This is a genomic window from Bacillus sp. N13C7 (assembly GCF_026790065.1).
Lineage (GTDB): Bacteria > Bacillota > Bacilli > Bacillales > Bacillaceae > Bacillus.
Genome location: NZ_JALAMO010000003.1, coordinates 115,343 through 173,013 on the forward strand (window position 1 = coordinate 115,343; position 57,671 = coordinate 173,013).

55 protein-coding genes, 2 pseudogenes and 4 riboswitches (1 of these 61 cut by a window edge) are annotated in these 57,671 nt (G+C 46.9%); of the genes and pseudogenes, 37 read left to right on the forward strand and 20 right to left on the reverse strand.

All coding sequences use genetic code 11. The features are described 5' to 3' along the window. Positions 1 to 95 precede the first annotated feature (95 nt). The 5 genes from MOB98_RS03445 to bglS all read left to right on the forward strand — a co-directional run bounded on the left by MOB98_RS03445 (position 96) and on the right by bglS (position 6,475). The gene (locus tag MOB98_RS03445) at positions 96 to 770 is read left to right on the forward strand and encodes a hypothetical protein (protein WP_268360150.1); all 675 of its coding nucleotides are present in this window, start codon (positions 96 to 98) and stop codon (positions 768 to 770) included. 93 nt (positions 771 to 863) lie between these two features. After that, a complete protein-coding gene (gene licT, locus MOB98_RS03450; RefSeq protein WP_268360151.1) occupies positions 864 to 1,697 on the forward strand; it encodes a transcriptional antiterminator LicT in 834 nt (277 codons plus the stop codon). A gap of 312 nt (positions 1,698 to 2,009) precedes the next feature. Then, on the forward strand, positions 2,010 to 3,842 hold the full coding sequence (locus tag MOB98_RS03455; protein WP_268360152.1) for a PTS beta-glucoside transporter subunit IIBCA: 1,833 nt from the start codon (positions 2,010 to 2,012) through the stop codon (positions 3,840 to 3,842). Between the two features lie 20 nt (positions 3,843 to 3,862). Further along, positions 3,863 to 5,287, forward strand: a complete 1,425-nt coding sequence (locus tag MOB98_RS03460; protein WP_268360153.1) for a glycoside hydrolase family 1 protein — start codon at positions 3,863 to 3,865, stop codon at positions 5,285 to 5,287. Positions 5,288 to 5,743: 456 nt separating this feature from the next. Next, the gene (bglS, locus tag MOB98_RS03465; RefSeq protein WP_268360154.1) at positions 5,744 to 6,475 is read left to right on the forward strand and encodes a beta-glucanase; all 732 of its coding nucleotides are present in this window, start codon (positions 5,744 to 5,746) and stop codon (positions 6,473 to 6,475) included. A 168-nt stretch (positions 6,476 to 6,643) separates the two neighbouring features. Here bglS and citH read toward each other — a convergent pair whose 3' ends face one another. After that, positions 6,644 to 7,924 carry a citrate transporter CitH gene (gene citH / locus MOB98_RS03470; RefSeq protein ID WP_268360155.1) on the reverse strand — a complete coding sequence of 427 codons (1,281 nt, stop codon included), beginning with the start codon at positions 7,922 to 7,924 and terminating at the stop codon, positions 6,644 to 6,646. A gap of 189 nt (positions 7,925 to 8,113) precedes the next feature. Between citH and MOB98_RS03475 the strand changes: the two genes are divergently transcribed. The 3 genes from MOB98_RS03475 to MOB98_RS03485 all read left to right on the forward strand — a co-directional run bounded on the left by MOB98_RS03475 (position 8,114) and on the right by MOB98_RS03485 (position 11,332). Further along, entirely contained in the window at positions 8,114 to 10,174 is a 2,061-nt protein-coding gene (locus MOB98_RS03475; RefSeq protein ID WP_268360156.1) for a catalase, read from the forward strand. 49 nt (positions 10,175 to 10,223) lie between these two features. After that, complete coding sequence (locus MOB98_RS03480) at positions 10,224 to 10,514, forward strand: hypothetical protein (protein WP_268360157.1); 291 nt, start codon at positions 10,224 to 10,226, stop codon at positions 10,512 to 10,514. A gap of 146 nt (positions 10,515 to 10,660) precedes the next feature. Continuing rightward, the gene (locus tag MOB98_RS03485; RefSeq protein ID WP_268360158.1) at positions 10,661 to 11,332 is read left to right on the forward strand and encodes a DUF3298 and DUF4163 domain-containing protein; all 672 of its coding nucleotides are present in this window, start codon (positions 10,661 to 10,663) and stop codon (positions 11,330 to 11,332) included. Positions 11,333 to 11,374: 42 nt separating this feature from the next. Here the strand turns inward: MOB98_RS03485 and MOB98_RS03490 are convergent, their stop codons facing one another. After that, positions 11,375 to 12,568, reverse strand: coding sequence for a NupC/NupG family nucleoside CNT transporter (locus MOB98_RS03490; protein WP_003236213.1), 1,194 nt, complete (start codon positions 12,566 to 12,568; stop codon positions 11,375 to 11,377). 127 nt (positions 12,569 to 12,695) lie between these two features. Beyond that, positions 12,696 to 12,797: riboswitch (purine riboswitch) on the reverse strand. Between the two features lie 388 nt (positions 12,798 to 13,185). On the opposite strand from MOB98_RS03490, the gene MOB98_RS03495 reads away from it, so the two are divergent. From MOB98_RS03495 to MOB98_RS03515, 5 genes are all read left to right on the forward strand, one after another. Next, positions 13,186 to 14,046: a methyltransferase domain-containing protein gene (locus MOB98_RS03495; RefSeq protein ID WP_268360159.1), complete on the forward strand. Its 861-nt coding sequence runs from the start codon at positions 13,186 to 13,188 to the stop codon at positions 14,044 to 14,046. Positions 14,047 to 14,195: 149 nt separating this feature from the next. Beyond that, complete coding sequence (locus MOB98_RS03500) at positions 14,196 to 15,614, forward strand: GntP family permease (RefSeq protein WP_268360160.1); 1,419 nt, start codon at positions 14,196 to 14,198, stop codon at positions 15,612 to 15,614. Positions 15,615 to 15,637: 23 nt separating this feature from the next. After that, entirely contained in the window at positions 15,638 to 16,354 is a 717-nt protein-coding gene (locus tag MOB98_RS03505) for a CoA transferase subunit A (RefSeq protein ID WP_268360161.1), read from the forward strand. Then, a complete protein-coding gene (locus tag MOB98_RS03510; RefSeq protein ID WP_268360162.1) occupies positions 16,351 to 17,007 on the forward strand; it encodes a CoA transferase subunit B in 657 nt (218 codons plus the stop codon). Before MOB98_RS03505 ends, MOB98_RS03510 begins: the two co-directional genes overlap by 4 nt. A gap of 16 nt (positions 17,008 to 17,023) precedes the next feature. Further along, complete coding sequence (locus MOB98_RS03515; protein WP_268360163.1) at positions 17,024 to 17,797, forward strand: 3-hydroxybutyrate dehydrogenase; 774 nt, start codon at positions 17,024 to 17,026, stop codon at positions 17,795 to 17,797. A 51-nt stretch (positions 17,798 to 17,848) separates the two neighbouring features. Here MOB98_RS03515 and MOB98_RS03520 read toward each other — a convergent pair whose 3' ends face one another. From MOB98_RS03520 to MOB98_RS03560, 9 genes and pseudogenes are all read right to left on the reverse strand, one after another. After that, on the reverse strand, positions 17,849 to 18,985 hold the full coding sequence (locus tag MOB98_RS03520) for a 5-methyltetrahydropteroyltriglutamate--homocysteine S-methyltransferase (RefSeq protein ID WP_268360164.1): 1,137 nt from the start codon (positions 18,983 to 18,985) through the stop codon (positions 17,849 to 17,851). A gap of 77 nt (positions 18,986 to 19,062) precedes the next feature. Further along, positions 19,063 to 19,169: riboswitch (SAM riboswitch) on the reverse strand. A 68-nt stretch (positions 19,170 to 19,237) separates the two neighbouring features. Continuing rightward, positions 19,238 to 20,371 (reverse strand): 5-methyltetrahydropteroyltriglutamate--homocysteine S-methyltransferase, encoded by a 1,134-nt coding sequence (locus MOB98_RS03525; protein WP_268360165.1) that lies wholly within the window; start codon positions 20,369 to 20,371, stop codon positions 19,238 to 19,240. An 83-nt stretch (positions 20,372 to 20,454) separates the two neighbouring features. Further along, positions 20,455 to 20,561: riboswitch (SAM riboswitch) on the reverse strand. A gap of 65 nt (positions 20,562 to 20,626) precedes the next feature. Beyond that, positions 20,627 to 21,115, reverse strand: a complete 489-nt coding sequence (locus MOB98_RS03530; RefSeq protein ID WP_268360166.1) for an LURP-one-related/scramblase family protein — start codon at positions 21,113 to 21,115, stop codon at positions 20,627 to 20,629. Positions 21,116 to 21,244: 129 nt separating this feature from the next. Continuing rightward, positions 21,245 to 21,493, reverse strand: coding sequence for a hypothetical protein (locus MOB98_RS03535; protein ID WP_268360167.1), 249 nt, complete (start codon positions 21,491 to 21,493; stop codon positions 21,245 to 21,247). A gap of 310 nt (positions 21,494 to 21,803) precedes the next feature. Further along, complete coding sequence (locus tag MOB98_RS03540) at positions 21,804 to 21,932, reverse strand: hypothetical protein (RefSeq protein ID WP_268360168.1); 129 nt, start codon at positions 21,930 to 21,932, stop codon at positions 21,804 to 21,806. Positions 21,933 to 22,036: 104 nt separating this feature from the next. After that, positions 22,037 to 23,269 (reverse strand): peptidase T, encoded by a 1,233-nt coding sequence (gene pepT, locus MOB98_RS03545; protein WP_268360169.1) that lies wholly within the window; start codon positions 23,267 to 23,269, stop codon positions 22,037 to 22,039. A gap of 49 nt (positions 23,270 to 23,318) precedes the next feature. Next, positions 23,319 to 23,609: pseudogene (locus MOB98_RS03550) on the reverse strand (response regulator transcription factor); the annotation flags it as partial. Beyond that, a pseudogene (locus MOB98_RS03555) lies at positions 23,606 to 23,704 on the reverse strand (hypothetical protein); the annotation flags it as partial. The pseudogenes MOB98_RS03555 and MOB98_RS03550, both read right to left, overlap by 4 nt. Before the next feature lie 17 nt (positions 23,705 to 23,721). Further along, positions 23,722 to 24,195, reverse strand: coding sequence for a CcdC protein domain-containing protein (locus tag MOB98_RS03560; protein ID WP_268360170.1), 474 nt, complete (start codon positions 24,193 to 24,195; stop codon positions 23,722 to 23,724). 200 nt (positions 24,196 to 24,395) lie between these two features. On the opposite strand from MOB98_RS03560, the gene galE reads away from it, so the two are divergent. Further along, positions 24,396 to 25,415: a UDP-glucose 4-epimerase GalE gene (galE, locus tag MOB98_RS03565; RefSeq protein ID WP_003244356.1), complete on the forward strand. Its 1,020-nt coding sequence runs from the start codon at positions 24,396 to 24,398 to the stop codon at positions 25,413 to 25,415. Between the two features lie 72 nt (positions 25,416 to 25,487). Here galE and MOB98_RS03570 read toward each other — a convergent pair whose 3' ends face one another. Then, entirely contained in the window at positions 25,488 to 26,030 is a 543-nt protein-coding gene (locus MOB98_RS03570) for a DUF4352 domain-containing protein (RefSeq protein ID WP_268360180.1), read from the reverse strand. A 388-nt stretch (positions 26,031 to 26,418) separates the two neighbouring features. Further along, positions 26,419 to 26,522: riboswitch (guanidine-I (ykkC/yxkD leader) on the forward strand. Between the two features lie 69 nt (positions 26,523 to 26,591). Here MOB98_RS03570 and MOB98_RS03575 point away from each other — a divergent pair. Further along, positions 26,592 to 27,428 carry a YitT family protein gene (locus tag MOB98_RS03575; RefSeq protein ID WP_268360171.1) on the forward strand — a complete coding sequence of 279 codons (837 nt, stop codon included), beginning with the start codon at positions 26,592 to 26,594 and terminating at the stop codon, positions 27,426 to 27,428. 41 nt (positions 27,429 to 27,469) lie between these two features. On the opposite strand, the gene MOB98_RS03580 is transcribed toward MOB98_RS03575, so the two are convergent. After that, positions 27,470 to 28,927, reverse strand: coding sequence for an aldehyde dehydrogenase family protein (locus MOB98_RS03580; protein WP_268360172.1), 1,458 nt, complete (start codon positions 28,925 to 28,927; stop codon positions 27,470 to 27,472). A 176-nt stretch (positions 28,928 to 29,103) separates the two neighbouring features. On the opposite strand from MOB98_RS03580, the gene MOB98_RS03585 reads away from it, so the two are divergent. The 4 genes from MOB98_RS03585 to MOB98_RS03600 all read left to right on the forward strand — a co-directional run bounded on the left by MOB98_RS03585 (position 29,104) and on the right by MOB98_RS03600 (position 32,964). After that, positions 29,104 to 29,997, forward strand: a complete 894-nt coding sequence (locus tag MOB98_RS03585) for a PucR family transcriptional regulator (protein WP_268360173.1) — start codon at positions 29,104 to 29,106, stop codon at positions 29,995 to 29,997. Between the two features lie 120 nt (positions 29,998 to 30,117). Continuing rightward, a complete protein-coding gene (gene msmX, locus MOB98_RS03590; RefSeq protein ID WP_268360174.1) occupies positions 30,118 to 31,215 on the forward strand; it encodes a maltodextrin ABC transporter ATP-binding protein MsmX in 1,098 nt (365 codons plus the stop codon). A gap of 101 nt (positions 31,216 to 31,316) precedes the next feature. Beyond that, positions 31,317 to 32,045 (forward strand): ZIP family metal transporter, encoded by a 729-nt coding sequence (locus tag MOB98_RS03595; RefSeq protein WP_268360175.1) that lies wholly within the window; start codon positions 31,317 to 31,319, stop codon positions 32,043 to 32,045. Between the two features lie 79 nt (positions 32,046 to 32,124). Then, positions 32,125 to 32,964, forward strand: coding sequence for a polysaccharide deacetylase family protein (locus MOB98_RS03600; RefSeq protein ID WP_268360176.1), 840 nt, complete (start codon positions 32,125 to 32,127; stop codon positions 32,962 to 32,964). A gap of 12 nt (positions 32,965 to 32,976) precedes the next feature. On the opposite strand, the gene MOB98_RS03605 is transcribed toward MOB98_RS03600, so the two are convergent. The 3 genes from MOB98_RS03605 to cimH form a co-directional block, all read right to left on the reverse strand. Beyond that, positions 32,977 to 33,177 (reverse strand): hypothetical protein, encoded by a 201-nt coding sequence (locus MOB98_RS03605; RefSeq protein ID WP_268360177.1) that lies wholly within the window; start codon positions 33,175 to 33,177, stop codon positions 32,977 to 32,979. 58 nt (positions 33,178 to 33,235) lie between these two features. Beyond that, positions 33,236 to 34,924, reverse strand: coding sequence for a M56 family metallopeptidase (locus MOB98_RS03610; RefSeq protein WP_268360178.1), 1,689 nt, complete (start codon positions 34,922 to 34,924; stop codon positions 33,236 to 33,238). Between the two features lie 122 nt (positions 34,925 to 35,046). Further along, positions 35,047 to 36,399 carry a citrate/malate transporter CimH gene (gene cimH, locus MOB98_RS03615; RefSeq protein WP_268367223.1) on the reverse strand — a complete coding sequence of 451 codons (1,353 nt, stop codon included), beginning with the start codon at positions 36,397 to 36,399 and terminating at the stop codon, positions 35,047 to 35,049. A gap of 552 nt (positions 36,400 to 36,951) precedes the next feature. On the opposite strand from cimH, the gene cydA reads away from it, so the two are divergent. The 5 genes from cydA (at position 36,952) to MOB98_RS03640 (ending at position 43,699) form a co-directional block, all read left to right on the forward strand. Next, the gene (gene cydA, locus MOB98_RS03620) at positions 36,952 to 38,358 is read left to right on the forward strand and encodes a cytochrome ubiquinol oxidase subunit I (protein WP_268360418.1); all 1,407 of its coding nucleotides are present in this window, start codon (positions 36,952 to 36,954) and stop codon (positions 38,356 to 38,358) included. Continuing rightward, positions 38,342 to 39,358, forward strand: coding sequence for a cytochrome d ubiquinol oxidase subunit II (gene cydB, locus MOB98_RS03625; protein ID WP_268360419.1), 1,017 nt, complete (start codon positions 38,342 to 38,344; stop codon positions 39,356 to 39,358). The genes cydA and cydB overlap by 17 nt, the downstream gene beginning before the upstream one ends. Then, a complete protein-coding gene (gene cydD, locus MOB98_RS03630) occupies positions 39,358 to 41,061 on the forward strand; it encodes a thiol reductant ABC exporter subunit CydD (RefSeq protein ID WP_268360420.1) in 1,704 nt (567 codons plus the stop codon). Before cydB ends, cydD begins: the two co-directional genes overlap by 1 nt. Next, entirely contained in the window at positions 41,058 to 42,785 is a 1,728-nt protein-coding gene (gene cydC / locus MOB98_RS03635; RefSeq protein WP_268360421.1) for a thiol reductant ABC exporter subunit CydC, read from the forward strand. The genes cydD and cydC overlap by 4 nt, the downstream gene beginning before the upstream one ends. Before the next feature lie 83 nt (positions 42,786 to 42,868). Continuing rightward, positions 42,869 to 43,699 (forward strand): NAD(P)H-hydrate dehydratase, encoded by an 831-nt coding sequence (locus MOB98_RS03640; protein WP_268360422.1) that lies wholly within the window; start codon positions 42,869 to 42,871, stop codon positions 43,697 to 43,699. Positions 43,700 to 43,712: 13 nt separating this feature from the next. Here the strand turns inward: MOB98_RS03640 and MOB98_RS03645 are convergent, their stop codons facing one another. Beyond that, positions 43,713 to 45,086, reverse strand: coding sequence for a cytosine permease (locus tag MOB98_RS03645; RefSeq protein ID WP_268360423.1), 1,374 nt, complete (start codon positions 45,084 to 45,086; stop codon positions 43,713 to 43,715). 210 nt (positions 45,087 to 45,296) lie between these two features. Between MOB98_RS03645 and sigY the strand changes: the two genes are divergently transcribed. The 6 genes from sigY to MOB98_RS03675 are packed head-to-tail and all read left to right on the forward strand — an operon-like array spanning position 45,297 to position 48,201. Continuing rightward, positions 45,297 to 45,833 carry an RNA polymerase sigma factor SigY gene (gene sigY, locus MOB98_RS03650; RefSeq protein WP_268360424.1) on the forward strand — a complete coding sequence of 179 codons (537 nt, stop codon included), beginning with the start codon at positions 45,297 to 45,299 and terminating at the stop codon, positions 45,831 to 45,833. Then, a complete protein-coding gene (locus MOB98_RS03655; RefSeq protein WP_268360425.1) occupies positions 45,826 to 46,146 on the forward strand; it encodes a YxlC family protein in 321 nt (106 codons plus the stop codon). The genes sigY and MOB98_RS03655 overlap by 8 nt, the downstream gene beginning before the upstream one ends. Further along, complete coding sequence (gene yxlD / locus MOB98_RS03660) at positions 46,143 to 46,349, forward strand: sigma Y negative regulator YxlD (protein ID WP_268360426.1); 207 nt, start codon at positions 46,143 to 46,145, stop codon at positions 46,347 to 46,349. Before MOB98_RS03655 ends, yxlD begins: the two co-directional genes overlap by 4 nt. Continuing rightward, positions 46,346 to 46,534 carry a sigma Y negative regulator YxlE gene (yxlE, locus tag MOB98_RS03665; RefSeq protein WP_268360427.1) on the forward strand — a complete coding sequence of 63 codons (189 nt, stop codon included), beginning with the start codon at positions 46,346 to 46,348 and terminating at the stop codon, positions 46,532 to 46,534. The genes yxlD and yxlE overlap by 4 nt, the downstream gene beginning before the upstream one ends. A gap of 6 nt (positions 46,535 to 46,540) precedes the next feature. Next, positions 46,541 to 47,428, forward strand: coding sequence for an ABC transporter ATP-binding protein (locus MOB98_RS03670; protein WP_268360428.1), 888 nt, complete (start codon positions 46,541 to 46,543; stop codon positions 47,426 to 47,428). After that, complete coding sequence (locus tag MOB98_RS03675; protein ID WP_268360429.1) at positions 47,425 to 48,201, forward strand: ABC transporter permease subunit; 777 nt, start codon at positions 47,425 to 47,427, stop codon at positions 48,199 to 48,201. Before MOB98_RS03670 ends, MOB98_RS03675 begins: the two co-directional genes overlap by 4 nt. On the opposite strand, the gene MOB98_RS03680 is transcribed toward MOB98_RS03675, so the two are convergent. Both MOB98_RS03680 and katX read right to left on the reverse strand, forming a co-directional pair. After that, entirely contained in the window at positions 48,198 to 49,400 is a 1,203-nt protein-coding gene (locus MOB98_RS03680) for an MFS transporter (RefSeq protein WP_268360430.1), read from the reverse strand. The genes MOB98_RS03675 and MOB98_RS03680 overlap by 4 nt on opposite strands. Positions 49,401 to 49,501: 101 nt before the next feature. After that, positions 49,502 to 51,145 (reverse strand): catalase KatX, encoded by a 1,644-nt coding sequence (katX, locus tag MOB98_RS03685; RefSeq protein WP_268360431.1) that lies wholly within the window; start codon positions 51,143 to 51,145, stop codon positions 49,502 to 49,504. Positions 51,146 to 51,272: 127 nt separating this feature from the next. On the opposite strand from katX, the gene MOB98_RS03690 reads away from it, so the two are divergent. From MOB98_RS03690 to licH, 7 genes are all read left to right on the forward strand, one after another. Next, on the forward strand, positions 51,273 to 51,863 hold the full coding sequence (locus MOB98_RS03690) for a DNA-3-methyladenine glycosylase (RefSeq protein WP_268360432.1): 591 nt from the start codon (positions 51,273 to 51,275) through the stop codon (positions 51,861 to 51,863). A 27-nt stretch (positions 51,864 to 51,890) separates the two neighbouring features. Continuing rightward, positions 51,891 to 52,049, forward strand: coding sequence for a hypothetical protein (locus MOB98_RS03695; protein ID WP_009968374.1), 159 nt, complete (start codon positions 51,891 to 51,893; stop codon positions 52,047 to 52,049). A gap of 161 nt (positions 52,050 to 52,210) precedes the next feature. Next, a complete protein-coding gene (gene licR, locus MOB98_RS03700; RefSeq protein ID WP_268360433.1) occupies positions 52,211 to 54,136 on the forward strand; it encodes a transcriptional regulator LicR in 1,926 nt (641 codons plus the stop codon). Positions 54,137 to 54,264: 128 nt separating this feature from the next. Then, a complete protein-coding gene (licB, locus tag MOB98_RS03705; RefSeq protein ID WP_003218755.1) occupies positions 54,265 to 54,573 on the forward strand; it encodes a PTS lichenan transporter subunit IIB in 309 nt (102 codons plus the stop codon). A 15-nt stretch (positions 54,574 to 54,588) separates the two neighbouring features. Next, entirely contained in the window at positions 54,589 to 55,947 is a 1,359-nt protein-coding gene (gene licC / locus MOB98_RS03710) for a PTS lichenan transporter subunit IIC (protein ID WP_268360434.1), read from the forward strand. Between the two features lie 18 nt (positions 55,948 to 55,965). Further along, positions 55,966 to 56,298 (forward strand): PTS lichenan transporter subunit IIA, encoded by a 333-nt coding sequence (gene licA, locus MOB98_RS03715; RefSeq protein WP_268360435.1) that lies wholly within the window; start codon positions 55,966 to 55,968, stop codon positions 56,296 to 56,298. Then, the gene (gene licH / locus MOB98_RS03720) at positions 56,295 to 57,623 is read left to right on the forward strand and encodes a 6-phospho-beta-glucosidase LicH (RefSeq protein WP_268360436.1); all 1,329 of its coding nucleotides are present in this window, start codon (positions 56,295 to 56,297) and stop codon (positions 57,621 to 57,623) included. Before licA ends, licH begins: the two co-directional genes overlap by 4 nt. Before the next feature lie 33 nt (positions 57,624 to 57,656). Here licH and MOB98_RS03725 read toward each other — a convergent pair whose 3' ends face one another. Beyond that, positions 57,657 to 57,671, reverse strand: partial view of a branched-chain amino acid aminotransferase gene (locus tag MOB98_RS03725; protein ID WP_187953060.1) — the 3' portion only. Its footprint extends 1,077 nt past the window's final position; 15 of the gene's 1,092 nt are visible here — the last part of the coding sequence; its start codon lies beyond the right edge, outside the window; it ends in the stop codon at positions 57,657 to 57,659.

A 57,671-nucleotide genomic window follows, 5' to 3' on the forward strand; every position in this document is an offset into this window, starting at 1 on the left:
ACTTTTGGTTTATTGCTGGCCATAGGTGTATCTGGTACCATTTATCTATATTTTTTGTATTTTCCAGAAGAGGAGCAGCAGAGAGGAGACGGGGCATGAGGCGATTCGGCTTGTGTATAAGCCTGCTGGTCACCGTTCTTGTGATGAGTGCATGTGAAAGTGAGACTCAGACGTTTGCAGATCGTGATCAAAGGACGGTAAAACAAACCGCAGCCAAACCGATGAGCAATAAGAAAAAGCAAGACTTCCAAACGCTCCCAAGCGAGATGCAGCTGGCTATTGTATTCGGTTCCATGATACGTGTAAACGAAGCATTCGATTACGGAATCGGCAATCCTGAATACTTCGTGCGGAGCAGCATGACTGAACAAGAAGCAGCCATTGCGAAGGAGAATCTTGAGTCGATTCAACTTGAAAACAAACGGCTCAAAAAACAAAACAGCGAAGCACTCGCTTTCCTTCAAAAAACCCGCAATCAAGAAATGAGCCGCAACGACATTCAGCAGCTGAAAGAAAATCGAGCCGCCTTTTTAGAGATCACAGACAGTATGATCAAGCTCATCAGCCAAGTCACACCGAAAAACGCGAAGAAGACAAGGCAGCAGCTGGATCAGCTGAAAAAACAATATACGCAACATAGCGCCGAAAGCGTCAAAATTATGAACAACATTGTCAACAAGCAGAAAGCTGACGAGGCATCATTTGAACGCCATCTGGAGGCGCTGCTTCAGAAACAGCCCGGGCAGCCGGTGATAAGCGAATTGTATTAACCTGTCCCGTCTTTCCCTGATGATATTGACCTAGTACAAAAAGAATGTACAATCAAGGTGTAGTCTGTTCTTAGTTGATTGGAGGGACATGTCATGAAGATTGCGAAGGTGATCAACAATAATGTGATCAGCGTGGTCAATGAGCAGGGAAAAGAATTGGTCATCATGGGCAGAGGGCTCGCGTTTCAGAAGAAGTCCGGCGATGATGTCGATGAAGCTCGTATTGAGAAGGTGTTTACGCTCGATAACAAGGATGTATCAGAAAAATTCAAAACCCTTTTGTATGATATACCGATCGAGTGTATGGAAGTATCAGAGGAAATTATCAGCTATGCAAAACTTCAGCTCGGCAAAAAGCTCAATGACAGCATCTATGTGTCGCTGACCGATCATATTAACTTTGCCATCCAGCGCAATCAGAAGGGGCTTGATATCAAAAACGCCTTGCTGTGGGAAACAAAGCGGCTGTACAAAGACGAATTTGCGATCGGCAAAGAAGCACTGGAGATGGTAAAAAACAAGACTGGCGTGTCTCTGCCGGAGGATGAGGCAGGCTTTATTGCCCTGCATATCGTAAATGCCGAGCTGAATGAAGAGATGCCCAATATCATCAACATTACAAAAGTCATGCAAGAGATTTTGAGTATCGTAAAATACCATTTTAAGATTGAATTCAACGAGGAATCGCTTCACTATTACCGGTTTGTCACCCACTTAAAGTTTTTCGCGCAGCGTCTTTTTAACGGCACACACATGGAAAGCCAGGATGATTTTTTGCTGGAGACGGTGAAAGAAAAGTATCATCGCGCGTATGAATGCACGAAGAAAATCCAAACCTACATTAAGCAGGAATATGAACACAAGCTCACCAGTGATGAGCTGCTGTATTTAACGATTCACATAGAAAGGGTCGTCAAACAATCATAATGAAAGCGTTGACATTTCTATTTTCTTGTGTTAATTTTTTCTTACATTCACATATGATCATGTTAGGATTGTTACTGATAAGCAGGCAAAACCTAAATTACAATGAGTGCGGATCATCTCTGTCTGTGCTGATGGTAATTTAGGTTTTTATTTTTTTCAGAGGGATGGTGATGATGGCGTTTCATAGAAAAAACGAATGAGGGCATTTCTAGGATTGTTACTGGTCAGGCAGGCAAAACCTAAACTACTTGTTCCTATAGCGATAGGGGTAGTTTAGGTTTTTTATTTTTTTGCAGAAGGGATGAGAGGAAAATGGGGATTCAAGCAGCGGCAAAAGAGATTTTACAGCTGGTCGGCGGGGAAGAAAATGTGCGTTCTCTTGTACATTGTGCGACGCGCCTGCGTTTTACGCTGAACGACCGGTCAAAAGCAGATAAAGATAAAATCGAAGCTTTAGATGAAGTCGTAACTGTAGTGGAAAGCGGCGGACAGTTTCAGGTCGTGATTGGCAATCACGTTTCAGAGGTGTATCAAGAGATTGGAAAGATGTCTTATCTGCTGAATGATGACCGAGAGGAACGTTCTGCCCAGAAAGGGAATCTGTTCGGACGGCTTGTTGATATCGTATCGAGCATTTTCACTCCGTTGCTTGGCGTGATGGCGGGAGCGGGAATTTTAAAGGGCCTGCTGATGATATGTACAAATGCCGGCTGGCTCCAAGCAGAGGAAACGACTTACACGATACTGTATGCCGCTGCGGATAGCTTGTTTTACTTTTTGCCGCTGTTGCTGGCCATTACCGCTGCCCGAAAGTTTGGCGCGAATCTATTTGTTTCTGTCACAGTTGCCGGGGCGCTTATCTATCCAACGATCATTGAGCTGAAGAACGGCAATGCGGAAACGGACTTTTTCGGGATTCCAGTCGTGTTAATGAACTATACATCAACTGTGATCCCTATCATTCTGGCGATTTTTGTGATGAGTTATGTTGAGAAGTATTTGAACCGGGTGATTCATGACAGTGTGAAAACCTTCATCACGCCGTTGATTTGTTTGGTAACCATTGTGCCGCTCACATTAATTGTATTCGGCCCGATTGGGGTAAACGCGGGAAATGCCATCGCGTCTGCGATTCTGGCCATCTTCAGCTTTAACCCGATGCTGGCCGGCGCTGTGATCGCGGCACTCTGGCAGATTCTCGTCATCTTTGGCATCCATTGGGGGATTGTGCCGGTCATTTTAAATAACATTGCCGTCAATGGGCAGGATTCAATCAAACCGGCTACAGCAGCAGCTGTTTTTGCACAAACAGGAGCTGCTGTGGGTGTCATGCTGAAAACGAAAAACAAAAAATTAAAGGCGCTTGCCGGTTCCGCTGCTGTCACAGGGATTTTTGGCATTACAGAACCGGCCGTTTACGGCGTCACGCTCAGGCTGAAAAAACCTTTTGTATGCGGTGTCATTAGTGCGGCTGTTGGCGGGGCAATTATCGGGCAGGCTCACAGCGTCGCCATCGCTTCTGGCGCACCCGGTCTATTGACGATCCCGATTTTCTACGGACAGGGCTTTGCCGGTTTTATCTTGGGAATCTCGGTATCTTTTATTCTATCAATCATCCTAACGTATATTGTTGGGTTTGAAGATCCTGCAGAACAAACAGATATCAAAACAGAGCCGTCTGCACCTGCAGTCCGCCATGAAGAGATCAGCAGTCCGTTAGAGGGAAAGGTGATTCCGTTAACAGAAGTGAAGGATAAAGTGTTTGCATCGGAGACACTCGGAAAGGGAATAGCGATTTTGCCGGAGAAAGGCAGACTCGTTGCACCAGCGGATGGCGTGATATCAACTGTTTTTCCGACTGGCCACGCATTCGGCATAGTCACTGATCAGGAAGCAGAAATCCTCATTCATCTCGGATTTGATACGGTGAAGCTGGAGGGGAAGCACTTTTATCCTAAGGTCGTACAGGGACAAACCGTCAAACAAGGAGACTTGCTAGCTGAATTTGACCTGGACGACTTACGTAAGGCGGGGTTTGATATGAACACGCCGATCGTCATTACAAACGCAGATCAATATACTGATGTCATTCAAACAGACCAAAAGCAAGTCAAAATGGAAGAACGAATCTTTTCTTTAATCTAAAACCATTGGAGGAACAAACGATGAATTATCAATCACTTGCAGCATTTCCAGAGCATTTTTTGTGGGGGGCATCGACTTCTGCCTATCAAGTGGAAGGCGCGTGGAATGAAGATGGAAAAGGCCCGTCAGTAATTGACGCGCGCGACAGCTATCCTGAGGGAACGACTGATTTTAAAGTGGCCAGCGACCATTACCATCGCTATAAAGAAGACGTTGCGCTGTTTGCTGAAATGGGCTTTAAAGCATACCGTTTTTCCATTGCATGGACGCGGATTATTCCTGACGGCGACGGAGAGATCAACCAAAAGGGAATTGAGTTTTACAGCAACCTGATTGATGAGCTGCTCAAATATCAGATTGAGCCAATCGTCACGATGTATCATTTTGATCTGCCGAATGCCCTGCAGAAAAAAGGCGGCTGGTCGCAAAGAGCGACAATTGATGCGTTTGAACGGTATTCCAAGGTGCTGTTTGAGCACTTTGGCGACCGTGTGAAGTACTGGCTGACCATCAACGAACAAAACATGATGATTCTTCATGGCAGCGCTTTAGGAACACTTGATCCGAATCTCAAAAACCCGAAAAAAGAGCTGTACCAGCAAAATCATCACATGCTGGTGGCCCAGGCAAAAGCCATGAATCTCTGCCATGACATGCTGCCCGGCGCAAAAATCGGCCCTGCTCCAAATATCGCGCTTATCTACCCGGCATCTTCAAAACCGGAGGATATTGTGGCGGCTTTCAACTATAATGCAATTCGGAATTGGCTCTATTTAGACATGGCAGTTCATGGGCGCTACAATACGACAGCGTGGGCTTATATGAAGGAAAAAGGCTATACGCCAGTCATTGAAGATGGTGACATGGAGATTCTGCAATCTGCGAAGCCTGATTTTATCGCCTTTAACTACTACACCTCTCAAACAGCGGCAGCGAGCAAAGGCGATGGCTCGGATGAAGTGGCACGCGGAGGAGACCAGCATTTAAAAACGGGTGAAGACGGTGTCTACCGCGGGAGCAGCAACCCGCATTTGAAGAAAAATGACTTTGGCTGGGAGATTGACCCGGTCGGTTTCCGCTCCACGCTGAGAGAAATCTATGACCGATACCAGCTGCCATTAATCATCACAGAAAACGGGCTTGGCGCTTTCGATCAATTAGAAGAAAATGATACGGTCAATGACGATTACCGCATTGATTATTTAACACAGCACATCGAACAAATTCAATGGGCCATCACAGACGGTGTCGATGTGTTCGGCTATTGCCCATGGTCAGCCATTGACTTGATTTCTACGCACCAAGGCTGCTCGAAGCGCTACGGCTTCATTTACGTCAACCGTGATGAGTTTGACCTGAAGGATCTGCGCCGAATCCGCAAGAAAAGCTTTTATTGGTATAAAGCGGTGATTGCTTCAAACGGTGAAGTATTGAAGGATAGTTAACAATATAAAAAATAAGAACATCGATTCATAAATGTCTTCCATGTACAGCTCCGAAGACCAAGTATTTGATGCTTCATCTGTCTAGACGACTAACGCTGACGATATGTTTTTCTTCGGCACTTCGTCAGATCGAACACAGATCACATGGATTTTGTCTGGCAACAGTCATTACTATGACCGCTTGCATCCGTTTCATTTTCGGCAGAATTCCTTTCTGTTCATACTAAAGCGTTGAAGAAGGAATACCAAATATGTTCTTACTTAGTGAATTTAATACATCTCATTACCTTCATTTTGTTTAAGTTAGGTTGCAAAGCCAAATAAATTATCAATCTAAAAGTGATAGTTACAGGATTCTAGGATTCGTTATTATCATTATTATGACCGATGTTCCCTTTTAAAAGAATCATGTATGATCGATAAAGAAAACGCTTTCGAAGAAAGGGGAATGCCAACATGTCCTATCGTATGAAACGAGTGTTGTTGCTTCTTGTCACTGGTTTGTTTATGAGTTTGTCTGCAATCACTTCTACTGCCTCGGCTCAAACAGGTGGATCGTTTTATGACCCTTTTAGTGGCTATAACTCCGGTTTTTGGCAAAAGGCAGACGGTTATTCAAATGGAAATATGTTCAACTGCACTTGGCGTGCAAATAACGTATCCATGACGTCATTAGGTGAAATGCGTTTGGCGCTAACAAGTCCATCTTATAACAAGTTTGACTGCGGGGAAAACCGGTCTGTTCAAGCATATGGCTATGGACTTTATGAAGTCAGAATGAAACCAGCTAAAAACACAGGGATCGTTTCATCGTTTTTCACATACACAGGCCCAACGGATGGAACGCCTTGGGATGAGATTGATATTGAATTTTTAGGAAAAGACACAACAAAGGTTCAATTTAACTATTACACAAATGGTGCAGGAAACCATGAGAAGCTAGTTGATCTCGGATTTGATGCGGCTAATGCTTATCATACGTATGCGTTCGATTGGCAGCCAAACTCTATTAAATGGTATGTCGATGGGCAATTAAAACATACTGCGACAAGCCAAATTCCGACAACTCCAGGAAAGATCATGATGAACTTGTGGAATGGTACGGGTGTCGATGAATGGCTCGGTTCCTACAATGGTGTAACACCGCTATACGCTCATTACGACTGGGTGCGTTATACAAAAAAATAGTGACAATTGTGATAAGAGCCTGCTGCCTCAATACAGCCAGGCTCTTATGATTGAAATGAGAAAATATCTACTACTCACTCAAAATACCCTATGTGAACTATATTGTAATCTCGGGTTTTCGGATGATACAGAACAAAAGGATTTCCGCGAGCGGAAATCCTTTTTTCATTAAAACGAAATAATCCCAATCAAAAGCGCCGCAATCGTCATGACAATTGTTGTCCCCACGGCCCATTTGATAGTGAATTTTTGATGGTCGCCAAAGCTGACGCCTGCCATTCCGACTAATAGATAGGTGGAAGGCACAAGCGGGCTGAGCAGATGCACGGGCTGGCCCAGCAAGGAGGCCCTTCCGATTTCAGCGGCATCTATTCCGTAAGCAGATGCGGCTTCTGCGATGATGGGAAGGACACCGAAGTAAAAGGCGTCATTCGACATGAAAAAGGTAAATGGCATGCTGACGATGGCCGTGATCAACGGCAGGTGCGGGCCCATGGCATCAGGGATGAGGGAAACGAGAGAATGTGCCATCGCATCGACCATTTTTGTGCCGGAGAGAATGCCTGTGAAAATACCTGCCGCAAACACCATGGACACAACGTTTAACGCATTTCCCGCATGCGCAGAGATCCGTTTCTGCTGCTCTTTGACATTTGGATAATTGACCATCAAGGCGATGGCGAACGCGATCATAAAAAGAACAGGGATCGGAAGCAGGCTGGTGATCAGAGCGGCCATCAGAGCGATAGTCAGCAGCAGGTTAAACCATTGGAGAGCGGGACGCTTGAGCGGCGCTGCATCCGGATCGGAAGACGGCGCGTGTTCAATCGAAATGACGCCGAGCCGCTTTCGCTCTTTCTTTCCGAGGATATAAGCAACGGCGATCACCCAGAGAACGCCGGCGATCATAGCGGGAATCAGCGGCGTGAAGACCTCCGACGTGTCCAATTTTAAGGAAGCCAAAACCCTTGCCGTCGGCCCGCCCCAAGGAATAATATTCATGACCCCTGAACCGAGCATCGCAATTCCCGCTAGCACCAGCCGGTTCATGCCGAGCCGTTTGTACAGAGGCAGCATCGCCGCAATGGTAATCATATAGGTTGTTGTCCCATCTCCGTCCAGCGAAATGGTCATCGTCAGAACCGCTGTGCCGATGGTGATTTTTAACGGGTCTCCTTTGACAAGCGATAGGATTTTTGCAATGAGGGGATCAAACAAACCTGAGTCAATCATAATGCCGAAATACAGGATGGCGAATAACAGCATGATGCCGGTAGGAGCAAGGTCTGTTACGCCCTGAATCATCATCTCGCCAAGATCTTTGCCAAATCCGCTGATGAGGGCAAACGCAACAGGAACAACAATTAACGCTATAAGAGCGGAAAGCCGGTTAGACATAATAAGGTACATAAAGACAATCATCATCACAAAACCGAGTATGGCAAGCACGATATGACCTCCTCCTTCTTAGTAAGCGCTTCCACCTTCTCGTTTTCGGAAGAAGGCTTATTTCAAATATGTATGACCTCATTCTGATATGTAGACCTAAAATCCTATTAAGCGGATTAGCAGTTTATATGAAGAATGCCACGGGTAAATGTGCTGTAGAATGTTTCGTTTTGAAAAGGGGGAAGAGACATGAGTGATGACCAAAACAAACGTGTAAATGAACACTCAAAGGACGAGCAGCTTGAGCAGTACAGGGTCGATAACAGCGGGAAGAAAATGACGACAAACCAAGGCGTGCGGGTGTCAGAGGATGAACACTCGTTAAAGGCCGGGGTTCGGGGCCCGACGCTGATGGAGGATTTTCACTTCCGGGAGAAAATGACGCACTTTGACCATGAGAGGATTCCGGAGCGTGTTGTGCATGCACGCGGATTTGGCGTGCATGGCTATTTCCAGGTTTACGAGCCGATGACGGAGTATACACGGGCCAAATTTCTTCAGGATCCTTCAGTGAAGACGCCGGTATTTGTCCGGTTTTCTACAGTCGCGGGTTCTAAAGGCTCCGCAGACACGGTGCGGGATGCCAGAGGCTTTGCGACAAAATTTTATACTGAAGAAGGAAACTATGATCTAGTGGGTAATAACATCCCAGTGTTTTTCATTCAGGATGCGATCAAATTTCCGGATTTGGTTCACGCGTTTAAGCCTGAGCCTCACAATGAAATGCCTCAGGCCGCGACTGCCCATGATACATTTTGGGATTTTGTCGCCAATAACCCTGAGTCTGCTCACATGGTGATGTGGACGATGTCGGACAGAGGCATCCCGCGCAGCTACAGAATGATGGAAGGCTTCGGCGTGCACACGTTCCGTTTTGTCAATGAACAGGGAAAGGCACGTTTCGTGAAATTTCACTGGAAGCCGGTGCTCGGCGTGCATTCTCTCGTATGGGATGAAGCGCAGAAAATTGCCGGGAAAGATCCGGATTTCCACCGCCGCGACCTGTGGGAAACGATTGAAAACGGCGGCACGGTTGAATATGAGCTCGGTGTGCAGATGATTGATGAAGAAGATGAATTCAAATTTGATTTTGATATTCTTGATCCGACCAAGCTGTGGCCGGAAGAGCTCGTGCCGGTGAAGATTATTGGGAAAATGACGCTGAACCGCAACCAGGATAATGTATTTGCGGAAACGGAACAAGTCGCATTCCACCCGGGAAATGTCGTGCCGGGCATCGATTTTACCAATGACCCGCTTTTGCAGGGGCGGCTTTTCTCGTATACAGACACACAGCTCATCCGTCTTGGCGGCCCGAACTTCCATGAGCTTCCGATTAACCGACCGGTATGTCCGTTTCATAACAACCAATACGATGGCTATCACCGGATGACGATCAATAAGGGGCCAGTCGCTTATCATAAAAACTCTCTGCAAAACAATGACCCGTCGCCTGCGGCAGCTGAAGAAGGCGGCTACGTCCATTATCAGGAAAAAGTCGAGGGCAAAAAAATCCGCCAGCGGAGTGACAGTTTCAACGATTATTACTCACAGGCAAAGCTGTTCTGGAACAGCATGTCTCCTGTCGAGAAGCAGCACATTATTTCTGCTTTCTGCTTTGAGGTCGGGAAGGTCAAAAGCAAGGACGTGCAGCGGCAGGTCGTTGACGTCTTCAGCAATGTCGATACAGGCTTAGCGGAAGAAATCGCCAAAGGAGTAGGCGTGGCGGCGCCGGCAAAACGGAAAGCATCTAAAGAAATTCTAACCTCGCCTGCGTTAAGCCAGGCCCGTACAGTGAAAACGGCGTCAACGAGAAAAGTCGCTGTTCTCGCCGGCAATGGTTTTGATGAAAATGAGCTGCAAACAGTGCTGGACGCTTTAAAGCAAGAAGGGATCACAGCGGACATCATCAGCCAAACGCTTGGGTACATCACAAGCGGCACCGGACAGCAGCTTGAGGCCGGCGGCACGTTCCTGACGGCGGATTCTGTTCTGTATGATGCCGTCTATGCCGCAGGAGGGCCGGAGCTCAAAGACAACAAACAAGCGATGGCGTTTATCAGAGAAGCCTACAGCCACTATAAAGCGATCGGCGCAGTGAATGAAGGAATTGGCCTTCTTCAGTCAGCTGTTGGGACAACAGAGGGTCCGGGCATCGTGACAGCGAAAGATGAAGCTGACTATACCGCCTTCAGCAAGACGTTTATCGAGGCCGTCGCCGCTCACCGCCATTGGGATAGACGAATTTAATCCGCTCCTGTATCTTATAGGAAGATACTTTTCATAAGGAGCATGACAGATGAACGAAAAACAGCTCGTTGAAGCCTACGAACGCGATGAAAATATGATGATTTTGGTGTTTGCCCAATGGTGCGTGAACCATGATCTTGATCCGCTGCAGCTGTACGCCAAGGCGTATCCGCAGCAGAAGCTGAATGAAAGTTTGAAAAAAACCATGGATGAACTGGTCGTGCCGAAGCACGAATCAGAACACATTCCGGACCAGACCGTCATTGCGGTGTTAGAGATGTTTGGAAATACAGATTTGGCACAAGCGGTGCACGAAGCCATTGCGGAACGAAAACAATAAAAAAAGAGACACATTGTGTCTCTTTTTTTATTGGAAAAATCAAGCGATTAGACCTAGAAACTTCTTTTCACCCTCAAGAGTCTATAAAAGTGTACCTTTCAGAAAAAAGGGAATCATAAGCAATGCATATTAAAGGAGGAGATCGTATGAAATGGAGCAACATGCTGAAAGCTGCTGGGATTTCTGTTTTGCTTTTTGCTGTATTTGCATATACGGCCCCCGCATCGAATGCAGTTCAAGCGAAAGGACCGACTGTCAGCAGCCATACGTATAAAAAGATTAAGGAATTAAAGTATCCTCAGGTGCATCACATTGGAAATGCCGCGTTTGAAAAGAAAATCAATCAAGAGCTGAAAGCCTACATTGAACAATCGTATCAGGAATACCTGAAAAACAAAAAAGCAGGCGAACAGCAGGGATTCAAAGCGGAATATCAAACATCCTTCAGCGTCAAATACAATGCCGCAGGCAAGCTCAGCATTCAAACACTCAATTATATCTATTCAGGCGGCGCTCATGGTTTAACGTCTGTTCAGTCATTTAATTATGACTTGAAAGCACAAAAGCGGGTGACACTGAATCAGATTCTGAATACCAAAACAAAAATCAGCAAAACGAAAGATTACCTGTACAGCTATATCCAAAAACATAACACGCTGTTTTTCCCTGACGTAAAGAAAGAGGATATTACCCTTAACCAAAACACAACGTTTTACTTTACGAAAAACGGAATCGCCATCGTCTTCGGCCAATATGACCTGGGACCTTATGCAGCCGGAATCCGAGATGTGCAGGTGCCTTCCTCTGTTTATCAATAATTAAAAGAGCCATATCCTTAAAAGGGATATGGCTCAATGTTTCTACCACACAAACAGGCCGACAATCGCAGCACTTAGTAAAGATACTGCAATTCCGCTGACGAGCAATTTCCACACGTTTTTCCCGATGACGGTTGACTTTTCGCCGTCAAGGATCGAGTTGTATGTTCCGTAAATCATGCCGACAGTACTGAAGTTGGCAAATGACGTCAGGAATGTCGTCGCCACCGCAACGGTGTGAGGCGGAAGTGATTTGAGGTTTTCTTTCAAGTCAAGCATCGCAACAAACTCGTTCGTTGCCAATTTCATTCCCATTAGCTGAGCGACATACATCGCATCATGTACCGGCAGGCCAAGCAGGAAGGCAAAAGGACTGAAGAGATAAGCAAAAATCGTTTGGATGGTCAGTCCGTGTACGAAAACGCCAAGAATGCCATTGACTGCTGATGTTAATGCGACATATCCGATCACCATGGCCAAAATAACGATCACCATGTTCATGCCGACAAGCATACTGTTAGAAATCGTAGAGAAAAAGTCTTTCTTCTCTTCTTTAGGCGGGGTATAGATGATGTCTTCATCCTCCGGCACGTGAACAGGGTTCAGCAAGTTTGCGATAATCAACGCGTTTAAGCAGTTCAGCGGAATTGCTGTAAATACGTAAGTCGCCGGCACCATTGACAGATAAGAACCAATAATGGAGCCGCTGATGCTGCTCATGCTCATTAAGCCGAATGTGAGCAGGCGGTTGTTGTTTAAAACCGTAAGCTGCTGGCGGATGACCGCAAGTGCTTCCGTATTTCCCAGGAACATCATTTGAATTGAGAAAAAGCTCTCTAATTTCGGCAAGCGGGAAGCCTTTGAAATCACCCAACCGATTTTATCAATCAGCCAAGGCAAAATGCCGAAATATGTTAAAATATCAAAGAATGTGACGATAAAGATAATTGGAAGAAGTGCACTGAAGAAAAAGTCTACTGTTTCATTCGCCATCACTGATGGGAAGGCAAACGCGATACCGTCACTGGCGCAAGCAATCAGCCAAGTGAAGAAATCACCAATTTTACCGATGGCCCAGCTCCCGACTTTCGTTCCCAGCATAAACCAAGTAATCAGCAATTCCAGAACAATTAACGTAATGATCGGGCGCCACTTGATTTTCTTTTTCTGCGGAGAACATAGGAATACAACTGCCATAATCACAATGAGACCAACAAGGTTTAATAAAAAGTACATGATAGCAACTCCTATGAGGTTTATTATGGAAACAAAAAAAGCCCTTATCCTTCACAAATTCTGGAAGCGCAGAAAGTGTGAAAAATAAGAGCAAACAGAAAAGAACTTGTCCTTTTCAACTCGTTCAAATTTATTCAAACTTTCTTGTAGTCTAGTTTTTTACGGTTACTAGGTAGAAACAATCAGACCATATTACTGATCATATACAAGAATGTCTTTTTCTAAGATGATAGCAGTATTTTATCCTTTCACTTTTTGAAAATCAACCTTTTTAACTATTTTCACAATAATAAAATTTATATTTTGAATTTGAGAAAATAAAGGAAAAACATGTTGGATTGCTATGCTGATATGATGTTGATGAGGGCAGCAGCAGTATGGCATTGATTTTTCTTCAACCTATGCTTTCAGCTCCTAGAGGTTTGTTGTATGATGTACATGGGGAAACTCATACAGCAAAAAAGGGAGTTTTTTTCATGATTATCCAATTCATTCGTTATAGATAATGACAGGTATAGACAATCTGCCAGACCTGGCCAATTTTTGAGAGAGGCCCAGGTTTATTTGTCTATGCCTTTTTCATTTATCTAAAAATGAATGAATGAGGTGTTGTTATCATGAAACGAACAGTTGATTTCAGCCAATTCGCCCTCATGTTTCGATGTCCGCTCTGCGGTTCTTCCATGGATGCGGATTCAGGAAAAAGCTTGATTTGTACAGAACGAGGCCACACATTTGATAGATCCCGGCACGGGTATGTGAACTTCCTGGCGAAGCCGGTCAAAACCGGTTACGATGCCGGACTTTTTGAGGCGAGGAGCAGGCTGATTGGAGAATGCCGGTTCTTTGAGCCGCTCCATCATGCGATTGCAGATCTCATCAGTTACCCCAGCTCTGGTGAAGAAGCTTTCACCATCTTGGACAGCGGATGCGGTGAGGGATCTCATTTGAATTCGCTTTGCGGGTTTGATTATGCAGGGAAAGCAGCGATGGGAACAGGCATCGATCTTTCGAAGGATGGGATTATAAAAGCTTCTAAGGCATTCAAAGATCAGATGTGGGCGGTTGCTGATGTGGCGCGTGCTCCCTTTTATGACCGCCAATTTGATGTTGTGCTGTCTATTTTTTCGCCGTCCAATTATGCAGAGTTTCATAGACTGCTGAAGGATGATGGCATGCTCATTAAAGTAGTGCCGCGAAAAGATTATTTAATAGAATTAAGGCAATTTTTATATACTGATTCACCAAGGCGTACGTATTCCAATACGGCAGCTGTTGAGCGTTTTACAGCGAATGTTGAACGCAGTCATCAAGCGAGGCTGCGCTATGCCAAAACGCTTAACCGGCAAGCGATACATTGGCTGCTCCAGATGACGCCGCTCGCCTGGTCGGCGCCGAAAGACCGAGTCAGCCTGCTGAAAGAGATGAAATCAGCCGATATCACGGTTGATGTCGATATCCTAATAGGAATGAAATGATGGCAGAGGAAAGCTCCGAAAAAAGGAGCTTTCCTTTTTTAATCGGAATAGTTGGCCCCCGCTTCTCGTACATATGGAAAGGGGACGGAAACAGCCGATGCGGGGAGTTATTGTAAACGCTTTCTTGTCTGTGGAAATGGGGGATGCTTGTGGAACTGATCATTATTCTATTGGCGTTAGGTTTGCTGATGTTTACGGCGTATCGGGGATTTTCTGTCATTTTGTTTGCGCCGATTTGCGCGCTATTCGCGGTGCTGCTGACAGATCCAAGCCATGTGCTCCCTTTTTTCTCATCCATTTTTATGGAGAAGATGGCGGGCTTTATGAAACTGTATTTCCCAGTGTTTCTGCTCGGTGCGATTTTTGGAAAGGTCGTTGAAATGTCCGGGCTTGCGGCATCGATTGCGAAAACGATTGTCAGGCTTGTCGGGGCGAAAAGAGCGATACACGCAATCGTGCTGATGGGCGCTATCTTGACGTACAGCGGCGTCAGCCTGTTTGTTGTCGTGTTTGCCGTATATCCTTTTGCAAAAAATTTGTTCCGAGAAGCAAACATACCGAAACGCCTCATCCCGGGAACAATTGCTTTAGGGGCTTTTACGTTTACGATGGACGCACTTCCGGGGACGCCGCAAATTCAAAATGTCATCCCGACGACGTTTTTCAAAACAGACATTTATGCCGCTCCTTGGCTTGGCTTGATCGGCGCAGTGATTGTGCTGGCAGCGGGCATGCTCTATTTGGAATCGAGGCGGAAAAAAGCGCAGGCATCCGGCGAGGGCTATGGCGGTTTTGATTCGGAGAATACAGCCGCTCTCGAAAAGTCTGAGTTCGCGGCAGAACCTGACAAAAGCCCGGTGCAGCATGCGCTTGCCTTTGTCCCGCTTATACTCGTAGGTGCAATGAATAAATGTTTCACCATATACCTTCCAAAGTGGTATCCGAATGGATTTGATTTTTCATCGATCGGATTAAAGGAGTTCGGAAAGCTTGATATTTCTTCAGCAGCTGCCATTTGGTCGGTTGAGCTTGCTCTGGTGATTGGCATCATCACAACGATTTTATTTGATTGGAGAAGAGTGTTTGCCCAAATGAAGGAGGGGCTGAATGAAGGGATCGGCGGCGCCTTGCTGGCATCTATGAATACGGGTGCCGAGTATGGTTTCGGCGGCGTTATCGCCGCACTGCCGGGGTTTCACAAGCTGAGCAGCGGAATTTCGCACACCTTTGCCGACCCGCTTGTAAACGGGGCTGTCACGACAACGGTGCTGGCGGGAATCACCGGGTCGGCTTCAGGTGGTATGGGCATTGCGTTAAGCGCGATGTCAGATCAATATTTGCAGGCGATTCAGGCTTACAACATTCCACCGGAAGTGATGCATCGGATCATTTCGATGGCATCAGGCGGCATGGATACGCTGCCGCATAATGGTGCTGTCATCACGCTTCTGGCCGTGACGGGACTGACTCACCGGCAATCGTATCGGGATATTTTTGCGATCACGCTCATCAAAACGGCTGCCGTATTTGCTGTGATCGCGATTTATAGCCTGACGGGTCTAGTGTAGGAGAAAACGAAAGGGGCATCAATATGGGAAAAGTGCTGTCATCAAGTAAGGAAGCTGCGGAACTGATTCATGATGGAGATACGCTGATCGCAGGAGGATTCGGGCTGTGCGGCATTCCTGAACAGCTCATTTTGGCGATAAGAGATCAGGGAGTAAAGGATTTAACCGTTGTCAGCAACAATTGCGGGGTCGATGACTGGGGGCTCGGCTTGCTTTTGGCTAACAGGCAAATCAAGAAAATGATCGCATCCTATGTCGGTGAAAATAAAATTTTTGAGCGGCAGTTTTTAAGCGGAGAGCTTGAGGTCGAGCTTGTACCCCAAGGAACACTCGCTGAGAGAATTCGTGCAGGCGGCGCGGGCATACCGGGATTTTATACGGCGACAGGCGTCGGCACCTCCATAGCCGAGGGAAAAGAGCATAAAACGTTCGGCGGCCGGACGTATGTACTGGAGCGAGGCATTACTGGCGATGTGGCGATCGTTAAAGCGTGGAAAGCGGACACCATGGGGAATTTGATTTTTCGGAAAACGGCGAGAAATTTCAATCCCGTTGCTGCGATGGCAGGCAAGATTACGATTGCCGAGGCGGAAGAAATCGTGGACGCAGGAGAGCTCGATCCAGATCACATCCATACACCGGGAATTTATGTACAGCATGTGGTGCGTGGCGCGAGCCAAGAAAAACGGATTGAAAAACGAACAGTTCGGCAAGCGGCGGGAAAGGGTGAAGCGAAATGAAGGAAGCGAGAAAACGAATGGTTAAACGCGCTGTACAAGAAATCAAGGATGGCATGAATGTGAATCTTGGGATTGGAATGCCGACGCTTGTCGCAAATGAGATCCCCGATGGCGTTCACGTCATGCTTCAGTCAGAAAACGGATTGCTCGGGATCGGCCCCTATCCTCTGGAAGGAACGGAAGACGCGGATTTGATCAATGCTGGGAAGGAAACGATCACTGAAGTGACGGGCGCTTCCTATTTTGACAGTGCTGAATCATTCGCAATGATACGAGGCGGGCATATCGATCTGGCTATTCTCGGCGGCATGGAGGTTTCGGAGCAGGGTGATTTGGCCAATTGGATGATCCCCGGCAAAATGGTAAAAGGGATGGGGGGCGCCATGGATCTCGTCAACGGTGCGAAACGGATCGTTGTCATCATGGAGCATGTCAATAAACATGGCGAGTCAAAGGTGAAACAAGCTTGCACCCTTCCGCTGACAGGCCAGAGAGTCGTGCACAGGCTGATTACGGATTTGGCTGTGTTTGATTTTGATAACGGCCGCATGACACTGACTGAGCTTCAGGAAGGCGTCACAATTGAAGAGGTTTATGAAAAAACAGAAGCTAATTTCGCTGTAAGCCAGTCTGTGCTCAAACAAAATTCTTAATGGGAAGGTGTTTGACATGAACAAACAAGTCGCATTGGTGACAGGGGCAGCCGGCGGAATCGGATTCGACATCGCAAAGGAATTCGCCCGTAAAGGCGCCAGCGTCATCGTTTCGGATCTCCATCAGAAAGCGTGCGAAAAGGCAGTCTCCAAGCTTGCAGATGAAGGATTTGACGCGGTGGCCATCCCGTGTGATGTGACAAAGGAAGCGCAAGTCGCTGACACGGTGAACGCCATCCAAAAACGGTACGGGCGCTTGGATATTTTGGTGAACAATGCCGGTATTCAGCACGTCGCCCCGATTGAAGAGTTTCCGACAGAAACCTTTGAACAGCTGATCAAGGTCATGCTGACGGCGCCCTTCATCGCAATGAAGCATGTTTTTCCGACCATGAAAAAACAGCAGTTTGGCAGAATCATTAATATCGCGTCTGTTAATGGATTAGTTGGCTTTGCAGGGAAATCCGCTTACAATAGCGCCAAGCACGGCGTCATTGGACTCACAAAAGTCGGGGCGCTGGAAGGCGCGCCCCACGGCATTACAGTCAATGCGCTCTGCCCGGGTTATGTCGATACCCAGCTTGTACGCAATCAGCTTAGCGATCTATCGAAAACGAGAAATGTCCCTTACGACTCTGTACTTGAACAAGTCATTTTTCCGCTTGTGCCGCAAAAGCGACTGCTTTCCGTCAAGGAAATTGCGGATTATGCCGTGTTTTTGGCAAGCGAGAAGGCGAAGGGCGTCACTGGGCAGGCTGTCGTCCTTGATGGGGGCTACACTGCACAATGATAGAAAAAACACACTTGCTCCGTTAGGGAATCAAGTGTGTTTTTTCTTTGCTTATTTCCACACATCGTTAGCGATCTCAACCACGTGGCGAAGCTTCGCCCATTGCTGTTCTTCAGTCAGCTTGTTGCCTTCCTCAGTGGAAGCGAATCCGCATTGAGGGCTGAGGCAAAGCTGGTCTAAGCTCACATAACGGGATGCTTCTTCAATACGGCGTTTCACATCGTCCGGATGTTCAAGCTTACCAAATTTAGATGTCACTAAACCAAGGACAAGCTGAAGGTCAGAGCGCTTCACATACCGGAGCGGCTCAAATCCGCCTGAGCGTGAATCATCATACTCTAAGAAAAGCCCGTCCAGGTTCAAGCCGTCAAAAATAGTTTCGGCTGCTGCGTCATAGCCGCCTTCAGCTGTCCAAGTGGACTGGAAGTTGCCGCGGCAAATATGCATGGTTACCGTCAAGTCATCCGGACGGTCAGCAATCGCGTCGTTAATGGATTTCGCAAATAGCTGGCGAAGCTCGTCAGGCGTTGTTCCAAACGCTTCGATTTGTTTTAAGCCTTTTTCAGATAAGAAAACAGCCCATGCCGTATCATCAAGCTGGAGGTAGCGGCAGCCTCTGTCGTAAAACGCTTGAATCGCCTTTTTATATGCTTTGGATACATCGTGCTGGAAAAGGTGATAGTCATTTTTATAGGAAGCCTTTTCTAGCTTGCCGCGGAAAAACAGCATATTCGGGCTTGGGATCGTCATCTTTGGCGTCGCATCACCGGCAATGCTGTGGAGAAATGAGTAATCTTCAAGCATTGGGTGAGTTGAAAAGTCGATATCACCTGTGACTTTGATGCCGCGTGCTTTAGTCTGCACATTATGGAATTGAATGCCGTGCTCAGGAGTGAACGGCTCAACGCCATCCAGATTTTCTAAGAAATCAAAATGCCACCACGCTCTGCGGAATTCACCGTCAGTCACGACGTTCAGGCCGGTTTCCTTTTGTTTCTCCACAATGCGGGTGATTTCATCGTCTTCAATTTGGCGGAGCTGTTCAGCCGTAATTTCGCCGGCCGCTTTTTGCAGCCGTGCTTTTTTGACGGGCTCAGATCTCAGCAGGCTCCCGACTTGATCCGCGCGAAACGGCGGTTTTTTTCTTTGAAGTGATTGTTGTTCTGCGGGTGTTGTTTGTTGTGACATGTTGTCCATTCCTTCTTTCCATTCGAGTATAAAAAAGCTCTTCCTTTGGATAAGGAAGAGCTTGTGTGACAATCTCAACCTTATCTTCAAGAGCAATTATTGCTCTAAAGGATTTAGCACCATTCTGTTAAACAGCGGTTGCCGGGTATCGCAGGGCCAGTCCCTCCACCTCTCTTGATAAGGAAAACCTTTTTATGAAATTTTCTGATAGTATCTATTATTCACACATTTTCTGTTTCTGTCAATGATAGATTATCTCCACACATCGTTGGCGATGTCGATGACATGGCGAAGCTTTGCCCATTGCTGCTCCTCTGTCAAAAGGTTTCCTTCTTCTGTAGAGGCGAAACCGCACTGCGGGCTGAGGCACAGCTGATCCAAGCTGACAAAGCGCGCCGCTTCATTGATTCGGCGTTTCACATCGTCACGATTTTCGAGCTCGCCGTATTTTGATGTGATCAAGCCGAGCACGATTTGCAGATCTTTGCGTTTCACATAACGGAGCGGATCAAAGTTTCCAGAGCGGTCATCATCGTATTCCAAGAACAAGCCGTCCAGGTTTAAGCCGTCCAAAATCGTTTCTGCAACAGCGTCATAGCCCCCAGATGCCGCCCAAGTTGAACGGAAGTTGCCGCGGCAAATGTGCATCGTGATTGCTAAATCATCAGGCCGGTCTGCCACTGCATCGTTAATCGTTTTGGCAAACAAGGCAGGCAATGTTTCTGGATCGCCGCCGAGCGCCCGGACAACCTCTCTGCCTTTTTCTTCAAAGAAGAGAGACCATGACGTATCATCAAGCTGAAGATAACGGCAGCCAGCGTCATAGAAGGCTTTGATTGCTTTTTTGTACGCTTGGGCCAGGTCATGAAAGTATTCCTCTTGGTCATCATAAATCCCCTTATCAGCCTTTTCACCGAAAAACAGCATATTCGGGCTCGGAATCGTCAGCTTGGGTGTCGCCCCGCCGGCAATCTTATGTAAAAATTGATAATCGGCAAGTGCTGGGTGGCTCGTAAAATCGAGTTTTCCCGTCACCTTGATGCTGCGTGCTTTTGTTTTGGCATGATGGAACTGAATCCCTTCAGCCGGAATGAATGGTTCCACGCCGTCGAGCCCTTCCAGAAAATCATAATGCCACCATGAACGGCGGAATTCCCCGTCTGTTACCACATCAAGGCCGATTTCTTTTTGTTTTTCCACAATGCGGGTGATTTCTTGGTTTTCGACATCACGCAGCTGTTCCGCTGTGATCTCGCCGGCCGCTTTTTTCTGCCGGGCTTCTTTCACCGGAGCAGAGCGCAATAAACTGCCGACATGATCGGCACGGAAAGGAGCTTTGCGCTGTTGTTCTGTTTTTTGTCCTGCAAGATGTGTTTGTTGAGCCATGTCATTCGCCTCTTTTCTAAATTATGTTGAGCATAAAAAAGCTCTTCCTTTGTGTAAGGAAGAGCTTGAACGATCAAATCTCCGCCTCATCTGCAAGAACGCAATGTTCTTAAGGATTTAGCACCATTCTGTTTAAAACAGCGGTTGCCGGGTATCATAGGGCCAGTCCCTCCACCTCTCTTGATAAGGTACATCTTCATATGTAGATTTCAATTATCTTAATATTATTACTTTTGAATCAATTGTCAACACTTTTTAGAAAATACTTTCATCTTCATCGTTATATAAAACCATATCCAGTACGATAGCAATAGCCGTGCAAATCAGCACATCCTCCTCGTTTGCAATCTGCAAGTGATAGGAATCGCCCCAGCTTAGCCACTTTTTGCTTACGGACATCCGGACATTCTTCCCGTCCGTCAGCTGGAATTCGTCCTTCCACAAATCACCTTCGATTTCCCAGTTAAGCTTGGAAATCTCAAACTTCGGTTTGAAAAACGTTACCTTCTTCGTCACTTCACAAACCGTTTCTCCGCCAATTGAAATCTCGTATCGCGGCAAAAAAGACATCACTTTTTGTTCTATGGACACGAGCGTTTTTCCTGTTGAATCTGTCATTTGTAACGAGTCCCCTAACGAAAAGAACCGCCCCTCGACCTTGAATGTCTCCTGTTCATCCCGGTCATAAATGTGAAACGCATCTTTAAACGAGAACATTTTTTGTTTTATAAATAATTCAATCATTGCTAAAGTCTCCTTTTGGATTTGCCTAGTATGAAATTACGGATAGAGGGTGAAAAGGTTTCAGGCTCTAAATCAAAACAATTTTAAAAGGCTGCCTGATTCAGCAGCCTTTTCGTTTGAAATATAGAATTAGGAAAGATGCATCCGGCGTTTTTGGCGGATGGCGTCAAGGTCGATTAGGTTGTTGTGATGAGGTGCGGCTGCTGGCAGAGGGCTTGTCTTTTGCGGTTTGCGGCGATTGTCCTTGCTGAAAGAAAAAAGAAGATAGCCGCATAATGCGATGATAATAAATAGGATCATGTTACATACCTCCCAAAAATAGTTTTGGTATTCTCTATTGTACGGATAAAATGTCAAAAAGTATTCAAAAAATTCCAAATCGACTAAAAATAAATTACTGTCCCTCTAAAACAGTCTAACCTGTTGACCTGAAAATAGTCTTACATCTCGATGGTTATTCTAGTTGTTGGTTGGTTCTATAGTTACTATCGACGCTATAATCAATTCCTTTATATAACTTTAAGACTAAGTTTTCGTGATTCTAATTACCTGTTTTTGGATTCTCTTTTTTTTTGCTTGTTTGATGTATACCCTATTTTCCGCAATCAAACACAAAAAACCCAAATCACGGAGCATTTGGGCGGTACGAGGGGGATTGAGATTGTGGTTTTGAGGATGTGTATGTCAATTAGAAGAAGCGTTTGAACATTTTTCTGATCTTTTGAAACGGGCTGGATTTCTTTTGCATGTTTAGCGGTCTAGTCGTGATCCATTTTTTCAATAGGCTCTTTTTTGCAGCAATTGCTTGTTTTGTCACTGTTTTTCCTCCTCATCCGTTGATACTTGTTTTACGGAGGACGTTTTAAAAATGTTTCATTTTTACGCAAAAAAACCAGTCCTTTTTTGGACTGGTTTTTGGCATTACGCCTGTTCTTCAAACAGCTTTGCAATCTCAACGATGACGTTTACGGCTTTGACCATGTTATCAGCTGAGATGTATTCAAATTTTCCGTGGAAGTTTTCCCCGCCGGTAAAGATGTTTGGCGTCGGGAGTCCCATGTAGGACAGCTGGGATCCGTCCGTCCCGCCGCGGATTGGAGAAATCTTCGGTTCAATGCCGAGGTTTTCCATCGCTTGTTTGGCAATGTTGACGATTTCGATGACAGGTTCGATTTTTTCTTTCATGTTGTAGTATTGATCGTTCATATCAAGCTGAACGCGTTCTTTTCCGTATTCGTTTTGAAGCTCCTCAACGACACGCTTCATTGTGTCTTTTCTGTTTTGGAAGTTCTCTTTGTCAAAGTCTCTGATAATGTAGTGGAGTTTTGTTTCCTCTACATCTCCTTGAATCGACAGCAGGTGGTAGAAGCCCTCATAGCCTTCTGTATACTCAGGCGCTTCATCTGCCGGCAACAGGCTGTTCAGCTTCATCGCGATTTTTGCAGAGTTAATCATTTTCCCTTTTGCCGTGCCGGGATGTACGTTATTGCCTTTGATCGTGATTTTTGCGGCAGCGGCATTAAAGCTTTCGTATTCAAGCTCGCCGAGCGGGCCGCCGTCAACAGTGTAGGCAAAGGACGCATTGAACCGTTTTACATCAAATTTGTGTGGCCCTCTGCCGATTTCTTCATCAGGCGTAAAGGCGACTCTAATCGTGCCGTGCTTGATTTCAGGGTGTTTGATGAGGTAATCCATGGCTGTCATGATTTCAGCGATACCGGCCTTATTGTCTGCACCGAGAAGGGTGGTGCCGTCTGTGGTGATGAGTGTGTGACCTCTATAGCCAGACAGCTCAGGGAATTGATCAGGCGACAGGATGACCTGAAGTTGTTCATTGAGAACGATGTCTTTTCCATCGTAGTTATCAACGATTTGCGGATTCACATTTTTGCCGGTAAAGTCTGTGGCGGTATCGACGTGAGCGAGAAAGCCGATTGTCGGCACGTCTTTTTCAGTATTGGAGGGAAGAGTCGCCATGACATAACCGTTTTCATCAATGGCTGCATCCTGCATGCCGATTGATTTCAATTCATCAACGAGCATGTTGCCTAACGTCAATTGGCCGGGTGTGGAAGGGCAGGTGTCGACGGATTCATCGGACTGTGTGTCGACCTTTACGTATGTAGTAAACCGTTCAATGATTTCTTCTTTCATTTCCAATCATCTCCTTTGCCTTATTTTATCATGATGGGATAAGGGTTTTCTATTGCACAATCCCGTTTCGAATGGCAAAAACGACTGCCTGTGTCCGGTCTTGGGCGTTGCATTTTTGCAGGATGCGGTGCACGTGGGTTTTCACAGTGCTTTCGCTGACGAAAAGCTTTTCAGCAATATCCTCGTTTCGCAACCCGTAGGCCATTTGCTGAAGAACCTCGAGCTCTCTTTTTGTGAATGGCTCGGCCAGTTCTGCTGCTTGAGTTTGTTTCGAGCGAAATGTCTCACTGATCATTTTGGCAGCTGTGGCTGTACGGAAAATCGCTTCGCCTCTGGCGCTTTGGATGGGTGAGATAAAAATTGCATGCAATTCAAAATGAGTATAAGGCTCGGCACAAGCTTCTTGTAGTGCCGAGCCGGAGTTTGTCCGTTCATGCTGGTCCTTCTTTCGGTTATTGAATGGATACTTTGCCGGCGGTCAGCCGTCTGTATGCTTTGTAAAGCATGATGTTGCGGGCAGTGATGGTGCCGAGGGGGATGAAGAACATAGAATGAATAACGGCAATAAAAAGCTCATTGCTCTCAGGCAGCCATACTCTCGCGGCCATACGCAAAGAAAGTATCACTAAAATGAGGATAACACTTCCAAGGGAGCCGCGTGAAGTGACCTTTCCGGTTTCTGGGTGAATCCGCACGTTTACCATCTTCCCAATGCCAAACCCGCAGGCCAGCCCGATCAGTAATAAAATGCCGCTGATCGCCACATGCAATACGGAATGGAAATACGCCGGCTGAAACGATGCTGATACGCCCCATAACAGCAGCAGCGGAATGATCAGCAGTTTACCGGGCTTTACCGTTCTTTCTCGATACATTGATAAAACAATAAGAATAAAGACAATCAAAATATAAGGGCTCATTGCCATCTCATCAAATCCTTTCTGCCTAAAGCATAGCGAAAATGCAGAAAGAAAACGTCAACCGGCAGATTGATTTTTCTCTATCAAATTGGTCGAAAAAATATGAAGAAACTATTAATAAACGATTAAACTTCTTCAAAATGGATGTGGAGCCGTCCTAAACACTATATAATAATAGCAGGTCATTTTTTAGGAGGGTTTACATCATGGCAATACTTGTTACAGGCGGCGCGGGATACATCGGAAGCCACACATGTGTGGAGCTATTGAACAGCGGCTATGAGATTGTCGTTCTCGATAATCTGTCCAACAGTTCGGCTGAGGCGCTGAACCGCGTCAAGGAGATTACGGGAAAAGATTTAACGTTCTATGAAGCGGATCTATTGGATCGGGAAGCGGTAGATTCGGTTTTTGCGGAAAATGAAATTGAAGCTGTAATTCACTTTGCAGGGTTAAAAGCAGTTGGTGAATCTGTTGCGATTCCGCTCAAATATTATCATAACAATCTGACGGGAACGTTTATTTTATGCGAGGCCATGGAGAAATACGGCGTCAAAAAAATTGTATTCAGTTCATCCGCCACGGTATATGGCGTTCCGGAAACATCACCGATTACAGAGGACTTTCCATTAGGTGCGACAAATCCTTATGGACAGACGAAGCTCATGCTGGAGCAAATTTTGCGTGATTTGCATACAGCCGACAATGAGTGGAGCGTTGCGCTGCTTCGTTACTTTAATCCATTTGGCGCGCATCCAAGCGGACGGATCGGTGAAGACCCGAACGGCATTCCGAATAACCTCATGCCGTATGTAGCGCAAGTAGCCGTTGGCAAGCTGGAGCAATTAAGCGTATTTGGAAATGACTATCCGACAAAAGACGGGACAGGCGTACGCGATTATATTCACGTCGTTGATCTCGCAGAAGGCCACGTCAAAGCGTTGGAAAAAGTATTGAACTCCACAGGAGCCGATGCCTACAACCTCGGAACAGGTACAGGCTACAGCGTGCTTGAAATGGTCAAAGCCTTTGAAAAAGTGTCAGGGAAAGAGGTTCCGTACCGTTTTGCGGACCGCCGTCCTGGAGACATTGCGACCTGCTTCGCAGATCCTGCGAAAGCCAAGCGGGAACTGGGCTGGGAAGCGAAACGCGGCCTTGAGGAAATGTGTGCTGATTCTTGGAGATGGCAGTCTTCTAATGTGAATGGGTATAAGAGTGCGGAATAAGAATGGAGGCCTTCTCAACAGAGAAGGCCTTTTTTAGAGAAAAAGGGCGCCTGTTAAGGCGCCCTTCTGCTATTATTTGATTTTCACAATAACATCATTGCTGAATTTAAGTTTCCAAGTTCCTTTAGCGTATGCATCCTTGTCCACTTCGAATACATCAACATTGGTTACTTTAATGTTTGGATTTAAATCACTTAGAATCTTTGAATTATCGATTTTTGTTTCTGCTGCATAGTTAGAAGATGCATCTATGTCAGCGTCATAAGATGTATCACTGGAGTCTACAAGTTTAACAGTTGGAATTGAAAAAGAGCTTATAGGCTTTTTAGACACGTTTTTTACTGTGTACTGTACAGCAACTAAAATACCGCCATCAGATGCCTTTTTATTTAAAAATTCGTTACCAACTGAATCCCGTTTTTCTACCTTCGTAACAGTTACTTCAGTTTTTTCTGTTTTTACAGTATCACCGATATTGTATGTTTTTTCAGTTTCAGCTTTGCTGTTGCTTGATGTTTTGGAAGTGGCTTCTGAACCGCCTCCGCCGCCAATCATATTACCGATAATAATGATGACAACAACTGCGAGAATAAACGTAATGATCTTATGTCGCATAAAAAAGTTACGTTGATCCTTACCACAGTTAGGACATTTTTTTACACCCTTTGCAATTTCTTGACCGCAAGCTTTACAGGGTACTAGTTTTCCTGACATTATATTTCCTCCTATGTAATTAAATGTACAAAACATATGTACTATAATGCCTATATTATCTCACTGAGTCAATATAAAATTATGAATTTATTATAATTATTATCTTTTGTGGTTTATTTTACTTGTAAAATACATGCTTTTTTTCTTATCGGACAAATCTATTATTTGTTAATAGATGGACCGTTTTTTACTTGTAGCCCATCTGAATAAATCTCCGCAAATACCTCTTGAACCAACTCGAACTGTCCCTTATAATGCTAATATTGGAAAGCGAAGAAGATATGATAAAAAAGTGGTTTTCTAGGGTTCCGCAATGCAAATTGGACTGTGACCGAGAGAAAACACATAACAGCCCCGGCTGTTATGACACGGTGGGATAAAAGCCCAGGAGTTTCTGCTCTTTTGCGAGAGCGTACTCCTGGGTTTTTTTGTTGATACTATCTGGAGAAGGAGTGTTTTGTGATGAAAAAGAAAATGCTTGATGTGCTGATGCTTGTGATTGGTGCGTTTTTCTTCGCGCTTGCCGTGAATTTGTTTGCGATTCCCAATGACCTTGGGGAAGGCGGGGTCACTGGGATTACGCTGATTTTGTATTATGTGTTTCAATGGTCTCCCGGAGTAACGAATTTTATTCTAAATGCATTTCTGCTGTTAATCGGCTACAAATTTCTAGACGGTAAAACGACTGTCTACACCATCATCGCCGTAGCGGCGAACTCGCTTTTCCTTCACCTGACACACGGATGGAGCGTTCCGTCTGATGAATTGATTATTAATACGATTTTCGCGGGTGTCTTTGCGGGAGTCGGGATCGGCATGATTATTCGGGTTGGCGGCACGACAGCCGGTTCTGCGATTCTGGCCAGAATCGCTAATAAATATTTAGACTGGAATATCAGCTACGCTTTATTGTTTTTTGATTTAATCGTGGTATTTAGCTCTTATTTTATTATTGGTGCGGAAAAAATGATGTTTACGATCGTGATGCTGTATATCGGAACGAAAGTAATGGACTTCATTATTGAGGGCTTGAATACGAAAAAAGCGATTACGGTTATTTCAGAAAATAAGAGTGAGATCGCCGAACAGGTGAATACCTTGATGGATCGGGGCGTGACGATTTTATCAGGGAAGGGAAGCTATACGGGCCAGTCAAAAGAGATTTTGTATATTGTCATTAACAAACAGGAGCTGTCCATGCTAAAGAAAATCATCAGAAGCTGCGACAAAAAAGCGTTTGTAATCGTTCATGACGTGCGCGATGTGTTTGGCGAAGGGTTTGTTGATATATCTAAATAAAGAAAAATCCCTCTGTACTTCAAGCAGAGGGATTTTTTCGTTTAAAACGGATATTTGCGGTATTGCTTCTGAATCGAAATCCATTTCATCACGGTAAATTCCTCGACCACCCATGGGTTTCCGAAGCGGCCGACACCGCTTGCTTTGTTTCCGCCAAAGGCGATATTCGGCGAATCATTGACGGATTGGTCGTTGACATGCGTCATGCCGCTGTCAATTTGCAGAGCGAATTTTTCACCTTTTTCTAAATCAGAAGTGAAAACCGCCGAGCTGAGGCCGTATTCGGTATCATTGGCCATATCAATCGCTTCCTCATCACTGGAGGCTTTGATAATGGTGGCAATTGGGGCAAACAGCTCTGTTTGGGCAATGTTGCTGTTGTTGTCAGCACCGACAAAGACATACGGTGTGAGCACGTTTCCGACGCGTTTTCCTTCAACCGCAAGCTCAATGCCGTCTGCCTTTGCCTGCTCAATGATCTCCAGTGCTTTTTCAATTTGGCGTTCGTTGATCAGCGGGCCGACAACGGTTTTCGGATCGGTTTGATCGCCGTACGGAAGCTGTTTGACACGGGCTGTGAATTTTTCAACAAACTCATCGTATACATCTTGATGAACAATGATTCTGTTAATGATCATGCAGATTTGTCCTTGATGAATAAATTTCCCGAAAATCGCGGCATCAACAGCGCGATCGACATCCGCGTCTGAAAGAACGGCAAATGGATTGTTGCCGCCGAGCTCAAGGGCCATCCGCTTGAAGTCACGCCCGGCGATTTCACCGATGTGGCGCCCGACTGCAGTTGACCCCGTAAAGCTGATTAATCTTGGGATTGGATTGGTCAGCATGCCGTCCCCGATTTCTTTTAAGTCTGTCAACATGACGTTGAGGACACCCGCAGGAAGGCCGGCGTGTTCAAACGCTTTTGCAATGATGGTCCCGCCGGAAAGAGCGGTTTGGATATCAGGCTTGTGAACAACACTGTTTCCCAGCGCAATTGCCGGTGCAATGGTTCTCATTGATAAATTCATCGGGAAATTAAATGGAGAAATCGATGAAATTACGCCGAGCGGAAGGCGGTAAATTTTATTGATTTTTCCTTCAATGTTCGATGGAACCTCTTTGACCCCGCCCAACTCGCCGGTATACGTCATGGCTTCATCTAAAATCGCAATTGTTTGCTCAAGCTCAATTGTTGATTTTATAATCGTTCCGCCGGTTTCGCGGGAAATCATCATTATGATGTCATCACGGTTTTCCTGTAAGTAGCCGCGCGCTTTTTGCAGAACTGCTTTTCGGTCCTCTGTTGTGCTTTTGGCCCACTCTTTTTGCGCCTGTTGTGCAATGTCAAATGCATCCTCCAGCTGTTTGCTTGTTGCCAACGATGCTGTTGTAATCACAGACTGGTCATATGGGTTCAAAATGTCCTCTGTACGCCCGCTTTCTCCTTCTGTCCATTTTCCGTTGATAAAACTTTTGTTTAATGATTCTAACCCCATTCATGATCACTCCTTTGGTTCTGCATATATTCCTTACTGTTTCCGTTGAAACAAATGTGTAAACGATCTCTTTCAGTTTTTTGTCTGTCTATGTCGTCTATCCTTTTTTTATTGGAGAACATGCAGGTTTCGCCTTATACTGGGTATACAGATCCTTACATAAGAGAGGGGACTTTATGAAATCGCTGCTGGCTATTTATCCAGGTTCAATTGTGTCTGAAGAGCTTTGCGTAAAGGAAGACTGTCTATGCTTTTATGATGAGAACAGTCAGAGATATATCTCCATTCCGAAAACAGAGATCAGCGAAAAAGAGACATTGCTGCTCCAGTCATTTTTGACCCCCGCAGATGAGGTCAATCAAAAATCTTTGAAGTCGCCAGAGGAAAACAAGTGGTTCGCTTTTCTTTTTTCTAGAGGGGAAGTGCCGTCGAACATAAAAAAGCGAACGAGATTTGTCCATTTTCATTTGCTCGGCAAAATAGAGCGTGCGTCCTTTGCGGAAGCTGTCCGCCATTTTTGGCCGGTGTCTTTTGTGATTGTGTGGATGCATACGGACAGAGGCGTGATTGTTGAGCAGGAAAGTGAAGCGGCAGCGGGGAAAGACGAATTGGAGTCACTCGCTAAGGTTCTTGAAAGTGATTTCTACTTCAGTGTCCGTTTTTATGCCGGGAGATTTTATGAGCCGGATGAGAGTTTGCGAACACATTACGCCCGTGAACAGACGTATTTTCTCTTTGCTGAAAAACGGCTGCCTCAGGTGCAGAGTGTGACCTTTGAGATGATTTTTCCTTTTTTATTATTAGAAGCAGAAAAAGATAAGCTGGAAACGCTGTTATCTGAAGAAGCTGAGCTTTTATTTGGGAATGAATCTGAGCTGAGGAAGACAATTCAGCTGTTCATTGAAAACAACTCAAACGTGACGTTAACGGCGAAAAAGCTGCACCTGCACCGCAACAGCCTGCAATACCGGATTGATAAATTTATTGAGCGGTCAGGGATAGACATCAAATCGCATAAAGGCGCGCTGCTCGCCTATTTTATCTGCCTGCAAAGCGAAGGTTCAGAATAAATTGGAAATATGCACGAAAATTGGCTGGTTGATTTTATGAACGCTGCCCATTCAAGCGATAGGAAAAAGCTGTTACACTCAATTTAGGAAAGCGTTTACATTAACAAAGGGGGATGTTAGATGGCTGAATTGCGGATGGAGCACATTTATAAATTTTATGATCAGAAGGAACCGGCGGTTGATGACTTTAACCTTCATATTGCCGATAAGGAATTTATCGTATTTGTCGGCCCGTCCGGCTGCGGGAAATCAACGACACTGCGAATGGTCGCAGGGCTTGAAGAAATTTCGAAAGGCGATTTTTATATTGAAGGAAAACGGGTCAATGATGTAGCGCCAAAAGACAGGGATATCGCGATGGTATTTCAAAACTACGCGCTCTATCCGCATATGACGGTCTACGATAATATCGCGTTCGGGCTGAAGCTTCGGAAAATGCCGAAGCCCGAAATCAAAAAAAGGGTAGAGGAAGCCGCGAAAATTCTCGGACTGGAGGAATATTTGCACCGAAAACCGAAAGCGCTGTCAGGCGGACAGAGACAGCGGGTCGCGCTGGGCCGGGCTATCGTGCGGGATGCAAAGGTGTTCCTGATGGATGAGCCTTTATCAAACCTGGACGCGAAGCTGAGGGTGCAAATGCGGGCAGAAATCATTAAGCTCCACCAGAGGCTGCAAACCACAACGATTTACGTGACGCATGACCAGACAGAAGCGCTGACGATGGCGACACGGATCGTAGTTATGAAAGACGGTAAAATCCAGCAGATCGGAACGCCGAAGGATGTATACGAATTCCCTGAAAACGTCTTTGTCGGCGGTTTTATCGGTTCACCGGCAATGAACTTTTTCAAAGGAAAGCTGACGGACGGCGTTATCAAAATCGGTTCTGCGGCATTAACCGTGCCGGAAGGAAAAATGAAGGTGCTGCGTGAAAAGGGCTACATCGGCAAAGAGGTCATTTTCGGTATCCGTCCTGAGGATATTCACGATGAATTAATTGTCGTGGAATCGTATAAGAACTCCTCGATTAAAGCGAAAATCAATGTCGCAGAGCTGCTCGGCTCTGAAATTATGATTTATTCGCAGATCGACAATCAAGACTTTATTGCGCGGATCGACGCCCGCCTCGATATTCAATCAGGTGATGAGCTGACGGTTGCGTTTGATATGAATAAAGGACATTTCTTTGACAGTGAGACAGAGGTGAGAATTCGATAAGCTTGATGACCGGACATGGAGACATGTCCGGTTTTTTGTGTTTGCAAGGTTTACAGAAAAAACAGCAGCGGGTAGTGGTTGGTAAGAAAGGAGAGATAGAGATGTGGAATGCGGCAATGTGGGGCGGGATCTCAGGCTCTGCAGTTTTGCTGGGCGCGCTGGCGTCTATGTTTTTTCCGATTCGCAAACAGATCATCGGCTATATTATGGCTTTTGGCACAGGCGTCTTAATTGGTGCGGCTGCTTACGAACTCCTCGGGGATGCAGTGGCAGAAGGAGGAATTGTGTCGACAGGCGCCGGATTTATTGCGGGGGCAGTCGTGTTTACAGTTTTTGATTTCGCGGTTTCCAAAAGAGGCGCGTCCCAAAGAAAAAGATCGGGACAGGCAGCTGCCGGCGGCGGAGGAATCGCCATTTTTATCGGCACTATCATGGACGCTGTTCCAGAATCGATTATGATTGGCGCCAGCCTTCTCGAAGAACAGTCAGTCAGCTTTCTTTTGGTAGTCGCCATTTTTATCAGCAACATACCTGAAGGGCTCTCCAGTACAGCAGGAATGAAAAACAGCGGCTATTCCAGAACGAAGATTATGCTGCTTTGGGCTGCAGTGCTCGTGATTTCGATACTCGCATCATGGTCGGGGTATTTCTTTCTCGACGGTGCTTCTGAAGAAGTGATGGCAGCAATCGCAGCATTTGCAGGCGGGGGGATCATTGCGATGATTGCTTCGACGATGATGCCTGAGGCATACGAAGACAGCGGTCCGATGACAGGCTTGATCGCTGCACTTGGCCTGTTAACCTCGCTGGTTTTGAATCAGTTTTCTTAATCCGGTTTTTTGTGCTTGAAAATCTCAGAAACAAACCGATGAAAAAAGGAGGAAGAAATAGACAGAAAGCAGGAATAAGATGAAACGACTGATCGTAAGCATTTTTCTTTTAGGCAGCTGTTTGGCTCTCGCGGCTTGCGCTGATCAAGAGGCGAACGCGGAGCAGCAGATGCCGAAAGCGGAACAAAAGAAAACGGAAGAAAAGACAATACATGTTCAGAAAAAAGAAGACGATACATCAGCATGGATCAAAACGGAGAAACCGGCAAAGCTGCCGATTTTGATGTACCACAGCATTTCCTCTGGAAACAGCCTCCGTGTCCCGAAAGAAGAATTCGAAGCGCATATGAAGTGGCTGCACGAGAACGGCTATCAGACATTAACGCCGAAAGAGGCGTATCTCATGCTGACGCAGGATAAAAAGCCGAGTGAGAAATGCGTGCTGATCACGTTTGATGACGGATACACCGACAATTATCAAGACGCGTATCCGGTGCTGAAAAAGTACGGGATGAAGGCGACGATTTTTATGATCGGCAAGTCGATTGGACATAAACACCATCTGACAGAGGATCAGATGAAAGAGATGGCGAAGCACGGCATTTCCATTGAAAGCCATACGATAGACCACCTTGAGCTGAACGGATTAACGCCTCAACAGCAGCACAGTGAGATGGCGGATTCGAAAAAGCTGTTTGACGGCATGTTTCATCAGCAAACCTCCATCATCAGCTATCCGGTGGGACGCTACAATGAGGAGACGCTGAAGGCCGCCGAAGAAACAGGCTATCAAATGGGTGTGACGACAGAGCCGGGAGCGGCAGCGAGAGACCAGGGAATGTACGCCCTCCATCGTGTGCGCGTGTCCCCTGGCATGTCAGGCGCGTCCTTTGGCGCGTACATTGAGTCGATGAAATAAAAAAGGCGTCGTTTAATCGCCGCCCCCTCCGCCGTCACAGCCGGAATCGCTGAAGCCACCGTCACTGCCGCATCCATCACGGTGTGAGCCATGATCTGAATAACCGACATACCCGCTGTCCGCCTGCTGGCGGCGTTTTGTTTCCGAGGGCTGCAGCTGAATGACTGAAAGAAAAACAATAATAGCTATAATCAGTAAGATAATCACAATCACGTCCGATCACTCCCTTTTTTCACCATATCCTGTTTTACGGGTGAAACGCTGATCGGTTTCACTTTAAGGTGATCGATTCTTTCAGCCGGTCTCTCAGCCAGCGCTTCAGCACGCCATGTCCTTTGTTTGACAATAAAGTGCTGACACGCCAATACATAGGGGGATGCGGAGCGAACTGAAAATCAATCAATCTGAAAAGCCAGCTTTTATCGCGGGTGAGAGAGTCAATTTGAAGCTCGTCCCCATCTCTTTCAGCACTGTAGGCGCTTTGTTTCTGAATATCCTCATCCTGCCGAACTGCCAAGATCCTTAAGGCTTCGGCCATTTGTTTGTGCCCGCCTTCCAGCAGTGATGCGCCAAGGTTGTCAGCACGCACCTCCATCCATTGTGAACAAAAGGATTGATAGAGCTGGAACAGGATAATGATTGCCATAATGAAAGCCCAAAGCGCCATTTTGTGGGCCTCGGGATGGGTAATATGCTGTTCAAACAAGAGGAAAATCCCAACGACTGCTCCAAGATATAGAAAACGCAAAAGCTGTGATAACAGAACATCACGTTTTTTGATATGAACCGCCTCATGGGCCAGAATGCCTTCGATGACATGCTGCGGAAGTGTTAGTGTGTTGCTAGTCAGGATGACCATCGACCTTCCGACATTCATGCCGACTGCCATTCCGTTGTATTCATCACTCTCCGTTTCGTATATCCGGACATGGGAAATGCCGGCCTTGCGGAAGATCCTGTCGGCCGCTGCCTGTACATGCGGATGATGACAGGGCTTGGCATCCATTGCTGCCAGCAATACACGGTCTGACAGGTACATATTGAATATCCAGTACAGGATCACAGCAATCGCCATGACCCATGGGGAGGCATGGAATCCGTATAACGCGAGCACCAATAAGGCATAAGCCGAGACGCCTTTTACGCTGGCCGCAAAATAAAGCTTCCCAAGCAGCCGCTTCACATTTTTTCGATGATAAAAGGGCAAAACAGAAATCACAGCGTCCTCGCTAGCTTCCGAATCTGTATATTCCCGGAGAATCGTTTTCCATTTTTGCGGGTCCTTCACCGTCAGAAACAGTGTTTCCCCGGGAAGTGACAATTTGATGACTTGCTGAAAGCTTGTTGTCAAATCAATACGGGATGAATACATCGTCAGAAGCGGATGTAGCTTTAAGAGATCAGCTGTTGATTCAAGCTGAATGTCTTTCAAATCGGAAAGCGGGTATGTACGGGTTTTATAATATGAGCTGATGTGTAATTTTTCTAAGGATGCTGAATAAAAAACCTTTACGCTGAAAACATTCAGTATTCGCTTCACCAGTGCCCCTCCGCCGGAGATGAGACCGAAAAGGATCACATATTTGAGGGGGCTGGGATCAGGTCCATAGATGAAAAAAATGATGGCGCCCGCAAACACAACGGCGGTCAGGGTGATGTCTGACAGGAGGCGTGTTTTGTTTCTGCCAAGTTCAATTTCCTGCCAGTCTCCCGAAGGTTTTTCCGCACGATCTGAAACAGTGAGGTCCATCGCAGTCCAATAGCAGTAGAACATTGTCGCGATCGAGACAATACCGTCCATAAATGATAGATGAGAGAAGATGTAAAAAGCAGTGCCGACCCAAAGAACGATATCAATCCAGAAATCTATAGCCGGAATGAGTTTTGCTGTTAGGGCTGAAATCCAATAGAGTCCCAGCCCGAGAATCATTATGCAAAATAGATGTGTTCCCATAGGCATGCTAGAGTCCTTTCTATCTAGTATTTCCAACTATTACTATAGCATGTGGCGGGAACTAGGAAAAACAAGGACTTACAAAAAAGCAAGCTCTTTCGTTTTGCGAAGAACTTGCTTGCGGTGTATCAATAAAACTGATGCAGCAGCAATAAGGTTAAGGACACTGTGATCGCTCCCCCGATGCGGGTAGATACCTGGGCGAACGGCATCAGTTCAAGCCTTTCAGCGGCGCTTAAAATGGCGACATCCCCGGTGCCTCCCTGCCCTGAGTGGCATGCATTGATAATGGCTGTTTCAATCGGATACATGTTCAGCCATTTTCCGGTAAAGAAACCGACTGCCATCATGGTGATAACGACAGACAGAATCGTAATAATATTGCTGAGGTTGAAGGCAGCGACAAGCTTGTCCCACGGCGTCATAGACACCCCGATCGCAAAAAGCAGCGGGTAGGTCACGGCTGTTGAAAAGAAGCGGGACACGCCAAACGCGCCGTTTTCAATTGAGGCAGGCACCAATCTGAACAGCTTAATCAGGACAGCCAGCAACAGCATGGCGACGGGGGCCGGAAATCCGAAAAAGTCGTGGGCGAGCATGCCGACTAAGTATAAAGAAACAGCAAGGATTCCGCCTGACGCAAATAAAGAAAGGTTGAACATTTGCTGTCCGCTTTGCGATTCCTCTAGCGCAGCGGATTCTTCTTCAGAGCGATCTACTTTGCCGTTTCCTGTCCATTCCGGTTTTTTCTTACCAATTCTATTCAGCAATCCCGCTAGAATGATCGCACACAGGCTGCCAAGCATAATCGACGGCAGAACAAGTGCAAACGCTTCCCCTTGAGACATGGGCATAATGTCAGAATAACCGATGGACAGCGGGATAGCGCCTTCTCCGACTCCCCCTGCCATGATCGGAATGACAATATACAGCAGGGTATGCTGAAATCCGAGTCCGAGCAATGTGCCGACAGCCAATCCCACAATAGCGGCGGCAACAGAACCGGCAATTAGCGGAATAAAGATTTTCATGAATGCTTTTACGAGTGTTTCTCTTTTCATGCCAAGGATGCTTCCGACGACAATCCCGGCAATAAACAAATAAAGAAAGTTTGAGTTTTCTGTAAATTCTGTGGTGGATTTGACGATATCATTAGGCAGCAGGTGATAGTAGACGACGGCGGATGGAATAAAAGTAGCTAGGATGGCTGGGCCGCCGATTGAACGGACAATCGGTATTGATTTTCCGATTTGGGCAAAGGTAAACCCGAAAAACGCCATGACGGCAATGGATGTCAAAATGTCACTTTTTACATCGTGATGCATAACAAAAACAGTGATTAATATAAACAGCAAGGCATACACAGGAAGCGGTATGATGCCTACTTTTATATTCATGGCCTTCGCAAACCAATTCTCTTTTCGAACCCCTTCGTGAATTGTATCCGTTTGCAATTGCATTTGTGTTTGAAGCTCTCCCATTGAAAAACCTCCCCTATTCTTGATGCAGTGAAATTGTTCACTACGTTAATTATACTAAAAAATTGAAATTATTAATATATTAAAAATTTACTATTCAACTCTATTCTTGTCCCGTTACTGATGAAAAGAGGCATTCTAACTATAATCGGTCTATGACGGAGTGCTGAGAAACGAGTGCTGGTGCTGGACAAGCATTTTATTCGCAAGGAATGATATAGTTGATGTACGATAATAAAGGGCCATTTATCCTAGCAACCGTCATCAATCAGCAACAAAATAGACAATAATCCGTCACATCATTCAGGACTTTTTGGGTATTTTGGGCTTTATTTTTGAAATGAATCGTTGTAAAGTACTTAATATGAACCAGTCAGAGATTGTGTCATTGGTCAGTCTGGCAATCTTGCATCATATTGGACGACTTTTTGACACATTTGTGAAATATTGAACAATATTTTTTTCGTCTATTTTGTGAAGTACTGATCAAAGTTTTGGTTCTATTTGTGAAGTAGTGAGCAATATTAAAGTGTCAACCGGAATGGAGGAGAAAGCATGAGTGAATTGGTATTAGCCCGCATTCAATTTGCATCAACAACGTTGTTTCACTTCTTGTTTGTGCCGATGTCTATCGGGCTTGTGTTTATGGTTGCGTTGATGGAGACTCTTTATCTTGTGAAGAAAAATGAGCTGTACCTCAAAATGGCAAAGTTTTGGGGGCACTTATTCTTAATAAATTTCGCAGTAGGTGTTGTAACGGGGATTTTGCAAGAATTCCAGTTTGGATTGAACTGGTCTGATTACTCCCGTTTTGTCGGAGATGTATTTGGCGCTCCGCTTGCGATTGAAGCCTTATTGGCGTTTTTCATGGAATCTATTTTTATCGGATTATGGATTTTCGGATGGGACCGCCTGCCGAAAAAAATTCACGCTCTCTGCATTTGGCTCGTGTCGTTCGGAACGATTATGTCGTCTTTCTGGATTTTAACAGCGAACTCCTTTATGCAGGAGCCGGTCGGCTTTACGATCAAAAACGGCCGCGCGGAGATGAATGACTTTGTCGCGCTGATTACAAACCCTCAGCTTTGGGTTGAATTCCCGCACGTCATTTTCGGGGCGCTCGCCACCGGGGCGTTCTTTATCGCCGGAGTAAGTGCTTTTAAACTGCTGAAGAAAAAAGAAGTGCCGTTCTTTAAACAATCTTTTAAACTTGCCATGATCGTGGGCCTTTGTGCAGGTCTTGGCGTCGGCCTTAGCGGACACATGCAGGCTGAGCATTTGATGGAATCACAGCCGATGAAAATGGCTGCCAGTGAAGGCCTTTGGGAAGACAGCGGTGACCCTGCTGCTTGGACAGCTTTTGCCACGATCGATACAAAAAATGAAAAAAGCTCAAATGAAATTAAAGTTCCTTATGCCTTGAGCTACCTGGCATATCAAAAATTCAGCGGAAGTGTCAAAGGGATGAAAACACTTCAGGCTGAGTACGAAAAAGTATACGGAAAAGGCGACTACATTCCGCCTGTCAAAACGACGTTCTGGAGCTTCCGCATCATGGTTGGCGCAGGTGTTGTCATGATTCTTGCTGCGTTAGGCGGCCTTTGGTTAAACCGCCGCAAAAAGCTTGAAAGCAGCAAATGGTATTTGCGCATCATGATCGCTTTGATTTCCTTTCCATTTATCGCGAACTCTGCGGGCTGGATTATGACAGAAATCGGGCGTCAGCCTTGGACGGTTATGGGCTTGATGACTACGGCTCAATCCGTGTCGCCTAACGTAACGGCGGGCTCCCTGTTATTTTCAATCATCGCCTTCGGAGTGATGTACTTGATTCTAGGTGCGCTGCTTGTCTTCTTGTTCATCCGTGAGATTAAAAAAGGTGCGGAGCATGATGAGCATCATGATGTGCCTGTATCAACAGATCCATTTAGTCAGGAGGTATACCATGGCATCTCTTCATGATCTTTGGTTTATACTCGTTGCTGTATTGTTTGTAGGATTCTTCTTTTTGGAAGGCTTTGATTTCGGGGTCGGCATGGCGACCCGTTTTCTTGGCCATAATGAATTAGAGCGCAGAGTGCTGATCAACACGATCGGGCCGTTTTGGGACGCGAATGAAGTCTGGCTTTTGACTGGTGCAGGCGCCATTTTCGCGGCGTTTCCAAACTGGTATGCAACGATGCTGAGCGGTTATTATATTCCGTTTGTCATTGTGCTGCTAGCGTTAATGGGCCGCGGGGTCGCGTTCGAGTTTCGCGGCAAGGTGGATCATTTGAAATGGGTAAAGGTTTGGGACTGGGTCGTTTTCTTAGGCAGTCTGATTCCTCCGTTTGTGCTTGGTGTGCTGTTTACGACATTATTCCGCGGGATGCCGATTGATGCCGATATGAACATTCATGCGCATTTTTCTGATTATATCAATGTTTATTCTGTACTTGGCGGTGTGACTGTAACACTCCTTTGCTTCCAGCATGGATTAATGTTTATCACGCTGCGTACGATTGGTGATTTGCAAAACCGCGCCCGCAAAATGGCGCAAAAGATAATGGGTGTTGTTTTTGTAGCGGTTCTTGCCTTCGCGGCCCTTTCTGCCTATCAGACAGACATGTTTACACGCCGCGGCGAGATTACCATTCCGCTTGTTGTTTTGATTGTCATCTGCTTTATGCTCGCGGCTGTATTTATCCGTAAGAAAAAAGACGGCTGGACATTTGGGATGACAGGCGCGGGGCTGGCGCTGACTGTAGGAATGATCTTTATTTCCTTATTCCCTCGGGTCATGGTCAGCTCGCTTCAAAGCGCGTACGATTTAACAGTAGCTAACGCTTCTTCCGGTGATTATTCGCTTAAAGTCATGTCAATTGCAGCTTTAACGCTATTGCCGTTTGTGATCGGCAGCCAGATCTGGAGCTATTATGTCTTCCGGAAGCGCGTCAGCCATAAGGAGCCTATGACTTATTAATGGGAAAAGACCTGTTTCGATATAAAGGAATGAAGCGGATTCTCACCGTTATTACTTGTTTAACGCTGATTCAGACAGCCGCCATCATTATGCAGGCAGAGTGGCTGAGTGAAGCCGTAACCGGGCTGTTCAACGGGGAGAGCATAGCCTCCCTTTTTCCGGTGATCGGTTTTTTCCTCATCGCTTTTGTCGCCCGGCACGGGGTGACGGTGGCGCGCCAGAAAATCGTTTATCAATATGCCGCCCGGACAGGGGCCGATTTGAGAAAAAGCTTTCTTGATCAGCTGTTCCGGTTAGGTCCCCGTTTTGCAAAGAAAGAGGGGACGGGGCAAATGGTGACGCTGGCGATGGAAGGCATCAGCCAGTTCCGCCGTTATCTGGAGCTGTTTCTGCCGAAAATGGTCAGCATGGCGATTGTGCCTGCGGCTGTTGTCATTTATGTGTTTTTTCAGGATCGCACATCAGCGGTCATTTTAGTCGCTGCTATGCCGATTCTGATCATCTTTATGATTCTTCTCGGCCTTGTCGCGCAGAGAAAAGCAGATCGTCAGTGGAAATCCTATCAGAGACTTTCCAATCATTTCGTTGATTCTCTTCGCGGGCTGGAGACATTGCGTTTCCTAGGGTTGAGCAAGTCGCACAGCAAAAATATTTTCTACGTGAGTGAGCGGTATCGCAAGGCAACAATGAGCACGCTCCGAGTGGCGTTTTTATCTTCATTTGCCCTCGATTTTTTCACAATGCTGTCGGTGGCGACAGTCGCAGTGTTTCTGGGCCTGCGCCTCATTGACGGCGATATTTTGCTTGGCCCCGCTTTAACGGCGCTTATTCTGGCACCTGAGTATTTTCTGCCGGTGCGGGAAGTGGGGAACGATTATCATGCAACGCTGAACGGGCAGGAGGCAGGCAAAACCATTCAAGAGATTTTGTCGCAGCCTGAATTTAAGGAAGAGGCGCCGCTTCAGCTTGGGACGTGGTCCGATCAGGATGAGCTGAAGCTGTCAGGCGTGTCAGTCGGCCGATCAGTGTCCGATATTGATCTGTCATTTAAAGGCAAGAAAAAAATCGGCATTATCGGTGCAAGCGGTGCCGGGAAATCAACATTAATTGATATCCTTGGCGGGTTTTTGGAGCCGGATGGCGGTATGATCGAGGTCAATGGGTCAAGCCGGTCCCACTTGCAGGATAGCAGCTGGCAGAAAAACCTCCTCTATATTCCGCAGCATCCGTACATTTTTGATGATACACTGGCAAACAACATTCGCTTCTACCATCCAAGCGCGTCGGATGAAAATACAGCCCGCGCCGCTGCCTCAGCGGGACTGACGGAGCTGGTGAACAGCCTTCCTGACGGATTAGAGGGACGGATCGGGGAAGGCGGCCGGGCGCTCAGCGGGGGCCAGGCCCAGCGTGTCGCACTGGCCCGCGCTTTTTTGGGGAACCGACCGATCCTGCTGCTGGATGAGCCGACTGCCCACCTTGATATCGAAACCGAATATGAAATAAAAGAAACGATGCTGGATTTATTTGATGATAAGCTCGTCTTTCTCGCGACTCACCGCCTTCACTGGATGCTCGATATGGACAAAATTATCGTGCTGGACGGAGGCAGGGTTGCGGAAGTCGGGACTCACGATGAATTGCTGGCGAAAAATGGTGTGTACACCAAACTCGTGAAGGCACAACTGGGGGAAAGAGCATGAAGAAAGAAGAATGGATTTTGCCGTATATCAAACAAAATGTCCGCCTATTCGTTCTGGTTATCTTTTTGGGTGCGGTGACAATTTTTTCTGCTGCTTTTCTCATGTTCACCTCTGGTTTTTTGATTTCTAAGGCGGCGACAAGGCCGGAAAACATCTTGCTCATTTATGTGCCGATTGTCGCTGTGCGTACCTTTGGAATTGCCCGGTCTGTGTCACGATATGTGGAACGCCTTGTCGGCCATCATATCATTTTGAAAATCGTGTCCAACATGCGCGTCCGCCTTTACAACATGCTTGAGCCGGGGGCCTTGATGCTTCGTTCCCGTTTTCGTACGGGGGATATGCTCGGCATTTTGTCTGAGGATATTGAGCATTTGCAGGATGCCTTCTTAAAAACAATTTTTCCTGCGATCTCTGCCTTGCTTTTGTATGCTGTTTCAGTGATTGCACTCGGCTTCTTTTCTTGGCCGTTTGCCCTATTGCTCGCGTTTTATTTGTTTGTTCTTGTTGTGCTGTTTCCGGTTGTATCTTTGCTCGTGACGAGAGCGAGGAATGCAAAGCTGAAAAGCGGCCGGAATGTGCTCTACAGCCGTCTGACAGACGCCGTGATGGGTGTCAGCGACTGGATGTTCAGCGGACGCCGGCATGCGTTTATTGATGCCTATGAAAAAGAAGAACATGATTGGTTTGAGCTTGAACGGAAAAAGCAACGCTTTACGAGATGGCGGGACTTTGCAGCGCAATGTCTTGTCGCCGGCCTTATTTTCATGATGCTGTTTTGGACGGCGGGGCAGCAAGCGGACGGCGAGCTTGCCAAAACGATGATTGCGGCTTTTGTGCTTGTGGTGTTCCCGCTGACGGAAGCCTTTCTGCCGCTTTCAGATGCCTTGGGTGAAGTGCCCGGCTATCAGGATTCCATCAGGCGCATGAACAAGGTGGCTCCTCAGCCAGAGGCGTCACAAACAGAATCAGCGGCTGAAACGCTCGATCTCCAAGATGTCACCCTGTCCTTTCGTGATGTGACGTTTTCTTATGACAATAGCAGCCAAGTGCTGCGCAGTTTTTCCTTTACACTGCGCCAAGGAGAAAAAATGGCGCTTCTCGGCCGGAGCGGGTCGGGGAAATCGACGTCGCTTGCTTTAATCGAAGGCGCCTTGAAACCGGACTCCGGTTCTGTGACGTTAAACGGAGTAGAGACAGCACTGTTAAAGGATCAAATTGCTGATGCGGTGGCTGTGTTAAATCAAAAGCCCCATCTGTTTGATACAAGCATTCTGAACAACATCAGGCTTGGAAACGGAGAAGCAAGCGACGAGGATGTGCGCCGCGCCGCAAAACAGGTCAAGCTGCATGACTATATTGAGTCACTGCCTGATGGATATCACACCTCTGTTCAGGAAACCGGCATCCGGTTTTCCGGAGGAGAGCGGCAGCGGATCGCACTTGCCCGGATTTTGCTGCAGGATACGCCGATCATCATCCTCGATGAGCCGACAGTCGGCCTCGACCCCATCACCGAACGCGAGCTGATGGAAACGGTATTTGATGTGCTGAAAGGAAAAACGATTCTATGGATTACACACCATCTCGCGGGAGTGGAAGCGGCCGATAAAATCGTGTTTCTCGAAAACGGAAAAACGGAAATGGAAGGAACGCATGAGGAACTGCTGGCGTCAAACGAACGGTATCGCCGCCTGTATCATCTTGATGTTCCTGTAAAATAGAAGACAGCCATTCAGGCTGTCTTTTTTGTTTGAAAAAGAAAAGTACAGGAAAAATAGGAAGAGAACGAAGAGGAGGGATAGAGATGAATGTTCCCATGTGGACGGAAGAGCATGTGAGGGCCTCGCTTCCTGAAAGAGATGCAGAGAGCCATAAAGGCACGTACGGTACAGCTTTGCTGCTGGCGGGCAGCGACGAAATGCCGGGCGTAGCGCTTCTTGCGGGGCTCGGAGCCATGCGGAGCGGACTCGGGAAGCTTGTCATCGGGACGTCTGAAAGCGTGATGCCGCTGATCGTGCCTGTTCTCCCCGAGGCGACCTATTGGCGTGACGGCTGGAAAAAAGCAGCGGATGCCCAGCTTGAAGAGAGGTACCGGGCCATTGCCATCGGACCGGGGCTTCCGCAAACCGAAAGCGTACAGCGGGCAGTTGATCATGTGCTTGCGGCGGATTGCCCCGTGATTTTGGATGCCGGAGCACTGGTGAAGCGCACGTATCCGAAACGGGAGGCCCCCGTCATTCTCACACCGCACCCAGGCGAGTTTTCCCGCATGACAGGGGTGCAGGTGAACCAATTACAAAACAAAAGAGCAGAATATGCAAAGGAATGGGCTGCTCAGTTGCAGGCTGTCATTGTGTTAAAAGGAAATCAAACCATCATTGCGTTTCCCGATGGTGACTGCTGGCGCAACGCAACAGGAAACGGCGCGCTCGCCAAGGGGGGTACCGGTGACACGCTGACGGGCATGATATTAGGCATGCTCTGCTGCCACGAAGACCCGAAGCACGCCATATTAAACGCGGTCTATCTGCATGGTGCATGCGCCGAGCTCTGGACGGATGAGCACTCCGCTCATACCCTGCTCGCTCACGAGCTTTCTGAAGTGCTGCCTCGCGTGTGGAAACGATTTGAATGAGAAAAAGCTGTCTTCATAAAGAAGACAGCTTTTCTTGATAACCCGCCCGTTTTTTCAGACGCGGTTTCATCAATACATAATAAAGCACAGAAGGCACGGCCAAGCCGACAATCCATGCAATGTCTCCGCCGCCAAACATTTTGGCCAGCGGCCCCATGTAAAAGGACGTATTGATAAACGGGATTTCAAGCAAGATGGACAGGACGAACGCAATCGTGGTAATCCAATTGACTTTTCCATACGGCCCGTTCACATCAAACATGGCTTTGACTTGATAGTTTCCGTGGCGGACGAAGTAGTAATCGACTAAATTGATTGCCGTCCATGGAATTAAGAAATAACTGATGAAAAAGATAAAATTCAAAAACAGCTCCATAAAATTGCTTTGCCCCAGTAGGCTTAAGACTGTGCCGACAAGCGTGACGCCAAGGATCATGATGATTCTGACTTTGGGCGTGACCTTTAACTTCAGAAACGGCTCAAGCGTTGTGGTCGTGGACATGAAAGCCCCATACAGGTTAAAGACATTGATCGCCATTTGCCCAAATAACACAATGATCAGCATAATGAACGAGAAGGGGCCGAACAATTGGACAATCTGGCTGCCTGAGTTTGCCGTAAAGTCAGGAAGTGCTGTCGTCAGCAAAGCGCCGAGCAGCATCATCCAGATGGAGCTGACAGATGTACCTGCATAGCTGTACCAAAACGTTTTGGACGCCGGCGTTTGAACTGGCAGATATCTTGAATAATCGGCAACATACGGTGCGTATGCAAGCTGCCACGTTGCAACTGCACTGACCGCCACTAAGAAAATGGGCAGATCAACCGCTCCGGGAATCCAGCTGCCTGCCGGAATCGGCAATTGAAAAATGAGTATTGTTGCGGCAAAAAATACAGCAAAAGAGGTCCAGGAAAGGATTTTTTGCATTTTGTGAATCAAATCATGGCCGAAAATGGTGAGTAAAAAACATACGGCGCTTAAGCCTATAATGCTCCATGATCCCGGGATGGGAACAAAGCTGCTTAAGGTTCCAGCCGCCAGAATCGTGCTGCTTGCGAAGAAACCAAGGTAGATAAACATAACTAAGAAGAGGGGAAGAATCGCTCCGATTACGCCGAATTGGGCACGGCTTTGAATCATTTGCGGGATGCCAAGCTGAGGGCCTTGCGCGGAATGAGACGCCATAAATATGGCACCGAGTAATGTTCCGCAAATAATAGCGGCAACACTCCAAAACAGATTAAGTCCCATTGCAACGGGAATCGTGCCGGTCACTAACGTGGTGATATGCATATTAGCCCCGAACCATACGGGAAATAAATCTTTCGCTTTACCATGTCTTTCTTCATTAGGAATATATTCAATCGTTCGCCTTTCTACTTTCAATGCATCGTCCTCCATATTGGATATTTTTAAAATCGACATAAAGTCATAGCTTAACAGACTGTGAGGGGGTTTACAAATGCGGATGTGCAGCCATACGGACGGGAAGCCTGATCTGTCAATGGCTGAAAAGAATTGTAAAAAAAGATGAACGCTTTTAAATCCGGTGTCGTCTCATAAGGCAGAAAAACAAAAAAGGGGGGATCGCGGCCATTGGATACACATGAAGAACAGCAGCTGATACAACAGGCGAAAGAGGGAGACGACGAAGCGTTTACAGCTCTTTTCCACTATCATTATTCTTTTTTATATAAATATTTGCTAAAACTATCTCTTCATCCTGACCTCAGTGAGGAGCTCGTTCAGGAAACCTTTCTGAAAGGGTACATTCATTTAAGAAGCTTCCAAGGCCGTTCCAAATTCTCCACGTGGCTGATTTCTATTGCATCGAGGCTCTATCTCGATCACCAGAAAAAGAGAAAGAGAGAATGGAAACGGAAACAGGCGATGACAGAGGAAACCATCCGCAAGATCAAGTGGGACGTGTCAGTGAAAGGGGCAGAATGGAGCGAGACGCTTGATCTGTTTTCAAAGCTGGACCCTAAACTGCGCACGCCTGTTTTATTAAGGCATTACTACGGCTATACCTACGCCGAAATCGGGCTGATGCTGCAGATCAAGGAAGGCACGGTGAAGTCCAGAGTTCATAAAGGGCTCCAGCAAATCAGAAAGGAGTGGGACGATGAATAAAGAAAAGATTTCCGGGCATTTAAAATCAGAATTGCAGAAAATTGATCAAACAGCCAACCCCTCTATACCAGATCAAAAAGAAATGCTTTACCGGCTGTCACAAATGAAAGCTGAACGCAGAAAAAAACTGCTGAAAGAGATCATCTTATTTGTATTCTGTGCGCTGATGGTTGTGAGTGCGGCAATTCTGGCATTCACTCGAGCTCCAGCAGTGTTTATCGTACTTCAGGTTTGTGTGCTTGCGGTGCTGCCGATTTTAATTGCGGCTGAGAAAAAAAGTCATCCTGGTGAATGCGAGGTGGAGCGCCGATGACACAAACAGAAATTGTCATCATGGTTGCGGCTTATCTTATTGTTTTGGCGCAGGGAATCTTTTTATTTATTGATGCGAAAAAACGTAATCGCATGGCATGGGTTTGGGGGATTATCGGATTGATTCAAGCACCAATGCCTCTGATTTGCTATTACTTTTTTGTTATAAAGCCGGACAGGAAGAAAAGGGGGATCAAGCAATGAATATTTCTTGGGAAATGATTTTGCCACTGATTGTATTACAGTTGGTTTTAGCGGTGTTTGCCCTTATCAGCTGTATAAAAGAAGAACGGACGAACGGGCCAAAGTGGATGTGGGCCGCAATCATCGTATGTATCAATATTATCGGGCCGATTTTGTTTTTTACCATCGGCAGAAAGCAAAGGTAAGCGGATATGCTGTCTATTGAATCATTATGCAAATCGTACCGGCATCATGAAGCTGTAAAGAATGTCAGTTTCCACGTGAATGAAAACGAGTGTGTCGCATTATTAGGCCCTAATGGAGCCGGTAAAACTACAACACTGCAAATGCTGGCCGGACTGCTTTCGCCAACCTCTGGAACCATCAAGCTGTTAGGGGAGAAAAAGCCGGACCGGCGTTTGATCGGGTACCTCCCGCAGTATCCTGCTTTTTATTCGTGGATGACTGCAAACGAGTTTTTAACATTTGCCGGGAGACTGTCCGGTCTTTCAAAGAAAAAATGCCAAGAGGAAATCGGCGAGATGCTGGAATTTGTCGGCTTGCAGGAATCCGCACACAAAAGAATCGGCGGCTATTCAGGCGGCATGAAGCAAAGACTCGGGCTGGCACAGGCGCTGCTCCATAAACCGAAGCTGTTGATCTTGGATGAACCGGTATCCGCTCTTGATCCGTCAGGGCGGTTCGAGGTGCTGGACATGATGCGGGAGCTGAAGAAGCATATGGCTGTTCTGTTTTCTACACACGTTTTGCATGATGCAGAGCAGGTGTGTGATCAGGTGGTGATCATGAAAAACGGGGAGATTTCATGGAAAGGCGAATTACAGCAGCTTAAGAAACAGCATCAAACGAACGTTTTCACTCTTACAGTGAAAGAGAAGCTGAACGGCTGGCTTGAAGAGAAGCCTTATGTCTCAGCTATTGTCTATATGAATCCGTCTCAGGCTGTTTTCGAGCTGCCAGATATACAAGCTGGCCGGACCTTGCTGAGTGAGTGTATCCGAGCGGGATTGACCGTCACTTGTTTTCAACAGCACGCGGAGTCTCTTGAAGACGTCTATCTAAAGGTGGTGCACGCATGAAGGTGATGATAACGCTATTGCAGAAAGAATGGCTCGATGGGTGGAAAAGCGGTAAGCTCATCTGGCTGCCGATCGCGATGATGATCGTGGGATTGACACAGCCGCTGACCATTTATTATATGCCGGAAATCATTGAACACGGAGGAAACCTTCCTGATGGCATGAAAATCAATTTTACGATGCCTTCCGGGTCTGAAGTGATGGTCAGCACGCTTTCTCAATTCAACACGCTTGGCATGGCTCTGGTCATCTTCAGCGTCATGGGCAGCGTGGCGAATGAAAGAAATCAAGGCGTAACGTCGCTGATCATGTCTCGGCCTGTGACGGCAGCCCATTATATCGTGAGCAAATGGCTCACCCAAAGCATGATCTGCATTGCGTCGTTTGCAGCAGGATACGGGCTTGCTTATTATTACGTCCGGCTGCTGTTTGAGGAGACATCATTCAGCCGTTTTGCCGGAAGCCTTGGCCTCTATGCTCTTTGGATCATGTTTATTGTGACTGCCGGCCTTTACGGAAGTACGATGTTTCGGTCTCTCGGCGCAGCCGCGGCTTCCGGGATCGGGCTGACAGCTGCCGTTTCCTTTGCTGTATCGCTATTTCCTGATGGTTCGAAATGGCTTCCGGCTGCGCTTTGCAAGCAGGCGGAGCATATCCTTCTTCATGGGGAGAAGGCCGATTTTTTCGGATGGTCGCTCACATTCTCCATTTTATGCATCATGCTTCTGGCCATGTTTTCAGCGTGGCGCTTCCGGCAGTATGAAAGCTATTAATAGATCATGTGACGCTTTTGTGCGAGCATCACTAGAAAGGCGGCAAATGCCAGCGACCCGGCTCCATAAAACACTCCAGCAAGCCCGAAAAGCTGTGCGGTTTTTCCGGCTAAAAGGGGTCCGAGGAAGATGCCCAGCGCATAAAACGACTGATAAAACCCCATCACTGACATTTTCAAACGGACGGAACTGATATCGACGACCCGGCTTAGCAGTAAAGGAAATACGAAACCGAGGGCCAGCCCGATGCAGGCGTGTGTGATGCAAACCGAGAATAATGTTTCGGAAAAAGGTACAAATAACAAACAGATTCCAGTGACCGCAAAACTGATGAGCATTACGAAGTAAGCAGTTCGGCTTGTGAATCGCAGAAACACAAAGCTTAATGTGGCGGCTGCGTGAGGGAGGAAAAAGGCGCTCATCACCCAAAGCAGCTCCGCGTCACCCATTCCGAGCTGATGGATGTAAAGCGGTGTAAAACCAAACACGGTCATAAATAACACCGCGTGGGCAGTCATAGACAGGATGGTGAAAAGCTTCAGCTTCGGCAGCCGCAATGTGTCTTTGATGGATTGCGGCACCCGTATTGTGTCACAATTCGCGGGAGGAGCCGAAGGGTCTTTAATAAAGCAGCAGATCACCAGGCCGATGGCCGAGGCCGCCAGCGCCATCCAAAACGGAACCTGCCTGCCTAAGCGAGCTGCCGCAAGCCCGCAGAACACAATGCTGGCAAACTGAGGCATGACAGTGAAAAACTGCATAATGCCCATTGCTTTTGAGGCGTTATCGCTGTTGAAATACTGCGCATATAAAATGGTCGCCATGACCCACATAGAGGCGGTAATTCCCGCAAACAGCCGTGCGGCCAGCACGAAGAAGAAAGAATCAAACATCAGAAAAAGCAAGCTGCTGAGGACGGAAAACCCAAACCCGGCAATTAACAATTGCTTGCGTATCGAAAAGAGGATGTCTGACAGCAAGCCGAGCGGAAATCGAAGAAGGATTTGCGTGACCCCGTAGCTGCCGAGAATGATGCCGATTGCGCCGTAAGAAAAGTGCAGATCCTCCAAGTACAGGCCGAATACAGGCACATAAATATAGCCTGAAAACCAAAAACAAAATACCATGCATAAAAAAACGGCGTGATCTAAAGCGCCGATTGTTTTTTTTCGAGAAATCATGTCCGGCTGTAACTCCATACTTCTTCCCACCCCTTTCCTTCCAGTACACCATAATTGCTGAAAGCGTTTCAACAGAAAAATGAAAAAAACAGGACTTCAAACAAGTCCTGTTCACTGTTTTAATACGGGTCAGACGGATGGCTTTCCTGCTCAGCCTGTTTTGCAGCCTGTTCCGTTTCAGTTGTGCCGATCGGCCCGTTGCTGTTGTTTTCGGAAACTTTTTTCAGCCCTTCTGCCACGCGTTTCCCGTAGTCCGGATCAGCTTTTGTGAAATTCTCAATCATCTGATCCTGGATTTCTTTGCGGCATGTAGAAAGCGTATTGACCAGGTTCGTGATCAATTCGTTCCGTTCAAATTCAGTAAATCTCCGGTACGTTTCGCCGGCCTGTCCGAAGTTGTTCGTTCTGTCGATTGCTTCACGCTTTACATCACCTTCGACGTGCGGCGTATGATCCTTTCCATCCTGCTTCGCTTCCTGCAGCCCGCCCATAATGGACGGCTCATAGTTAACGTGCGGGTTTTGGCCTTCTGCTCTATCGACCCGGTACAGCATTTGCCCGCCTTCCTGGTTGGTGGCGACATGTTTTTTCGGTGAGTTGATCGGCAGCTGCAGGTAATTTGCGCCTACACGGTAGCGCTGCGTATCAGAGTAGGCAAACGTCCGGCCCTGAAGCAACTTATCATCTGAGAAATCAAGCCCGTCAACAAGCACTCCCGTTCCGAATGAAGCTTGTTCTACTTCCGCATGGTAGTTTTCCGGGTTTTTGTTAAGAACCAATTTGCCGATCGGTTTCCATGGGAAATCGTCTTTATACCACAGCTTTGTCGGATCAAGCGGATCAAAGTCCAGTTCAGGATGCTCATCATCGCTCATGATTTGGGCATACACTTCCCATTCCGGATAATCGCCATTTTCGATCGCTTCATACAAATCCTGTGTTGCATGGTTAAAGTTTTTCCCTTGAATCTCTTCTGCTTCCTTCTGTGTCAGGTTGCGGATGCCCTGTTTCGGTTCGAAATGATATTTCACGAGAACGGCTTTGCCTTCCTCATTCACCCATTTATAGGCGTGTACGCCCGAACCCTGCATTTGCCGGTAGTTGGCCGGAATGCCCCAAGGCGAAAACAAGAAGGTGATCATATGTGTCGCTTCAGGGGACTGAGAAATGAAGTCGAAGATACGTTCACCGTCCTGGATGTTGGTTACTGGATCAGGCTGAAATGCGTGCACAAGATCCGGAAATTTCAGCGGGTCGCGGATAAAAAAGATTTTCAGATTGTTCCCGACCAAATCCCAGTTTCCGTCTTCGGTATAAAGCTTAACGGCAAAACCGCGCGGGTCTCTCAATGTTTCAGGTGAGTGTTTTCCATGATTCACCGTAGAAAAACGGACAAATGCAGGGGTTTTCTTGCCTTTTTCCTGAAAGAGCTTGGCCCGGGTGTATTTTGAAATCGGTTCGTCTCCAAAGCTTCCGTACGCTTCAAAATATCCGTGTGCACCTGCTCCTCGGGCGTGGACAACCCGCTCCGGGATGCGCTCACGGTCAAAGTGGCTGATCTTTTCGAGAAAATCGTAGTTCTCAAGTGTTGTAGGCCCTCTGTTCCCGACAGTTCTTACATTCTGGTTGTCAGTGACAGGATGTCCCTGCCTGTTCGTTAAGGTATCCTCTGATTCGTTTTCCCCAGATGTCTTATGAGAAAGCGCATCCTCACTGCCTTGGGCATTTGTTCCGTGATGCTTGTTTTGATGATCCTCTTTCATTGTTGACCCTCCTTTTTTGAACGGTAACAATATTCCCTTAATGGAAAGATTTTAAAACAGCCGTTTTTTTTCATCGGCTTCGGGAATGGTACAATGTACAAAAATCGGTAAAAGGAGAGTTCGATTCGTGACAAGAGAAAGACATCCGCTGCCTATCACGTTTTACCAAAAAACTGCTCTTGAGCTCGCCCCGTCGCTTCTAGGCTGCCTTCTGGTAAAAGAAACAGACGGAGGCACAGCGTCAGGCTATATAGTGGAAACAGAAGCTTATATGGGAGCCGAAGACAGAGCCGCCCACAGCTTTAACAATCGCCGGACGAAGCGGACTGAGATTATGTTTGCGGAAGCTGGGAGGGTGTATACGTATGTCATGCACACCCATACATTGCTGAATGTCGTTGCCGCAGAAGAGGGTGTCCCGCAAGCCGTATTAATCAGGGCGATTGAGCCTCATGAAGGGCAGCTGTTAATGGAGGAGAGAAGGCCGGGCCGGCGTCCGAGGGAATGGACAAATGGGCCCGGAAAGCTGACGAAAGCGCTTGGCGTCACGATGAATGACTACGGACGCTGGATCACGGAACAGCCGCTTTACATTGAAAGCGGATATACACCGGAACAGATTTCTACCGGCCCGCGCATCGGCATCGACAACAGCGGAGAGGCCCGCGATTATCCGTGGCGTTTCTGGGTGACGGGAAACAGGTACGTGTCGCGTTAGATGTTTAAGCATAGGGCAATCAGGGGAATGGTTGAGAAAAAAGAAGGGAGAATCGGAGCTTTGAAAAAGATGATCAAAACCGTTATCAAATGGGCGCCGGTCATTTACCCCATTGTTCGAAAAATCATGAAGGATCGAAAGGCGTCTAAACAAAAAAATATGTCCGCATCCCGAACAGCCGGCTGACCCCGGCTGTTTTTTTATGGGTCAGTTTTCCCCCCAGTCTCCCGATGTTCATTGACTTGCCATTCTCTCCATTATAGAATTTATATACATTTCACATTCCTTCATCATCCTTTCTGCTCACTCACTTATTCCCTGCATCTACTTGATAGGAGGTTTTTCTCATGCTTCATGGGCGACTTCGTGATATTCTGCGCTTGCTGATGGCGGCCGAAGCTCCGGTGACAAGCTCGTTTTTTGCCGCGCAATTAAACGTGACAACACGGACGGTCCGCAATGATATAAAGGAACTGCAAGGCGTGCTGAGCGGCCATGGCGCTCTTGTCCAATCCGTAAGAGGTTCCGGCTACAAACTCCGCATTCATGACGAGCAGACATTCAGAACGCTGCTGCAAAATGAATGTCAGCAAAAAAAAGGCCTGCCGGTATTGCCGGAGGAGAGAATGGCCTATCTTATGAAAAGGCTGCTGCTTGCGGAGCATTACCTCAAGCTCGATGAACTGGCTGAAGAACTATTTATCTCAAAATCTACGCTTCAAACGGATTTGAAAGAAGTCAAAAAAAGGCTGCTGCCTTACCGCATCGTCATGGAAACACGCCCGAATTACGGCTTCAAGCTCCGCGGTGACGAGGTGCAGATGAGGTACTGTATGGCGGAGTACATTTTTGATGATAGAGAAATGGAGATTGATGTTCTGAATGAAAAGGCTGATATTGTGCCTAATGAAGAAATCGAAATCATCCGTTCAGCCATCCTCAAAAAAATGAAGAACGACCGCATCCCACTGTCTAACTTAGGGCTGAATAACCTCATCATTCATATTGCCATCGCTTGTAAACGGATCAGAACGGAAAACTACGTATCTCTTTTTCCGGATGATATGGATCATATCCAGCATCAAAAGGAATATCAGGCGGCAGAAGCCATCGTAAAAGAGCTGGAATCAGCACTTGCCGTTACATTTCCGAAGGACGAGACGGCCTATATCGCCATGCATCTCCTTGGCACAAAACGAATTCCGCAACCACAATGCGGGGAGGATGCTTTTTCAATTGACGAAGAAACTGATCAGCTGACATTTGCTATGATAAAGGCCGTTGATCGTGAACTGAAGCTCGGTATCCTGCATGACCAAGAGCTGAAAATCGGCTTGTCGCTGCATATGAAGCCGGCGATCAGCCGCAACCGATACGGCATGAACTTGCGAAATCCGATGCTGGCGGCGATCAAGGAACATTATCCACTGGCTTTTGAAGCCGGGATCGTTGCCGGAATGGTGATAAAGCAACAAACGGGCATTGAGATTCATGAAAACGAAATTGGTTATCTGGCCCTTCACTTTGGCGCCGCGATTGAACGAAAAAAAACAGAAAGCCCGCCGAAACGATGTATCATCGTATGCGCATCAGGTGCAGGAAGCGCCCAGCTTCTGCGTGAAAAACTCCGCTCCCATTTCGGCAAACGGCTTGATATTCTTGGAACGGCTGAGTACTACAGTCTTGACCAGATATCCTATGATTCAATTGATTTTGTCATCAGCACCATCCCGATCAACAAAGAGCTCCCTGTGCCAGTGCTCAAGGTCAACACACTTCTGGGCGGGACTGACTTTACAAAAATCGAATCCATTCTAAGTGATGAAAAAGAAAAAGCGGCCCGCTATCTGAAAAAAGACCTGGTGTTTTTCCAGAAGGATCTGCGCTCAAAAGAAGAAGTGATTCAATTTTTAGGGCAGAAAGCAGTTGATTGCGGCTATGCCGATAAAGAAATCATAGATTCTATCTTTGAAAGAGAAGACATGTCGCCAACGTGCTTTGGCAATCTAGTTGCCATCCCGCACCCGCTCGTTCCGCAGACAAAAACTACGTTTTGGGCCGTCTGTACGCTCAAAAAACCGATAGATTGGGAGAATCAGCGTGTTCAATTTGTCTGTCTGCTTTGTGTTGAAAAGGAGAACAAGGCCGATCTGCAAAGCATGTACAAACTGCTTGGCAGCATTTTGGATGACCCGTCGGCGGTGAACCAGCTGATCAAATGCCGTTCGTATCAAGAGCTTTCGGATGTGTTTGACCAAAAAATGCTGAGCTGACAGTCTGTATATACCTTTTTTCCGTTTGCTGCGGAAAAACCTTGAGTGTTTATGAAAGCGATTTCATAATATGATGATAGCAACAGCAGGACATGACAAAATTGATCAAACTCTAGGGGGTCTTTTACATGAATATATTACTCGTTTGTGCAGCAGGCATGTCTACCAGCTTACTGGTGAGCAAGATGGAAAAAAGTGCGCAGGAACAAGGAAAAGACTATACCATTTGGGCAGTTTCAGGCGATTCTGTACAGAATCATATCGATAAAGCGGATGTACTGCTTCTCGGCCCGCAAGTCCGTTATATGCTTCCGCAGCTGAAAAAATTAGGAGAGTCAAAGGGAGTTCCGGTAGACGTCATTAATACCGTTCATTATGGCACGTGCAACGGGGCGGAAGTGCTGAAATCAGCTGAACAGCTTGGACATGTGTCATAGAGAGGAGCGGGCTGTGTGAATAAAGTCAATCAGATCTTAGAAGAAAAGGTTATGCCTATAGCTGGAAGAATTGCGGGACAGCGCCATTTGCAGGCACTGCGTGATGGTATCATCCTCACGATGCCGCTGATTATCATCGGTTCTTTTTTCCTCATTATCGGCAACCTCCCGATCCCGGGATACGCCGAGTTTATGGCAAAAACGTTTGGCAGCTCCTGGTCTGAAAAACTGGCCTACCCAGTCGACGCCACCTTTGAAATTATGGGACTGGTCGCCGCATTCGGCATCGCCTACCGGCTCGCCGAGAAATACGGCGTCGATGCCTTGTCGGCAGGAGCCATTTCCCTTGCGGCATTTTTGTTAGCGACACCGTATCAAGTACCGTTTACACCTGATGGTTCGACGAAAGAAATTATGGTCGGCGGCGGAATTCCGCTTTCGCTGATGGGAAGCAAAGGCCTGTTTGTCGCCATGATTATCGCGATGGTGTCGACAGAGATTTACCGTCTCATCATCCAGCGTAACTTGGTCTTCAAAATGCCGGATGGCGTTCCGCCGGCAGTCAGCAAGTCATTTGTCGCGTTAATCCCCGGCTTTGCGGTCATCTTCCTGATCTGGGCAGCCCGGCTGCTTGTTGAAGCGACGCCGTTTGAAAGCCTTCATAATATTGTAAGCGTTTTATTGGGGACGCCGCTTTCCATTCTTGGCGGAAGCCTGGGGGGCAGCCTCGTTGCGGAAGGCGTCAAAATGCTTTTATGGGCCTGCGGGCTTCACGGCGCCAATATTGTCGGCGGCGTCATGGCACCGATTTGGTACGGCGCCATGGACGCCAACCGAATCGCGTTTCAAGCCGGCGAGGAGCTGCCTAAAATTTTCACCCAGCAGTTTTTTGATATCTGGATTAATATCGGCGGAAGCGGAGCCACATTGGCACTCGTTGTCACAATGTTCCTGCGCGCCCGAAGCAAACAAATGAAGCAGCTCGGAAAGCTTGCAATCGGTCCGGCCATCTTCAATATTAACGAACCGATTATATTTGGAATGCCGATCGTCATGAACCCGATGCTCTTACTTCCGTTTATCATCACGCCGCTTGTCACAGTGACACTCACTTATATCGGAATGAGCACCGGCCTTGTCGCCAAACCGGCGGGTATCGCAGTCCCATGGACCATGCCGCCAATCTTTTCAGGCTATTTGGCGACAGGAGGAAAAGTCTCAGGCGCGGTCATGCAAGCCATTAATATCGCTGTATCCTTTGTTGTCTATTATCCATTCTTCAGAATGTGGGATAAACAGAAGCTGAGAGAAGAAAACGATCTGGAGCTGATCCAAACACCTGCAGCATCAGATGACAAAGAAGCGGCTCTGTAGAGAAAGGAAGTGAATCGCGTGAATGAGAAAATGGAGCAAATCATTTTTCAAATTATTCTTCACGGAGGAAACGGCAGGAGCTCCGCCATGGAGGCCATTGCTGCTGCGAAAAGCGGTGACGCAGAAGAAGCGCAGAAAAAGCTTCAAGAGTCCGCAGAAGAATTAACAAAAGCCCATCATTACCAGACAGAGCTGATCCAAAATGAAGCGGGCGGAGAAAGGACGGAAATGACGCTTCTGATGGTTCATGCACAGGATCATTTAATGAATGCGATGACAGTGAAGGATCTCGCGGCGGAGTTCATTGCGTTATATGAAAAAATCACCGAGCAAAGGGGAGCAAGCATATGACAAAAGGATTAAAAATTGTAACGATTGGCGGAGGTTCAAGCTACACGCCAGAGCTCGTGGAAGGGTTCATTAAACGGTATGATGAACTGCCTGTCCGTGAATTATGGCTCGTCGATATCCCTGAGGGCGAAGAGAAGCTGAATATTGTCGGCACGCTCGCCAAACGGATGGTTGAAAAAGCCGGTGTCCCGATCGACATTCACCTTACGCTCGACCGGAGAAAAGCGATGAAAGACGCAGATTTTGTCACGACTCAATTCCGCGTCGGACTTCTGCAGGCAAGAGCCAAGGATGAACGCATTCCATTAAAATACGGGGTCATCGGCCAGGAAACGAACGGCCCGGGAGGCCTGTTCAAAGGATTGCGCACAATTCCGGTCATCCTTGAGATCGCAAAGGACATAGAAGAGCTCTGCCCGAACGCTTGGCTTGTTAACTTCACAAACCCGGCCGGCATGGTGACAGAAGCCTTGCTTCGCTACTCCAACCTGAAGAAAGTCGTCGGTCTCTGTAACGTTCCAATCGGCATCAAAATGGGTGTAGCCAAAGCGCTTGATGTAGATGTGGACCGCATAGAAGTCCAATTCGCCGGACTGAATCATATGGTATTCGGGCTGGATGTCTTCTTGGACGGTGTCAGTGTGAAGGAGCAAGTCATTGAAGCCATGGGTGATCCGAAAAACGCGATGACGATGAAAAACATTTCGGGTGCAGAGTGGGAGCCGGAATTTTTAAAAGCGCTCGATATCATCCCTTGCGGCTATCACCGTTACTATTTCAAAACGAAAGAGATGCTGGAGCATGAGCTGGAAGCATCACAAACAGAAGGCACACGCGCTGAAGTCGTGCAAAAGGTTGAAAAAGAGCTGTTCGAGCTTTACAAAGATCCAAACCTAGCGATCAAACCGCCGCAGCTGGAAAAACGGGGCGGCGCTTACTACAGCGATGCAGCGTGTAATTTAATCAGTTCCATTTACAATGATAAACACGACATTCAGCCGGTGAACACGGTCAATAATGGCGCAATAGCCAGCATCCCAGACGACTCCGCAGTTGAAGTGAACTGTGTCATGACGAAAAATGGGCCTAAGCCAATTGCTGTCGGCGATCTGCCGGTATCTGTCCGGGGCCTTGTCCAGCAAATCAAATCCTTTGAGCGGGTCGCGGCAGAAGCGGCAGTTACAGGCGACTATCAAACAGCACTTCTCGCGATGACCATTAATCCGCTCGTCCCATCTGACAAGGTCGCCAAGCAGATTTTAGACGACATGCTGGAGGCGCACAAAGCGTACCTGCCGCAGTTCTTTAACAAAATTGAAGCGTAAAAAACGCCGGCCTTCAGTGGGCCGGCTTTTTGCTTACTTGCTTTCAGT

Bases quoted from the DNA above. Each gene is read 5' to 3' on its own strand.
- MOB98_RS03445 (WP_268360150.1), top strand. From the start codon at position 96: ATGAGGCGATTCGGCTTGTGTATAAGCCTGCTGGTCACCGTTCTTGTG.
- licT (WP_268360151.1), top strand. From the start codon at position 864: ATGAAGATTGCGAAGGTGATCAACAATAATGTGATCAGCGTGGTCAAT.
- MOB98_RS03455 (WP_268360152.1), top strand. From the start codon at position 2,010: ATGGGGATTCAAGCAGCGGCAAAAGAGATTTTACAGCTGGTCGGCGGG.
- MOB98_RS03460 (WP_268360153.1), top strand. From the start codon at position 3,863: ATGAATTATCAATCACTTGCAGCATTTCCAGAGCATTTTTTGTGGGGG.
- bglS (WP_268360154.1), top strand. From the start codon at position 5,744: ATGTCCTATCGTATGAAACGAGTGTTGTTGCTTCTTGTCACTGGTTTG.
- MOB98_RS03475 (WP_268360156.1), top strand. From the start codon at position 8,114: ATGAGTGATGACCAAAACAAACGTGTAAATGAACACTCAAAGGACGAG.
- MOB98_RS03480 (WP_268360157.1), top strand. From the start codon at position 10,224: ATGAACGAAAAACAGCTCGTTGAAGCCTACGAACGCGATGAAAATATG.
- MOB98_RS03485 (WP_268360158.1), top strand. From the start codon at position 10,661: ATGAAATGGAGCAACATGCTGAAAGCTGCTGGGATTTCTGTTTTGCTT.
- MOB98_RS03490 (WP_003236213.1), bottom strand. From the start codon at position 12,568: ATGTACTTTTTATTAAACCTTGTTGGTCTCATTGTGATTATGGCAGTT.
- MOB98_RS03495 (WP_268360159.1), top strand. From the start codon at position 13,186: ATGAAACGAACAGTTGATTTCAGCCAATTCGCCCTCATGTTTCGATGT.
- MOB98_RS03505 (WP_268360161.1), top strand. From the start codon at position 15,638: ATGGGAAAAGTGCTGTCATCAAGTAAGGAAGCTGCGGAACTGATTCAT.
- MOB98_RS03510 (WP_268360162.1), top strand. From the start codon at position 16,351: ATGAAGGAAGCGAGAAAACGAATGGTTAAACGCGCTGTACAAGAAATC.
- MOB98_RS03515 (WP_268360163.1), top strand. From the start codon at position 17,024: ATGAACAAACAAGTCGCATTGGTGACAGGGGCAGCCGGCGGAATCGGA.
- MOB98_RS03520 (WP_268360164.1), bottom strand. From the start codon at position 18,985: ATGTCACAACAAACAACACCCGCAGAACAACAATCACTTCAAAGAAAA.
- MOB98_RS03525 (WP_268360165.1), bottom strand. From the start codon at position 20,371: ATGGCTCAACAAACACATCTTGCAGGACAAAAAACAGAACAACAGCGC.
- MOB98_RS03530 (WP_268360166.1), bottom strand. From the start codon at position 21,115: ATGATTGAATTATTTATAAAACAAAAAATGTTCTCGTTTAAAGATGCG.
- pepT (WP_268360169.1), bottom strand. From the start codon at position 23,269: ATGAAAGAAGAAATCATTGAACGGTTTACTACATACGTAAAGGTCGAC.
- MOB98_RS03560 (WP_268360170.1), bottom strand. From the start codon at position 24,195: ATGGCAATGAGCCCTTATATTTTGATTGTCTTTATTCTTATTGTTTTA.
- galE (WP_003244356.1), top strand. From the start codon at position 24,396: ATGGCAATACTTGTTACAGGCGGCGCGGGATACATCGGAAGCCACACA.
- MOB98_RS03570 (WP_268360180.1), bottom strand. From the start codon at position 26,030: ATGCGACATAAGATCATTACGTTTATTCTCGCAGTTGTTGTCATCATT.
- MOB98_RS03575 (WP_268360171.1), top strand. From the start codon at position 26,592: ATGAAAAAGAAAATGCTTGATGTGCTGATGCTTGTGATTGGTGCGTTT.
- MOB98_RS03580 (WP_268360172.1), bottom strand. From the start codon at position 28,927: ATGGGGTTAGAATCATTAAACAAAAGTTTTATCAACGGAAAATGGACA.
- MOB98_RS03585 (WP_268360173.1), top strand. From the start codon at position 29,104: ATGAAATCGCTGCTGGCTATTTATCCAGGTTCAATTGTGTCTGAAGAG.
- msmX (WP_268360174.1), top strand. From the start codon at position 30,118: ATGGCTGAATTGCGGATGGAGCACATTTATAAATTTTATGATCAGAAG.
- MOB98_RS03595 (WP_268360175.1), top strand. From the start codon at position 31,317: ATGTGGAATGCGGCAATGTGGGGCGGGATCTCAGGCTCTGCAGTTTTG.
- MOB98_RS03600 (WP_268360176.1), top strand. From the start codon at position 32,125: ATGAAACGACTGATCGTAAGCATTTTTCTTTTAGGCAGCTGTTTGGCT.
- MOB98_RS03610 (WP_268360178.1), bottom strand. From the start codon at position 34,924: ATGCCTATGGGAACACATCTATTTTGCATAATGATTCTCGGGCTGGGA.
- cimH (WP_268367223.1), bottom strand. From the start codon at position 36,399: ATGGGAGAGCTTCAAACACAAATGCAATTGCAAACGGATACAATTCAC.
- cydA (WP_268360418.1), top strand. From the start codon at position 36,952: ATGAGTGAATTGGTATTAGCCCGCATTCAATTTGCATCAACAACGTTG.
- cydB (WP_268360419.1), top strand. From the start codon at position 38,342: ATGGCATCTCTTCATGATCTTTGGTTTATACTCGTTGCTGTATTGTTT.
- cydD (WP_268360420.1), top strand. From the start codon at position 39,358: ATGGGAAAAGACCTGTTTCGATATAAAGGAATGAAGCGGATTCTCACC.
- cydC (WP_268360421.1), top strand. From the start codon at position 41,058: ATGAAGAAAGAAGAATGGATTTTGCCGTATATCAAACAAAATGTCCGC.
- MOB98_RS03640 (WP_268360422.1), top strand. From the start codon at position 42,869: ATGAATGTTCCCATGTGGACGGAAGAGCATGTGAGGGCCTCGCTTCCT.
- MOB98_RS03655 (WP_268360425.1), top strand. From the start codon at position 45,826: ATGAATAAAGAAAAGATTTCCGGGCATTTAAAATCAGAATTGCAGAAA.
- yxlD (WP_268360426.1), top strand. From the start codon at position 46,143: ATGACACAAACAGAAATTGTCATCATGGTTGCGGCTTATCTTATTGTT.
- yxlE (WP_268360427.1), top strand. From the start codon at position 46,346: ATGAATATTTCTTGGGAAATGATTTTGCCACTGATTGTATTACAGTTG.
- MOB98_RS03670 (WP_268360428.1), top strand. From the start codon at position 46,541: ATGCTGTCTATTGAATCATTATGCAAATCGTACCGGCATCATGAAGCT.
- MOB98_RS03675 (WP_268360429.1), top strand. From the start codon at position 47,425: ATGAAGGTGATGATAACGCTATTGCAGAAAGAATGGCTCGATGGGTGG.
- MOB98_RS03680 (WP_268360430.1), bottom strand. From the start codon at position 49,400: ATGGAGTTACAGCCGGACATGATTTCTCGAAAAAAAACAATCGGCGCT.
- katX (WP_268360431.1), bottom strand. From the start codon at position 51,145: ATGAAAGAGGATCATCAAAACAAGCATCACGGAACAAATGCCCAAGGC.
- MOB98_RS03695 (WP_009968374.1), top strand. From the start codon at position 51,891: ATGGTTGAGAAAAAAGAAGGGAGAATCGGAGCTTTGAAAAAGATGATC.
- licR (WP_268360433.1), top strand. From the start codon at position 52,211: ATGCTTCATGGGCGACTTCGTGATATTCTGCGCTTGCTGATGGCGGCC.
- licB (WP_003218755.1), top strand. From the start codon at position 54,265: ATGAATATATTACTCGTTTGTGCAGCAGGCATGTCTACCAGCTTACTG.
- licH (WP_268360436.1), top strand. From the start codon at position 56,295: ATGACAAAAGGATTAAAAATTGTAACGATTGGCGGAGGTTCAAGCTAC.